This window comes from Streptomyces nanhaiensis (assembly GCF_046614825.1).
Taxonomy (GTDB): domain Bacteria; phylum Actinomycetota; class Actinomycetes; order Streptomycetales; family Streptomycetaceae; genus Streptomyces; species Streptomyces radiopugnans.
Genome location: NZ_JBKJFM010000031.1, coordinates 1 through 44,191 on the forward strand (window position 1 = coordinate 1; position 44,191 = coordinate 44,191).

Below are 44,191 nucleotides of genomic sequence, written 5' to 3' on the forward strand. Positions count from 1 at the left end.
GCAGCCGCCGTCACCCCGGCCGGAACCGACGACCCGCCCAGCGAGGAGGAGCTGCTGGCCCACCTCTCCGACTGGCTGCCCCCCTACGCCGTCCCCGTCCACTGCGTGTTCCTGGACGCCATGCCGCCGGGCACGGGCGGCCAGCCGCCCGCGGCGGGCGGGGTGGCGTCCAGGAGTGCCTCGGCGGCCCAGTCGGCGTCCCTGAGCCGGGGGTCCGTCTGCCGGGCGCCGAACGCCTCGCGGACGACGTCCCAGCCGTCGACCGTGTCGATGCGCTGCTTGTGGACGCGGGCGAGGACGGCCGGGTCGAGTTCGTTCTGCTCGCGGTCGGTGAGGACGACCAGGACGGCGGGGCCTTCGCGGCGGCCCGCCAGGTGGTCGAGGACGAGTTCGTGGACGGCCAGCGGGGAGGGCGCCGCAACGATCCCGGCCGTGCGGCCCTCGCCCCAGACGGGCTCGGCCGGGCCGTCCCACCGGGGTTCGGAGCGCAGCAGCACGACCCGCCGCCTGCCCCCGCCGCCGCCCGTCAGGGAGGCGGCGAGGGAGGACTGCGAGGACAGGTACTGGGTGACGGTCGCGGTGTTCAGCCGGACGGCTCCGGGAACGGCGACAGTGGTGTCCGTCATTCGACGACCCGCCAGGTGATCTCGATGGTGGCTTCGGGGTTGCGGGCGGCCAGTTCCGCCAGTTCCGCCCGGAGGTCGGCGGCGGCCCGGGCCGCGGTCGTGCGGCGGCCCCCGGACTTGCCCGCCGCGGCGCCGCCCGCCGTGCCCGCGGCGCCCGCGGGACGGGAGAGGACCGTACTGTGGGACGAGCGGGACCTGCTGGAGTTCGCGCGCGGCAGGGTCGCGCCGGTCTTCGGCCCGGCCTTCGCCGAGGTCGACACCTACCCGCGACGCTGCCGCCTGCCCGAGCCGCCGTACCTCTTCGTCAGCCGGGTCACCCGGATCACCGGTGAGACGGGGCGCTTCGAGCCCGCCGAGATCACCACCGAGTACGACGTCCCGGTCGGCGCCTGGTACACGGTGGACGGCCTGGTCCCGTGTGCGGTGACCATCGAGGCCGGCCAGTGCGACATGCTCCTGATCGCCTACCTCGGCATCGACTTCCGCACCCGCGGCGAGCGCGTCTACCGGCTGCTGGACAGCAGCCTGGTCTTCCACGGAGGACTGCCCCGCGAAGGGCAGACGCTGCGCTACGACATCCGCATCGACCGCTTCGTGTGGAACGGCGACAACCTGCTGTTCTTCTTCAACTACCGCTGCTACGCCGACGGCGAGCTGATCCTGGAGCTCCTCGACGCCTGCGCCGGGTTCTTCACCCCCGCCGAACTCGCCGACTCCCTGGGCGTGGTGGAGAGCGCCGCGGACCGCAGGCGGCGTGCGGCGATGGAGCCCGCCTGGTTCAAGCCGCTGGCCCGCACCGACCGCACCTCCCTGACCGGGAAGGACCTGGAACTGCTGGCCGCGGGCCGCCCGGGAGAGGTGTTCGGCCCGCGCTGGGACCAGAGCGCCGACGGCTGCAACCGCTCGCTGCGCCTGCCCGGGGACATGCTGCGCATGATCGACGAGATCCCGGTCGTCGACCGGCTGGGCGGACCGCGCCGGCTCGGCGCGCTCACCGCCGTCAAGCGGCTGGACCCCGAGGGCTGGTACTTCGCCTGCCACTTCACCGGGGACCCGGTGCTGGCCGGATCGCTCATCGCCGAGGGCGGGGTGCAGCTGCTGCAGACGTACGCCATGTACCTGGGGATGCACCTGGTCTTCCCGGACGCCGAGTTCCAGGCGGTGCCGGGCCTGGAGACCGAGGTCAAGGTGCGCGGCCAGATCACCCCGCACACCCGCGAGGTCCGCTACGAGGTGGAGATCACCGATCTGACCATGCTGCCGCGGCCCACCGTCGTCGCCGACATCACCGTCTACGACGGCGACAAGCCCATCGTGGCCATGCGGGACTTCGGGGTGCGGGTGCAGGAGAGGCCCGGCACCGCCTACCGGCCCGAGGCCGGCGGCCTCCCGGCCTTCCTCGGCCGCCGCAACGAGCGCGGCGAGGCGGCCTTCATCAACGAGCTCCACCTCGCCCACGCCGCCAGGGGCGACCTGGGCACGGCGATGGGCACGGAGTTCGAGATCTACGCGGGCCGGCGCGCGCCCTACATCCCCAACGGCGACTTCCGGTTCGTGGACCGCATCATGCGGCTGGACGGCACCCGCGGCGAACTGCGTCCCGGCGCCACCATGGCCACCGAGTACGACTCCCCGCCCGAGGCCTGGTACTACCGGGACACCGCCGGGCCGGAGATGCCCAACTGTGTGGTGATGGAGACCTCCCTGCAGGCGGCGATCCTGCTCGGCTACTACCTGGGCGCCACCCTGGCCAGCCCGGACGAGGAGCTGTCGATCCGCAACCTGGACGGCCGCGCCCGTTTCGTGCGCCGCCCCGAGCTGGCCGGCCGGACGGTCCGGCACGAGTCGGAGCTGCTGTCCAGCCAGTCCGTGCCGGGCGCCATCCTCCAGAAGTTCCGCTACCGGCTGCTCGCCGACGACGAGGTGTTCTACGAGGGCGAGTCGCTCTTCGGGTACTTCACCGAGCAGGCACTCTCCAACCAGGTCGGGCTGGACTCCGGCACCTACGTCCCGCCGTGGCTGGAGACCGAGCGGGCCGGCCTCGACCCGGCCCGGACGCGGACCCTGGCCGTCCGCTCCGACGACCGCTGGTTCGCGCCCCAGCCCGGCACCGGACTGCACCTGGCCGACGACCACCTGCGGATGGTCGACGAGGTGACCTTGGTGGACGGCGGCGGCGTCCACGGGCAGGGCTACATCCACGGCAGCCGCACCGTCGCCGACGACGACTGGTACTTCGACTGCCACTTCCACCGCGACCCGGTGATGCCCGGGTCGCTGGGGGTGGAGGCCGTCATCCAGGCCCTCCAGGTCCACGTCATCGACTCCGGCCTGGCGGACGGAATGGGGCCGGTGCGGTTCGGGGTGCCCCTCGACGTCGCCATGGGCTGGAAGTACCGCGGCCAGATCCTGCGCGGCGACGGCGAGATGACCTTCGACGCCCACATCAAGGAGGTCCGGCGGGACGGCGGCCGCCTCCTCGTCGTCGCCGACGCCGCCGTCTGGAAGCCGGGCCTGCGCATCTACGAACTCACCGACGTGGCCGTGGAGGTCGTCCCCGCCGCGCGGACGGAACAGGCCCGTGCGCAGGACGACACGGAGAAGGAGACCGGAGCATGACCACCCCCATGACGGGCGGCGCCCGCCACCGGGCCCGCACCGCACCCCCGACGCCCCGCACCGACCCGGCCGGCATCCAGCACGTCCTGGAACGGCTGGAGGAGCCCTGCTACATCGTCGGCACCCCGCAAGGCCCCGGCGCCACCACCGCCCGGCCCGGTCCCGGCACCCGGGTCCTGGCCGCACTCGGCCCGCTGCCGCCCGAGCGCCTGGGCTCCCGGGCCTTCCGCGAGCGGCACGGCGTCCGCCTGGCCTACCTGGGCGGCGCCATGGCGGGCGGCATAGCCTCCGAGGAACTGGTGATCGCCCTCGCCCGCGCCGGCTGCCTGGGCTCCTTCGGCGCGGCCGGCCTGCTGCCCGAGCGCATCGACCGCGCGCTGCGCCGCTTCGCCGCCGAACTCCCGGACCTGCCCTGGGCGGTCAACCTCATCCACAGCCCCAGCGAGGACGCCCTGGAGCGCGACGGGGTGGAGCTGCTGCTCAGGCACGGGGTGCGGTGCGTCGAGGCCTCGGCCTACCTGGACCTCACCCCGCACGTGGTGCGCTACCGGGTGGCCGGACTCCACCGGGGCCGCGACGGCCGGGTGGTGGCCGCCAACCGGCTCATCGCCAAGGTCTCGCGCCCGGAGGTGGCCGAGCGGTTCATGCGCCCCGCCCCACAGGCGATCACCGCCGACCTGCTGGCCCGCGGGCTGATCACCGCCGAACAGGCGGAGCTGGCGCGGTACGTGCCGCTGGCCGACGACGTCACCGCCGAGGCGGACTCCGGCGGACACACCGACCGGCGCCCGCTCACCGCGCTCTTCCCGGCGCTGCTGGAGACGCGCGACGCGATCCAGCGCGAGATGCGCTACCCGGTGCCGGTGGGGCTCGGCGCGGGCGGAGGCATCGGCACCCCGCACGCGGCCGCCGCCGCCTACGCCATGGGGGCCGACTACGTCGTGGTGGGCTCGGTGCACCAGTCGTGCCTGGAGTCCGGCACCTCCGAGCCCGCCCGGCGGCTGCTGGCCGAAGCGGGACTGGCCGACTGCGAAATGGCCCCCGCGGCCGACATGTTCGAACTCGGGGTGGAACTCCAGGTGCTCAAGAAGGGCACCCTGTTCCCGATGCGCGCCAAGCGCCTCTACGAGCTGTACCAGCGCCACGACGGCATCGAGGCGCTTCCCGAGGAGGAGCTGCGCCGCCTGGAGAAGCAGATCTTCCGCCGCCCGGTGGAGGAGGTCTGGCAGGAGGTCGAGGCGTACTTCGCACGCCGCGACCCCGACCAGCTGCGGCGCGCGGCGGCCGTCCCGCGCCGCCGGATGGCGCTGCTGTTCCGCTGGTACCTGGGGATGGCCTCGCGGTGGGCGGTGACCGGCGAGGCGGACCGCACGGCCGACTTCCAGGTGTGGTGCGGTCCGGCCATGGGCGCCTTCAACTCCTGGGCGCGCGGCACCTATCTGGCGGCGCCGGAGAACCGGCGGGCCGCGGACGTGGCCGGGCACCTGCTGCGCGGCGCCGCCTACACCGCCCGGGTGCACCAGCTGGCCCTCGCCGGGGTACGGCTGCCGCGCTCCTGCGCCGAGTACCGGCCGGCACCGCCGGCCGCGGAAGGGGAGCGGTGATGACGGCGGGCGCGGACCGGTGGCCGCGGTACGCCGCCGCCACCGCCCTGGAGCAGGAGCTGGGCGACCCGCGCGACGCGCGCAACCCGTTCGGGTTCGCCGCCGCGGCCGGCCGGGACGCCGCCGACGCCAGCCCGCGCGCACTGGCCGCACAGGCCGGGCCGCGGCTGCGCACCGCCTTCGTCCCGGCCGCCCTCGGCGGCACCCTGGAGGCCCTGGACGCCACGCTGATGCTGGTGAGGACCGCCGCCCGCCGGGACGCGGCGATCATGCCCGCCACCATGTTCGGCATCACCGCGGCCACCTGCGTGCTGATCGCCGGCTCCCCCCGGCAGCGCGAGCACGTCGTACGGCTGCTGGACGAGGGCGGCTCGCTCGGCTTCGCGCTCTCCGAGGCCGACCACGGCAGCGACCTGCTCGCCAACGGGACGCGGGCCGATCCGGTCCCCGGCGGCTACGCGCTGACCGGCGAGAAGTGGCTGGTAGGACTCGGCGGGAGGTGCGACGGACTGCTGGTGGTCGCCCGCACCGGCGGGCGCGGCCCGGCCGCCTTCTCCGCGCTGCTGCTGGACGGTGAGCAGGCCGCCGCCTCCCGTCGCGGCACCCGCCGCCCCACGGGCATGCGCGGTGCCGACCTGGCCGGTTTCCGCTTCGACGGCCTCACCGTGCCGCGGAGCGCGCTGGTCGGGGAGACGGGCCGGGGCCTGGAGACCGCGATGAAGGCCATGCAGGTGGTGCGCACCATGAGCACGGCGGCCAACCTGGCCTGCGCAGACACCGGCCTGCGCCTGGCGCTGGACTTCGCCGCCGCCCACCGGGCGGCCGGACGCGAGGTGCTGGCCCACCCGGGCACCCGGCGCGAACTGGCCACCGCGGCGGCCCTGCTGCTGGCCGGGGACGCGGTGGCCCTGACCGCCGCTCGCGGCCTGCACGTGCTGCCCGCCGCCCAGAGCCTGTGGTCGAGTGTGGCCAAGAAGGTCCTCACCGATGCCTGCGAGGAGGCGCTCGCGCGCTGCGCGGACGTGCTCGGCAGCCGCGGGGTGCTGCGCGACGGTCCGTACGCGGTCTTCGACACGCTGCGGCGGGACAACGCCGTCGTCCGCCACATCGACACCAGCCCCACCGCCAACCTCCGCCTGGTCGCCGCCCACTTCGCCCGGCTGGCCGCCGCGCGGCCCGTGGCGGACGCGGACCCCGGCGCCCTCGCCCGGACGTGCGCGCTGGACGCTCCGCTGCCCGAACCGCGTCTGGACCGTCTGGAGCTGTCCGACCGCGGCCCGGACCCGGTGCTGGAGGCGGTGCCGGCGGTGGCCGCCGGGGCCAGGGAGGTGCTGGAGAAGGCGGGCGAACTGCGGGCGGCGCTGGCCGTCACCCGGCTGGAGCGGGTCGTGTCCTGGACCGGGCACGCCCTGCGCACCCGCCGGGGCGCCGACCCGCTGCGCGACCAGGACCTGGCCGCGAGGCTGTGCTGGGTGCACGCCGCCGCGAGCTGCCTGCTGCTGTGGTGGCACAACCGCGACCGCCGGCTGTGCGGCGCGCCCGGGGGCGACCCCGCCTGGCTCACGGCCGTCCTTACGGTGCTGACGGCCCGGGCCGCCGGCCGCCCCGCACCGCTGCCCGGGGAGGACGCGGAGGCGCTCCTGGCCACCTTGCTGCCGCTGCACGAGGCCGACCGGCTGTTCTCCCTCGCCGCCCTGCCCCTGGCACACGGCAAGCCCGTGCCGGCGGAAGGAGCGTCCGCATGACCCGCCCTCTGGAAGGAGCAGCCGTATGAACGCCGGGAAACTCGCCTCCCTCGCCGGGGAGTTGGAGGACTACCTGGGCGATCCGCACGACGACCGGTCGCGGATGCCGTTCGCCCGCGTCCTCGAGCACGACGAGCGGGAGCAGTACCCCCACCAGATGGTGAGCCTGCTGCAGGACTGGGGCCTGCACCACTACTGCCTGCCCGAGCGGTGGGGCGGGCGGGCCGGCGACGTGGAGGTGGGGTTCCAGCTCGTGCGGCTGGTGGCCCGCCGGGACCCGACCACCGCCACCGCGCTGATGATCACGAACGTGGCGTTCATGCCGACCTGGATCGCCGCCACCGACGAACAGGGCCGCGCCGCCGTCGAGGCGATCAACCACGGCGGACGGATGGCCTGGGGACTGACCGAGCGCGAGCACGGCAGCGACATCCTCGCCAACGAGATGAGGGCCGAGAAGGTCCCCGGCGGCTACGTGCTGACCGGTGAGAAGTGGCTGATCGGCAACGCCACGGTGGCCGACGTGGTCAGCGTCCAGGCCCGTACCGACCCGCGGGGCGGACCGGGCGGATGGTCGGTCTTCGCGGTGGACAAGCGGCGCTGCCCGGCCGGTTCGGTGATGCCGCTGCCCGCCGAGCGCCTCCACGGGCTGCGGGCCATCGACATGAGCGGCATCCGGCTGGACGGTGTGTTCGTGCCAGAGGAGTGCCGGATCGGAGCCGAGGGGCAGGGGCTCGAACTGGCCCTCCAGGGCGCCCAGGTGGCCCGCACGGTGATCTGCGCGATCGCGCTGGGCGCGGTGGACACCGCACTGCGGGTGACCCTGGACTTCGCCGAGCGGCGCTCGATCTTCGGCCGGAAGGTCGCCGACATCCCCTACTCGCGGCGCCAGCTCGCCGAGTCCTTCGCCGACCTGATGGTGGCCGACGCGGTCTCCACGGCGGCGGTCCGCTCCCTGCAGGCCGCCCCGGAGCAGGCCAGCGTCTTCTCCTCGGTCGTGAAGTACTTCGTGCCCACCCTGCTGGACCGCACGATGGCGCAGCTCTCGGTGGTGCTGGGCGCCCGCCAGTACCTGCGCGCCCACCCGCACTACGGCGTCTACCAGAAGATGCTGCGCGACCTGCTCGCGGTGCACTTCGTCGACGGCAACACGGTGGTGAACCTCAAGAGCGTCGGCGCCCAGCTCGACGGGCTGCTGGCGGCGGCGGTCTCGGCGGACGACGCGGCCCGCGCCGAGGCCGCGCAGCGCGCGTCCAGGGTGTACGACGCGGAGGCGCCGCTGCCGGTCTGGGAGCCGCACCGGCAGCTCCTGGTCAGCCGCGGCCGCGACGACACGGTGGTCTCGCTGCCGGTGGCCGTGGAGCGGCTGCGGGCCATGGCGGCCCGGCACGGCGATCGGCGCCAGCGGGACTGGCTGGGCCGCGCGGCGGACCTGGCGGTGCGGCTGTCGGGTGAGTTCGCCCGGCTGCGGGCCGAACTGGACCTGCTGAAGCGGGCCCAGGGCCGCGGGTACGGGGCCTCGGCCGAGCTGTTCCGGCTGGCCGAGCGCTACTGCGCCCTGCACGCGGCCGCCGCCTCGGTGCAACTGGCCGTCGGCTCGGCCCGGGTGTTCGGGGAGGGGTTCCCCGACGGCGCGGTGCTGCTGCTCTCCCTGGAGAGGGTGTGGCGGCTGCTGCACCCCACCGAGACGGTGACCGACCCGGAGGTCGTGGACCGGGTGATGGAGGTGCTGCGCGACCTGCACACCGCACCGCGGCTGTTCTCCGCCCGGCCCGTTCCCGTCCGTGCCTCCGCGCCGGGGCCCGAGTGACCGCAGGACTGGCAGGACTGGCAGGAGGGGCAAGGCGGGCGGAGCACCGGGCGCAGCTCTGGCTGCTGGCCGAGGAGTCGGTGGACGCGCAGGCGGCGCGGTACGCCGCAGCGCTGCTCGGCGCCGACGAGCGGCGCCGGCTGGAGCGGCTCCGCCCGCCGGACGGGCGGCGCCGCTTCCTGGGCGCGCGGCTGCTGTGCCGCACGGTGCTGGGGGAGCTGCTGGGCCGGCCCCCGGCCGCGCTGCGGTTCGTCCGCGGCGGGCTGGGCCGGCCGGAGCTGGATCCCAACCCGTGGGGGGTGCGGTTCAGCGTCTCCCACACCCCAGGTCTCATCGGCTGCCTGGTGAGCGGGGAGGGGCCGTGCGGACTGGACGTGGAGCGGGCGGAGGCGGCCGGGCCGGCGGTCCGTTACGGGCAGCGGTGGCTGGCCCCCGCGGAGCGGGAGCTGCTGGCCGGGCTGGACCCGGCACCGCGGGCGCGGGCGTTCACCGACCTGTGGGTGCTGAAGGAGGCGTACACCAAGGCCCTGGGGCTGGGTTTCCAGCACCGCTTCGACGGGTTCCGGCTCGGCCCGGACGAACACGGCCGGGTCGTGCTGGAGGACCCGTCGGTGCCGCCGGAGGCGGCCGCGCGCTGGCGCTTCGCCCTGCTGTCGGTGCCCGGCGGGTACCGGCTGGCGGTGGCGGTGCGGCGGGACGACGCCGGGGGCGGCCCGTGGTCCGCCCCCCGGCCGCGGTACCTCGACCCGCGCACGGTGGCGGCCGGTGCCGGCCGGTGACTCACCCGCCGGCGCCGCCGCCCTGGCCGGCGTACCGCAGCGCGGCCTCGTTCTCCTGCGCCATCCGGCGCAGGGTGGCCAGGACCGGCTCCATCAGGACGGTCAGCACCAGGGCCCGTTCGGCGATGTCGATCCGGTCCTCGATTCCGGCGAGCTGGTCCAGGTCCAGCCGGGCGGTGGCGGCGGCCAGTTCGGCGTACGGCACCAGTTCCTCGGCGCCGTAGTCGGCACCGACCTCGCGCAGCGCCCGCAGCCCGGCGGCCAGCGCCCCGCGCAGCGGCGACTGCTCGGTGACGGTCCAGCCCATCCGCTCGACGAGCCGTTCCACCTCGGCCGCGCTGCCGTCCGTGCCGTCCCCCTCCGGCGCCGCGGCCACCGGCGAACGCAGGGCGTAGTGCGTCACGCCGAGGGTCTCGTACCGGCCGAGCGGCTCGCCGACCGCTTCCAGGACCTCCCTGGTGGCGGCCACCGAGAGGCCCCCGAGCGTGATGAGGGCTCTGACCAGCCGCAGCCGGCGCAGGTGCTCCTCCTCGTACTCGGCCTGGTTGCTGGCGGTCGCCCGACCGGGCCGCAGCAGCCCCTCCCGCAGATAGAACTTGATCGTCGGAACGGGGACGCCGCTGCGGCGGCTCAGCTCGGACATCCTCACGGGGTTCCTCGATTCCGCGGCGGGTGCGGCACGTACCGCATATGGACACAGCAAGTGTAACGTGCCACTATCGATAGTGGATAGTGCCACTATTAGCTCACCGCAGGTGACGCCCGCGCGCCCTGCCCGCCAGTCAAGGACCCCGCGCCATGCCGAAGCTCCCCTGGACCACGATCAACCCCGCCGCCCCCACAGCCGAAGCAGTCGTCATGGCCTCCCGGCTGGAGGTCCGCTCCCTGCGGCACGTCCCCCGCTTCTTCTGGTTCTCCCTGGCGTCGTGGCGTCAGGCCCGCCGGTCGCCGGGGGCCTTCGGGGCCTCGCTCATCGCCCAGCTCGGCCGCGGCGTCTTCTGGACCCTCTCGGCCTGGGAGAGCAAGGAGGCGGTGTACGCCTACGCCAAGGCCGAACCGCACAACTCGATCATGAAGCGGCTGCGGCCCACCATGCGCGAGTCCCAGTTCGTCTTCTGGACCGTCCCCGCCGAGCGGCTCCCCGTCTCCTGGGAGGACGCCCGCGCCCGACTGGCGGAGGAACGGGCCCGGCAGTCCTGACCCGCCCCCACCCGCCGCCGACCACCCTGACGGGAGAACACCATGCCAACCGCCGCACCACCCGCGCCGACCGCCGGGCGTACGCCGCTGTGGCCGGCGATCGTCGCCTGCTCCCTGCCGATGTTCATGACCGCCCTGGACAACCTGGTGGTGTCCACCGCGCTGCGGACCCTCCAGCAGGACCTCGCGGCCAGCGCCCAGGACCTGCAGTGGTTCGTCAACGCCTACACCCTGGGCTTCGCCTGCTTCCTGCTGGTCTGCGCGGGCCTGGGCGACCGCTACGGCCGCCGCCGGTTCTTCGTCCTGGGCATCGTCGTCTTCACGCTGGCCTCCGTCGGCTGCGGCCTCTCCGACACCAGCGGCGAGCTCATCGCCTTCCGCGCCCTTCAGGGACTGGGCGCCGCCGCGGTCATGCCCCTGTCACTGACCCTGCTCTCCGCCGCGGTGCCGGACCGCCTGCGCGGCCTGGCCGTGGGCCTGTGGAGCGCGGTCAGCGGCACCGCCGTAGCGCTCGGGCCGGTGGTGGGCGGCGCGGTCGTGGAAGGCCTCGACTGGCAGTGGATCTTCTGGATCAACGTGCCGGTCGGGCTGGTCGCGGTGCCGCTGGCGCTGCTCGTCCTCAAGGAGAGCCGCGGCGAGCGGGCCCGCATCGACGTCGAGGGCATGCTGCTGGTCACCGCCGGCCTGCTCGCCCTGGTCTGGGGCATCGTCAACGGGGAGACCCGCGGCTGGAGCGACGGCCGGGTGCTGCTCGCCCTGGCCGGCGGCGTGGTGCTGCTCGTGCTGTTCACCCTCTGGGAGCGGCGCACCAAGGCACCGCTGCTGCCGCTGCGCTTCTACCGGGTCCGCGCCTTCACCCTCACCAACGTCGTCTCCGCCGCCATGTACTTCGGGGTGTTCGGCTCCATCTTCCTGCTGGCTCAGTACCTGCAGATTGCGCCCCCGCGCACCCCGCTGCACGCCGGTGTGCTCACCCTGTCCTGGACCCTGATGCCGATGTTCGTGGCACCGCTGGCGGGCATGCTCACCGAACGGGTGGGCGGCGGTCGGCTCATGGGCCTGGGTCTGCTGCTCCAGGCGGGCGGTCTGGTCTGGATCAACCTGGTGGCGACCACCGACACCCCCTACTCCCACCTGGTGGCGCCCATGGCCCTCGCCGGTATCGGCATGGGCCTGACCTTCGCTCCCGCCGCGACCGTTGTGCTCTCCTCCGTGCGAAAGACGGAGCACGGCAAGGCCTCCGGCGCCAACAGCACCGCCCGGGAGATCGGCGGCGCCCTGGGCGTGGCCGTCCTGGGCACGGTCTTCGCGGCCCACGGCGGCTACCTGTCCCCGCAGGACTTCGTGGACGGCGTGCGGCCCGCACTGTGGATCGGGGCCGCGGTCGCCGCGCTCGGCGGCCTGGTGGCCTTCGCCATCCCCAGGCGGCACGCCGCGTCCCCGGAACCGGACGGCGAAGGCACCGGACCGGCCGCCCCGGACGCGCTGGAGGTGCGGCAGGCGGTCTGACGACCGGGAGGGACGGGGCGGGTACGGGCGGGGGAGGCCCGGCGGGCCGCCCGGCCGGCGTCCCGCGCCCGACTGTGAGGCCGCGTCACCGCGGTGGTGAGGCCCCACCGGCGGTCGTACGGCCCGGAACGGCGCGGAGCCATGGAGAGGCGCCGGGTTCGGTCCGCGGCAGCGATCCGTCCCGCCCGGGTACGGCACACGGCCGGTGCCGCGCGGCCGGGGCGGGAAGGAAATCCCCTGCTCCGCACGTCTTTTCGCGGTGCTCCGGAAAACTCCCTTGTTTGGCTGGCGAGTTCATGGCAAGGCGGTTCTCTGAAGACGACAAGGAGGTACCCAGACATGGGCATCATCGCGTGGATTCTCATCGGTCTGCTCGCCGGAGCGATCGCCAAAGCCCTCATGCCCGGCAAGGACCCGGGCGGCATCCTCGTCACGATGCTGATCGGTATCGTGGGCGGCCTTCTCGGTGGTTTCCTGGGCAAGGTGATATTCGGCGTCGATTCGATCGACGGATTCTTCGATCTCTCCACCTGGATCGCCGCCATCATCGGCTCGGTCATCGTTCTGGCCATCTACCGGGCCGTGACCGGTCGCGGCAACCGCCGCCACGTACACGCCTGACCCGGCACGGGTCTTCCGGACATGCGGTGGTCGTTGACCGACCTGTCGCCGCATCGGCCGGCCGGCGTGGTACGGCGCGCCCTTCGGACCGGTTCCACCGGCCGATTCGCGGGCGATCCGCGCACCCCCGGCGTCCCCCTCACCAGAGCGGGCCGCCGGGGGTGCGCCGTGCCGAGGGGCGGCCGGCCGCCGCAACACCCTCCCGGCGCAGGCCCGCTCCTCCGCGCACCCCGTGCACTCCGCCTGTCTCGCGGTGCGGGACGGCACGGCGCCCGCCGGCGGCCCGCTCTGGTGAGGGGGCCGAAATCACCGGCGCGCATCCTCGCCCCCGATTCCGCCGGGATCCGCCGGCGTCGGAAGGCAGGGAGGACGGGAGGACGGGGAAAGACGAATTCGGCGGGGCTATTCGGAGCGGGGGTGAACGCGGAGTGTTCTTCCTCGCCGGGGGGGCGCCCGTTCCGGCCGGTGAATTACCAGGTACGAGTCCCTCCCGGAAAACCGGAACGGAGCGGAACGGCATCGCGGGCCGCTCCGCCGTGCGGGAGGAAAACGCCGTCACCCCGCCCGGCGCGCCCGGCCGGACGCGGGCCCGGTACCCCGGCGGCCCGCGGTCAGGGCTTGCGGGCGACGGCGGCGTAGCAGGCCGCCTCGGCGTCGGTGACGTCGCCGAAGGTCTGGCCGGGGTCGGGGCGCCAGCGGTGGGAGGTGGTGATCCCCGGCTCGAACAGTTCCCAGCCGCTGAAGAATCGGGTGAACTCCTCCCGGGTGCGGGCCTGTCCGGGGGTCCCCGAGGCGCGGTAGGCCTCGGTGAGACGGGCGATGCCCTCCGGATCGAAGTCGGGGGTGACATGGCTGATGGCGAGGGTGCTGCCGGACGGCAGCGCGTCCTTGAAGTACTCGACGATCTCGTGCGCCCGGCGCTCGCCCGGCACGAAGTGCAGGAGCGCGTTGAGGCTGAGCGCCACCGGCTCGCCCAGGTCCAGGGTCTGCTTCACCTCGGGTGCGGCCAGGAGGGCGGCCGGGTCGGTGGCGTCGGCCTGGACGTAGGCGGTGCGCCCCGCGGGGTGGCTGCGCAGCAGGGCCTGGGCGTGGGCCAGGACGATGGGGTCGTTGTCGGCGTAGACGACCCGTGCTTCGGGCGCCACGTCCTGGGCCACCTCGTGGAGGTTGGGGGAGGTGGGGATGCCGGTGCCCACGTCGAGGAACTGGCGCATGCCGACGGTGGCCAGGAAGCGGGTGGCCCGGTGCATGAACTCCCGGTTGGCGCGGGCGGCGACCAGGACGGACGGGAAGAGGGCCATGGCCCGCCCGGCGGCCTCGCGGTCGGCGGGGAAGTTGGTGTGGCCGCCGAGGTAGTAGTCGTACATACGGGCGGAGTGCGCCCGGTCCAGTTCCAGGTCGACCGCGCTGTCGTCCGCGCCGCCGGTGGTGCCGTCGACCGTCTGGGACACCTTGACCCCGCCCTTCGTGAGCACTCGTCGGTTCGCCGCCGGCCCCCAACACGTCTGTGGGAGAGGATGGTTGAGACAGGGGGTGTGCTGTACCTTCCCCTCCACCCGCCACGGCGGTAATCACACTATTACGCTGGGCTCATTTTTTGGGAAACCCACTGTCCGACGATGCCCACGATCCGATTGGCTTGGCGGGCGAGGTCCCGTCCCCTCGCGTCGGCAGCGGCCTCCACCGGGAGCGCCGCGGCGCCAGCGGGGCGGGACGCCCGCGACCGACGACCCGACGAGCACCCACACGGAGCCGGGAAGACCCGCGGTGAACACCCCTGACAACGTCCCCGTCGACGTGGACGCCGACCCCCCACAACCCCCCGCCCCCCACCGGCGGATGACCCTGACCTTCGACGCCTTCCACGAGTACCACCACCGGATGTGGCTGCGGTACGCCCGTACCCAGGTGGGCAGCCGCACCGGCGCGGAGACGGTCGTGGAGGCCGCCTGCGCGCATCTGCTCGGCCACTGGAACCACGTACTGGAACAGGAGTCCGTCCCGGCCTACGCCTGGGCCGTGCTCAAGGAGCGGATCCGGGAGTGGCTGGACCGCGAGGGCCGGGCCCCGGCGCTGGCGGAGACCGCGGCCTTCGACGCCGCCCGCCGCGGCCGGCTGCTGGAGGAACTGCTGGACGGGGCGGACGGCTTCGCCGCCCTGGAGAACGGGCTGCGCCTGTACACGGCCATCGCCGAACTGCCCGAACGGCAGCACGACGTCGTCGTCCTGCGCTATGTACTGGGATGCCCGGAGGAGGACGTGGCCGAGTACCTGGGCTGCGGCACGGTCGCCGTGCGCGCGCAGGTGCGGCACGCCAAGCGGAAACTGGCGGCCAGACTGGGCCCGAGAAGGAACGACAGGACGGGAGAGCGGTAACGTGCGCGGCACCGAGGAGCACCGGAGGATCGACGCGCTGCTGGAGGGGGCTGAGGTCCTCGGCGGCGAGTACGACGACTACGACCCGGCCGCAGCGCGGGAACGCATCGCCCGTGCCCTCACCGCCGCCCCGCCCCGCGCTCAGCCTCCCTCGCGTCCGGACACCGGATGGCGGTACCGCACCGTCCACGAACAGGCCGCCCACGACCTGGATCTGGCCATCTCCCTGGTGGTTGGTTCGCCCGGGGCGGCCGAGAGCCTGGCGCGGCTGGTGGACCACCAGCGCACCGAGCCCGAGGGCGCCCTGGTCTTCGCCTGCCTGCTCCATCTGGTCGGCCACCGGGACGCGGCCCAGTTCTGGTGGCAGTTCGCGGCCGGCGGCGGCAGCCGCACCGCGGCCTTCTGCCTCTGCCTCCACCACCGGCGCCTCGGGGAGTTCCGCGACGCCGACTACTGGCGCCGGCAGGCCGCCCTGCTGGGGAGCGCCCGCAGCGCCGCCCGCGCTTCCCGCAGCGCCGCCGCCGTGCCCGGGCTGCGCGGCTTCCTGCTGCCCGACGCCATCCGCCGGGACCTGCTCAGCCAGTGCCACCGCGGACGGCACCCCCGGCTGCCGCCCGCGGTGGAGGCGGTGGTCAACCGGCTGCGCGTCGCCGGCGACGACGAGGACTACGGCGAGATCCCCCGGCCCGAGCCGGGGCTGCCCGACGAACTCGCCGGGCCCCGCCGCCACTGAGGCGCCCCGAGGCGGGCGCGGTTCAGGCGGTCGCCGTGAAGTCCCCGGGGGAGTGGACGGGGTGGCCGGCCCGGTCCGCCGCGATCCGCCAGGCGGCGACGACCGCCCGGCGGGCGCGGGCGGTGGCCGTGACCACGTCGCCCGAGAGCCGGACCGGCTCGCCGACGTGGACGTGTACGCCGGGACGGCGCAGCGGGGCGGTGACGAATCCGGCGACCTGCTTGGCGGTGGACCCGGAGCTGATCCGGCGGGAGCCGGCCTGCCCGAGGGGGACCACCGGAGCGCCGGTGGCCAGCGCCAGCCGGGCCAGCCCGCTGCGGAACGGACCGGGCTCGGCCTCGCCGGAGTCCGCGCGGCGCGGCAGACCGCCCTCGCCGTAGATGAGCACGACCCGCCCCGCCGCGAGCGCGGCGGCGGCGGCCTCCAGCGAGGCGGCGGCCCGCTCGGTGCCCCGGTGCACCGGTACGTGCCCGTCGCGGACGAGGGCCTGGCGCAGGCCGGGTATCCGCCACAGCCCGGCGGTCGCCAGCACCACGGGTCTGGTGTCCAGGCGGTGCAGGGCGGCCAGGACCACGCCGGGGTCGACCAGGGAGGTGTGGTTGGCGGCGACGATGCTGCCGGGCGCGAGGTCGGCGCCGGGGTCGCTGGTGACCCGCAGACGGCCGAGAGCGGGGACGACGGTACGGGCGACGGTGCTGAGCACGGCGGGCTCCTCTGGGTGGCTTCTGTGCGGTTCCGGTGCGTCCGCCGGACGCCGGGTGCCGGATGCCGGACGTCGGGAGGGGCGGCGGACCCCATCCTCGCCGGGCGCGCCCGGCGGCGCCTGAGTAGCCGTACTCATCCGCCCCCGGTGTCCTTCCCGCACGGTCGCGGCGGCTCGTGCCCCCTGCCCCTGCTTCCCTGCCCCCGGCCCGCCGCTCGTGGCGGAAGCGGCGGGGCCCGCCGGGCGCGGCCGTACGCCTCGGCGCACCGTACGGACGCGGGACCGTGACGCGGCGAAGCTGCGGCTACCGGCCCGGCTTGCGGCCCATGCCGCCGGCCACCAGCAGGCCGGCGATGTCCAGCGGGGCCTTCACCGGCTCGTCGGGCTGCCAGTACGGCAGGTAGACCACGCCGGGCTCGACCATCTCCAGGCCCTCGAAGAAGGCGGCGATCCGGGCCATGCTGCGCAGCTGCCCCCGGCCGAGGGCCTGCCGCAGCACCGACTCCAGGCCGAGGGCCTCCGGGGTGGAGGAGCAGAAGTGGGTGAGCAGCAGATAGCCGCCCGGGCCCAGCCACTTCTTGTAGGTCTCCACCAGCCCGTCGGGGTCCTCCTCGTCGAGGAGGTGGTGGACCACGGCGTTGAGGATCAGACCCACCGGGCGGTCCGGGTCCAGCATGCCGGTCACGTCGGGGTGGCCGAGCAGGACGTCGGGCTCGCGTATGTCGGCGGTGACGACGACGGTGCGGTCGTCGTCCTCCAGCAGCGCACGGCCGTGCGCGAGGACGATGGGGTCGTTGTCGACGTAGACGACCTTCGCCCCGGGGTTGACCTCCTGGGCCACCTGGTGGGTGTTCTGCGCGGTGGGGAGGCCGGAGCCGATGTCCAGGAACTGGTCGATGCCCTGGCGGGCCATGTAGCGCACCGCGCGCACCAGCAGCCTGCGGTTGGTGCGCGCGCCCTCGCCCCCGTCGGGGAAGGCCCTGGCCACCTGCTCGGCGATCTCCTGGTCCACCGGGTAGTTGTCCTTGCCTCCGAGGATCGCGTCGTAGACGCGGGCGATGCTCGGGACGGAGGTGTCGATCTCGACCGGCTCCCGGGCCGACCGGCTCCGTGTCCAGCTCATGTCGTCGGCCATCTGGTTCGTCCTCCGTCTGTGTGATCGGTCGTCGGGCCGTGCGGATCGGGTGCGTGAGCGGGTCCCCGGACGGCGGGCGGGCCTGGAGCCCGCCGGCCGGGGACCCGCGGGGTTCAGGAGAGGAGGAAGTCCGCCTCTCCCGCCTTGGCGCCCTGGATGAAAGCGCTGATCTCACCGGGGGTGTAGATCAGCGCGGGACCGTCCGGATCGGTGGACTGGCGGATGGCGACCCGGCCGTCGGGCAGCCTCCTCGCCTCCAGGCAGTTGCCGCCGTTCCCACCGCTCCACGGCCTGTGCCAGCCCTCGGTGCCGAGATCGCTGGCGCGCATGCCGTTGTATATGCGGTCCATTCAGAGCTCCTTGCGGAAATCCCGGAGGATCTCCTTGGTACGTCGTGCCGTTGCCGCCTGGGCCGACATGCGGTCCAGGAGTTCGAGGTGGGAGGCGACCTCGGTGCGCTCGTCCAGGTAGACGGCGCCGGTGAGGTACTCCACGTAGACCATGTCCGGGAGTTCGGGGAGGCCGAAGCGGAAGAGGACGAACGGCCCGTAGGTGCCCGGGTGGAACCCCGAGGAGAACTCGGTGATCTGCAGCGTGACGTTCGGCCGCTCCGCCTCCTCCAGCAGCCGGTCGACCTGGGCCCGCATCACCCGCGGCGGGCCGACGGGGCGGCGCAGCGCCGTCTCCTCCACCAGCACCCACAGGCGCGGGGCGTCCGCGCGGGTGAGCAGGTGCTGGCGCTCCATGCGCAGCGCCACGTGCCGCTCGACCCCGCCCTTGACGGTCCGGCCGATCGCGCCCTTGCGCAGTATGTGCCGGGCGTACTCCTCGGTCTGCAGCAGACCCGGGACGACGTGCGGCTCGTAGGCCCGGATCACCCTGGCGGAACTCTCCAGGCTGACGTGGACGCTGAACCAGTCCGGCAGCACATCGCGGAACCGCTGCCACCAGCCCGGCCTGTTGGCCTCCTCGGCCAGTGCGACGAAGGTCTCGGCGTCGCGGCCGGCGACCCCGTAGGACTCCAGCAGTAAACGGACGTACGGGATCTTCAGCGCGACCTCGGCCGTCTCCATCCTGCGGATGGTGGCGGAGGCGACGTGGAGGACCTTCGCGGCCTCCTCGCGCCTCAGCCCCGCCTTCTCGCGCAGGTCCTGGAGCCGCCTGCCCAGCACGAGCTGGCCCACGGTCGGGGCGGACCGGGGCTCACTCATCGCGTGTTCCTCCTGGTGTCCTGACCATGTCCCGCAGTGTGCCACGGAGTTGACGGCGCGAACACCCTGCACCGGCGACTCTGGATTTTTCAGAGTGTCCCTTGCCAACTGTCCCCTCCGATGAGCATAGTGACGGTGTGACACGGTTCACCTCGACGCGGTCCAGGACGTGCTGCACGCTCCACGACCGCCTTCTCCCCCCGTCCCTGGGACCGGCCGTGCCGTTCGGCGGAGCCGCCGGGCACCCGGCCCCACGCGCCCGGAGCCGGCCCCCGCTGCGCAGAACGGACTTCGCGCTGCCGGCGCGCGCCGAGTCGGTGGCGAAGGCGCGCCGCCTCGTCCGCGGCCTGCTGGCCGGGTGGGGCGCGGACGAGGAGACCTGCGACACGGCCGCTCTGGTGGTCTCGGAACTGTTCACCAACACGGTGGTGCACACCGGCAGCGGATCGGTGGTGTGCGAACTGCGGGAGGAGGCGGGGTCCACCGCCCGTGAGGGGGCGCCGCTGCGCCTGGAGGTGTGCGGCCGCAGGCCGGGCCCGCCCACCTGCCCCGCACCCCGGGCCCGTCTTCCGAGGGAGGAGCACGGCCGCGGGCTGCTGCTGGTCGAGGCCGTCAGCGAGGCCTGGGGGATCCGGGACGTACGCGGCTGCGGCTGGTCGGTGTGGGCCCGCCTGCCGGCGGCCGCCGCGGAACGCTGATGCGCGCCCCGGGCACCGGCCGTGCGGCGCGTCTCGTACGCCGCCTGTGCTCACCGGCCGTGCGGGGCGCGGACGCCGTGACGGGCGGGCACGGCAGACTGCGGCTCCCCGCGGACCTGCCCGCTCCGCTCGGATACGACGCGGTCGGGGTGGACGCCGCCCTGGGGCCGCGGATCACGGGGAAGCTGCCCCGCGCGGGGTGCGTGTTCGCCGACGCCGAGCGGTGGTGGTGGATCGTGCCCTCCGGGGCCGACATCGGGGTGACCTGGCCGCCGGCGGCCCGCTACGCGGCCGGCGCCCTCGTCGCCGCGCACCCGCCGGGGAGCGGCCCGCGCCTGGCCCACCGGCCCGAGGACGGCATCCCCTACACCCACCCCGTGGTGCTCTACATCGCCGTGTGCAACGCCGTCGGCGTCCGCCCGGTCTGGACGGACGGACGCGACCCGGCGGCGGTACGGAAGCCCCCGCGCGGGCGGGGACCGGGCGGCGCGGGCTCCGCTCAGAGCTTGCGGTAGCCGTACGCCTCCGTCGCGGCCGCCGCGACCGCGTCCAGATCGGCGCCGGTGGAGGCGGTGACCACGGCCGCGACCGCGCCCTCGACGAACGGCGCGTCCACCAGACGCGTGCCCGGGGGCAGTTCGTCCTCGGCCAGGAGCGTGCGCACCGTCAGCACCGCGCTGCCCAGATCCGCCAGCACCGCGACGCCCGCGCCCCGGTCGACCCGGTGGGCCGCCTCGGTGATCAGCTCCGAACTGGTGCCCAGCCCGCCGTCCCCGGTGCCGCCGGCGGGCGCGACCGGGACGGCGGCGCCCGCCAGCCCGAGCGCCATGTGGGCGACGGACTCGGCCACCTGCCTGCTGTGCGAGACCAGTACGACGCCCACCTGCCTGCTCGCCTCGCTCATGCGGACTCCCCGGCCGAGGTGGTTCCGGCGGTTTCGGCGAGCGCGGCGAAGAACAGCGCCGAGGAGGTGGCGCCGGGATCCTGGTGTCCGACGCTGCGCTCGCCCAGATAGCTGGCCCGGCCCCTGCGCGCCCGCATCGGCACGGTGGCGGCGGCCCCCTCCTCGGCGGCCCTGCGCGCCGCCTCGAAGCCGCCGCCCGAGTCGTCCAGGGCCTCGACGGCCGGGTACAGCGCGTCCAGCATCGTCTTGTCGCCCCGTGCCGCCGAACCCAGCTGCGCCACCGCCTCCACCCCGGTGCGCAGCGCCTCCCGCAACTGCTCCGGCTCCACGCTCTCCTGATCGCCCAGCGCCTTGCCCGCGCGGCGCAGCAGCGTCCCGTAGAGCGGGCCCGAGGCGCCGCCGACGGTGGAGATCAGCCGGCGCCCGGCGAGGGTGAGCACCGCGCCGGGGGAGGAGGGGGCCTGCTCCTCCAGGGCGGCGACCGCGGCGGTCAGACCGCGCCGCATGTTGGCGCCGTGGTCGGCGTCGCCGATGGCGGAGTCCAGCTCGGTCAGCCGGTCCGCCTCCCGGTCCACGGCGGCCGAGACCGCGGACAGCCAGCGGCGGAAGAAGTCGGCGTCCAGTGCGACGGTCACCACGGTCTCCTTGTCTGCGGGCGGTGCCTCGGGGGCTGCGTCCGGTTCCCTGCCCGGCCGGCCGGGGTCACATGCCCCAGCGCAGCGCGGGGGTGCGCACCGGCGCGTCCCACAGCCGCAGCAGTTCCTCGTCCGCCTGGCACAGCGTGACGGAGCAGCCCGCCATGTCGAGCGAGGTGACGTAGCTGCCGACGAGGGTGCGGGCCACGGCCACGCGGCGTTCGCCGAGCACGCGGTGGACCTCGGCGGCGAAGCCGTACAGCTCCAGCAGCGGGGTGCCGCCCATGCCGTTGACCAGCGCCAGCACCGGGCGGTCCGGGCGCAGGTCGTCCAGCACCGCGTCCACGGCCGTGTCCGCGATCTCGCCGGAGGTCATCATCCCCCGCCGCTCGCGGCCCGGCTCCCCGTGGATGCCGATGCCCAGCTCCAGCTCTCCGGGCGGCAGGTCGAAGGTGGGCACGCCCCGCGCCGGGGTGGTGCAGGCGCTCAGCGCGACGCCGAAGCTGCGGGAGGACTCCACCACCTGCCGGGCCACCGCCTCCACCCGCTCCAGCGGTGCGCCCGCCTCGGCCGCCGCGCCCGCCAGCTTCTCCACGAACAGCGTGGCGCCGGTGCCGCGCCGCCCGGCGGTGTAGGTGCTGTCGACCACCGCCACGTCGTCGTCCACCAGCACCCGGGCCACCTGCACGCCCTCGTCCTCGGCCAGCTCGGCGGCCATGTCGAAGTTCAGCACGTCACCGGTGTAGTTCTTCACCACGAACAGCACCCCCCGGCCGCTGTCCACGGCGGCCGCCGCCCGTGCCATCTGGTCCGGGACGGGCGAGGTGAACACCTCGCCCGGGCAGGCGGCGTCCAGCATCCCGGGGCCGACGAACCCGCCGTGCAGCGGCTCGTGCCCGGATCCGCCGCCGGAGACCAGCCCCACCTTGTCCGCGACCGGCGCGTCCCGGCGCACCACCACCCGGTTGTCCACGTCGACCGTCAGCTCCGGATGGGCGGCGGCCATGCCGCGCAGGGCGTCGGCCACCACCGTCTCCGGCACGTTGATCAGCATCTTCATGGGTTTCTCCCGGTAAGCTTAGCGGGTGGGCGTCGGCCTGCATTTTTGCTGGTCAAGTCAGGTTCGGGTAGTCCTCGGTCCTGGCGGTCCGTAGCGGCCGGAAGCGGGTTGTGGCGGTACTGATGCTGACTTAATGCTGACTTTAGTGACGCCGTGTCAGGTTCCTGCGGTAGATCGACAGCATGCCGACCGGATTCCTACGGAGGCAGTATCGGCCTTGCGACAGCGAAGGTCACGTGCAAGAACGTCATGGGCGCGCCCCGGTCCGAATCAGGGTGCACTTGGTTGCGGTCGGACGTCGATGTCTATGCGCACACCGGGCCTCGTCAACACGTAGGGTGCGGGGACGTTCCAGCCCTTGCATACGGTTGGGAGGGATCGCGAAGCGGTGCTCGCTGTATGAGCCGGTCGCCGGTGCCGCCAGCAGCTTCGTCATTTGTTGGTGGCGCGCCGTCTGCACCGCTCTGAGCAGTGCATATGCACTGCGTGAAGGGGTATGGGCACGCTTCCCTGTCGGTTGCGAAGGCCGTTGACGCACACTGAGGTTTTCTCAGCGAAATGATCTACGCGAAGCCGGATGAGGCTCTGGTGTCCGGACGATTCGGGCAGCCCTGCCCCGGTGGCGGGCAGACGTAAAGCCCCTGGTAGGACGGTTCTCGCCACAAGATCGTCCGCTGCACCAGAGGCTTCACGTTGGTTCCCTATGTTGCCATGCTCGACGTCCCGCGCCACGTGGTGGAGTACGTGGCCCGACTGCTGGCCGGCCACCGCCGCCGGATTGGCACCCCGAAGGGCTCCCGTGTACTGGGCCCCTTCCGGCAGGCCGTCTTCGTGCTGCGCTGGTTCCGCGAGGCCGGCTGCGTGCACTGCCTGGCCCGCGCCGCGGGAATCTCCCAGGCCACCGGCTACCGATACCTCCACGAGGCCATTGACGTCCTGGCCGAGCAGACCCCCGAGCTGCACGAAGTGCTGGACCGCTGCCGCGCGCAACGGATGAGCCACGTGGTGCTGGACGCCACCCTCATCTCCTGCGACCGCGTCGCCGGGAGCACGGAGAAGGGCAACGACCTGTGGTACTCTGGAAAAGCCCGGCACTTCGCCGGGAACATCCAGTTCATGGCCGCCCCGACGGCACTCCGCTGTGGGTCTCCGACGTCGAACCCGGATCCGTCCACGACCTGCGCGCCGCCCGCGTCCACGCCCTGCCCGCCCTGTACGCGGCGGCCCGCGTCGGCCTGCCGACGCTGGCCGACGTCGGCTACACCGGCGCCGGCAGCGGCGTCCACACTCCGTTCCGCCCGCACCCCGACATCGCCTCGCCCCTGGCGGCGGACACCCGCGCCCACAACCGGCTCCTGCGCGGCATCCGGGCGCTCGGCGAACGCGCCGCCGCTGAACTCAAACAGCGCTGGCGCGCGCTGCAGCACGTCACGCTCAGCCCCAGCCGCATCGGCACCATCGCCCAGGCCGCACTCGCCCTCAACAACTCATGGAAATGAAAGCCTCTGAGAAAATCTCACTCATCCTTTTGGGATTTGTCGTGACCGTAAGTGTGACCGGTGAAAGGTTCGATGGCACCGTCGCGGCGAAGCACCTGAAGGGATTTGCCCTGTCGGGCGATGAAGCGGATCTGTTCGCAGTGACAGCCGGTGACAGCGACGATGCGGTACAGGACCCAGTCGACGAAGGTGCGGGCGCCGTAGGCGGCATCGCCTAGGGTGCAGCTCTGGAGCTCGGTAAGGCTGTGGTCAAGGCGACCGGGCGTGTCAACGCCTCCCAGCCGCACTTTCCGACCTGGGCCTACGCCGCCGTGCATGTCATGTCGTGGGCTGGCCGTGGCTGCTGGACGAGGTGCGCACCAGCCAGCTCGGCGATCTGATCGAGGATCAGGAGAGCTGGCTCGCGCCCAAGCAGCCCTGGTCCCTGTCGCGCAGGGCGAGTGCGCTGTTCGACGAGTACCTGCGGCTCATCCAGGGTCTCGAGATCTCGATCGGGCGCATCGATGGCATGTGCAAGCTTGGCCAGAACAAGTCCTCGGCCGACATGGCCTCCCAAGCACGGGCCTTCCGGGAGCGCGGCACGGACAGCATGGACCGGCTTGCCGACTACATCGAGCGCCACAACGACCTGCCCGGGTGTGAGCCCGGCCACGGTTCGGGTTAGTCCGCGGAGGGGGCGGACTGACCCGGCGTGGGACGGGAGCACGGCGTAGGCGCCGCCTCTTCGGAGGTGGCGCCTACGCCGTTTTTCACTTCTCGTGCCGGTTCTTGTGCTGCTTCCCAGGTCACTACTGCGGCGCGACGCCCGCCAGGCCGTGGCGCAGCAGGGCGTAGGCGTGGTTGGCGTCGGCGACCGCCTCGGGGTGGACCTCGTCCGCGGACCGGCCGGCGATGATGCGCTGCCAGTTCACCGACGCCAGGATGCGCTCTGTGGCGATTACCTGGCCGGCCAGCAGGGCTGCGGTGATCTCGCGGTCCGAGTCGAGCGCGTCAGTCAGGGTCTCGGCCAGCGCCTCCTCGGCCTGGGCCAGGTACTTGCTGACGCGCGCCACCAGGCTCGGCGTGGAGTACACGAGGTGGTGAAAGGCCAGGACGTCCTCGTCGTCGTTGAGCCCTGTGATGGGGTCCCGGGCCGCCAGCCCGTCCAGGAAGTGCTGGTGCAGCGCGTCGATCGCGGACACCCCCGGCGGCCGCTCGGCCACGACGCTGCTGGCCACCGTCTGATGGTCGGCGAAGCGGTGGACGACCAGGTCTTCCTTGGTGGGGAAGTACTTGAACAACGTGGGTTTGGAGACCTCGGCGACCGCCGCGATGTCGACGACCGAGACCTGATCGAACCCGTGCTTCAGGAAGAGGGTGATCGCCGTGTCGGAGATCGTCTCTCGCGTTCGCTGTTTCTTGCGCTCCCGCAAGCCCATCGGCGCATTCACCACGCCATCCTAGCACATCACTTACCAAGGCAATCACGTGACTAAGTCCGTGAATTGACCTGGTTAAGAAATCTGCCCTAGTGTCCAGCGCGGAAGACGGACGGGCTGCCGCCCGCGCTGACGGAAGGACGGGCAGGACATGGCACAGGCAACAGCGGCCTCCACCGAGAGGTCGGTGCGCTACCGGTGGTGGGGGCTGGGGGTGATTGCCCTGGCCCAGCTGATGGTCATGCTGGACATGACCATCGTGAACATCGCCCTGCCCTGGGCCCAGCAGGACACCGGGATGTCGGACGCGAGCCGGCAGTGGGTGGTGACCGCCTACACCCTCGCCTTCGGCGCGCTGCTGCTGCTTGGCGGACGCGTCGGCGATCTCATCGGCCGTAAGCGCGCGTTCATGGCCGGGTCCATCGGCTTCGCCGCCGCGTCGGTGGCGGGCGGCGCCGCGCCGAACGCCGAGGTCCTCGTCGCCGCCCGCGCGGCCCAGGGCGTGTTCGCCGCGCTGCTCGTCCCCTCGACCCTGGCCATGCTCGCCACCACCTTCACCGAACCGCGTGAACGCGCCAAGGCGTTCGGTGTCTTCAGCTCGGTCGCCAGCGCGGGCGGCGCCATCGGACTGCTCGGCGGTGGTGTGATCACCGAGTGGCTCGACTGGCGCTGGTGCTTCTACGTCAATGTCCCGATCGGCGCGGTCGTGGTGGCCGGGGCCTGGCTGCTGCTGCCGGCCATGCCCGCCAACCGCCAGCGGATCGACGTACCTGGCGCGGTGCTCTCCGCACTCGGGATGCTCTCCCTCGTCTACGCCTTCGACCAGGCGGCCACCCACAGCTGGACCTCGGCCCGCGTCCTCGGCTGCCTCGCCGCCGCTCTGGTCCTGCTCGTCGCGTTCGGCCTGACCCAGGCCAAGGGACCGGCCCCGCTGCTGCCGCTGCGGCTGGTCGCCGACCGCAACCGGGCGGGAGCGAGTCTGACCATTGCCCTGGCCATGGTCAGCCTGTTCGGCCTGTTCCTGATCCTCACCTACCAGCTCCAGGTGGTGATGGACTTCTCGCCGCTGCGCACGGGCCTCGCGATCCTGCCGGCGACCGTGGCGACAGTGCTCACCTCCACCCAGATCGCCGCCCGGCTGGTGCCCCGCGTACCGCTGCGCATGCTGGTGGTGCCCGGCCTGCTCATCGCGATGCTGGGCCTGCTGAACCTCGGTCGACTCACCCCCGAAAGCTCCTACGCCTCGACCTTGATGCCCACCCAGATCCTGCTCGGGATCGGCGTCGGCCTGGTGATCTCGCCCTGCATCAGCGCAGCCACCTACCGGGTGCCGCCGCAGGAGGTGGGCGTAGTGTCGGCGTTCGTCAGCACCTCCCAACAGCTGGGCGGCTCCATCGGTACGGCGCTCCTCAACGCCATCGCCACCAGCGTCACCGCCGACCGGATCGCGACCGGCGGCGGCGAACGGGCCGTCACCGAGGCGACCGTGCAGGGCTACGCCGTCGCCAGTCTGTGCGCCGCGGGCATCACCGGTGTTGCCGCGCTCCTCGCGGGCCTGCTGATCACCATCGATCTGCGCAAGCCCGCACAGGCCCCCGCCGAGCAGGTCCGGGCCGCAGAAGGGGATCTGGCGCCCAGCAGCTGACCCCGCCCCGAAAACCAGCAGCCGCCGGGTGACCTCCCCGGCCCGGCGGCTGCTCGGGCCGCCCGCCGAGACTGACTGTCAGGCCTAGCGAGCGGCCCCTATCAGGCCCCTACACCCCCCTCTTCCGGCCGTGGATCACCACCGTCGGGGCAGGGGTGTACGTAGGCTCAGCGCGACCCGCGAACGGCCCGTAGCCGTCATTTCCAAGGATGTGCTCATGATTCAGGAACCAGCCCCGCTGGAACTCGACGATGCATTCATGCAGGACCCCCACTCCGTGTACGCGCGCCTGAACGCCGAAGGCTCGGCGCACCGGGTGATGATGCCTCCCGGGGTTCCCGTGTGCGGCGGCCTGCCGGTCTGGCTGATCACCGGCTACGAGGAGGTGCGTTCGGCGCTGGCCGACCCTCGGCTGAGCACGGACCTGAACAGGACGGACCGGCTGTTCGCGCAGAACGAGCCCGACCGCAACAAGCGCGGCGCCTTCTCCTCCGCCCTCGCCACCCACATGCTGCACTCGGACCCGCCGGACCACACGCGGCTGCGCAAGCTGGTGAACAAGGCCTTCACCAGCCGCGCCATCGAGAAGCTCCGCCCGGAGATCGAGCAGATCACCGGCGAGCTGCTCGCCGCGCTGCCGGACGACGACACGGTGGACCTGCTGGACGCGTTCGCGTTCCCGCTGCCGATCCGGGTGATCTGCCTGCTGCTGGGCGTGCCGCTGGAGGAGCAGGAGAACTTCAAGTCCTGGTCCAAGGCGCTCGTCTCCGGTGACTCGCCGGCCGCGACCGCCGCCGCCTCGACCGCGATGATCGAGTACCTCGGCGAGCTGATCGAGCGCAAGCGCCGTACGCCCACCGACGACGTCCTCGCCGCCCTGGTCTCGGCCCGTGACGTCGACGACCGGCTCACCGAGACCGAACTGGTCTCGATGGCCTTCCTGTTGTTCATCGGCGGCCACGAGACTACCGTCAACACCCTGGGCAATGGCGTGCTGCATCTGATGCGGAACCTGGACCAGTGGGAGGCGCTGCGCCAGAACCGCTCCCTGCTTCCCGGCGCCGTGGAGGAGTTCCTGCGGCTGGAGAGCCCGCTGAAGCATGCCACCTTCCGCTGCGCCACCGAGGGCCTGCGCATCGGCGACACCGAGATCCCGGCGGGCGACTTCGTGCTACTCGCACTGGCGTCCGCCAACCGGGACCCGGAGCGCTTCGGCGATCCGCACACACTGGACGTCCGCAGGCTCACCGGCGGTCATGTCGCCTTCGGACACGGCATCCACTACTGCCTCGGTGCGCCCCTGGCGAGGATGGAGGCACAGGTGGCGTTCGGCGCCCTGCTCGACACATACCCCGCCATGCGTCTCGCCATCGACGCCGACGATGTGCGCTGGCGCACCAGCACGCTCATCCGCGGGCTCCACTCACTGCCGGTGCGGCTGAACCGCCCATAGAGTCCAGGCTCTGCGGCAGTTCGTCACGGCGGGACAGGCTGAGCTTGCGCAGGACCCGCGTCATGTGCTGCTCGACCGTGCTGACCGTGATGAACAGCCGGCGCGCGATCTCCCGATTGGTGTGCCCCTCCGCCGCGAGCGAGGCGACCCGCAACTCGGCCTCAGACAGCACGTCGTGCACCTGCTCGGATGCCTCGTGCCCGGCTCGGCAGGCCCGGCCGCCGGCTGCCCGCTCCGCGTCGGGGAGTAAGTTCTGCGCGAGCGGCTCGGCATGGCATTTCTTCGCCATCCGGTAGGCACGCCCTACGATCACCCGGGCCCGGTTGGACTGCCCCAGCAGATGGTAGACACGGCCCAGATCACCGAGGGCGTGTGCCAGCATGAAGTCGCTGCCGGAGTCCTGAAGTTCGTCCACGGCCTCCCGCAGCGCCCGCAGCCGCTGCCGGGGCTCCATCGTCGAGGCCAGCAGCCGCAGGGCGTTGCCGTGCACTCGCGGGCAGCCCTTATGCCGGGCCAGTTCCTCCCGGAGATAGGTGACGGCCTGGTCCGGCTCGCCCAGCCGCAGCCGGGCCTCGGCCACCCCGGTGCGCCACGGGATGAGCGTGCTGTCGCCCACCCCCCAGCTCTCCAGCGACTTCCCGCAAGCCAGGAAGTCACCGAGAGCGGCCTGAAGACGCCCCGTGGCCAGATGGAAATGGCCCCGGGCATACAGGTAGTGCTGCCCGAACAACGTCTCGAACACCGCCTCGGGCACCGGTCGGCTCAGCCGGGCTCGCGCCTCGTCATAACGGCCCATCGCGGTCAGCGCGAACACCGAACTCGCCAGCGGTACACCGATGCTGAGCCCCCAGCCCTGCGACGGCATCCGGGACAGCGCCAGGTCGCTGTGCTTCTCGGCCTCCAGCAGTCGGCCCTGCCTGATCAGGCTCGCCGCCCGCAGCGAGGACAGCAGCGCGTCCCGCGTAGGGATGTTCCGCGCCCGGGCCGCCTCCAGCAGCGTGGTGCACCAGGCGTCGACCTGTTCCGTGCGGTCGGCGTAGTACAGCGTCATCAGCGCCAGCGGGATGGTCTCCAGCGTCGGCGTCACACTGGACATCTCCAGCACGTGCGCGGCCCCGACCACCGCAGGCTCCGGTTCACCGCCCCGCAGGACGACGGCCAGGGCGGTCGCCGCGTGTAGACGCGGCTGCGCGGCGATCGCCGCCGGGGCGATCTCGTCGGCGACGTTCAAGGACACATCGCCGAACATGCGCCGGTGGAACGGCGGGCACAGCACCGACAGCCACCGCTGCAGCGCTCTGACCTCCTCCCCGTACTGCTCACCCGGATCGTCGGCCAACTGCCGATCGACCAGGCGCAGCAGATCCGCGGCCTCGTCCACATAGCCGTGCCACACAAGGTTCTTGATCAGGGATATCGCGTCCGAGGCGGCCATCAGATGCCCGGCCTCCAAGGCCTCCTTGAGCTCCGGTAACCGGCGCATGGCATTGGCCGGGTCGACCTGCCAGGCGGACAGCGTCCGCTGGAACAGGATCGACGCCCGCAGCGGCCCGTCCGGGCAGATGGAGTGGGCCAGGTCGAACAGCCGCATCGCCTTGGGGAACTCGTCGTGGGCGAGCGCTTCGGCCGCGGCTTCCTGGAGCAGTGGGGGCGCCCAGGATTCCGCGATACCTCCCGCCGCCACGATGTGCTCGGCCACCGTGGCCGGTTGCGCGCCATTGTCGTGCAGCAGCACCGCGGCGCACCCGTGCAGCCGGGCCCGTTCCTCGGCGGAGACCTCGCCGCCCAGCACCGTGCGCATCCTCGGGTGGCGCAGCCCCGGGCCCGCCAGCAGACCTGCCTGGGTCAGCTCCTGGAAGAGCCGGGTGGGTGGATGGGTGCTGTTCCGGTCGAGCAGCACCGACAGGGCGTCCGGTCCCAGCACAGCCAGATGCCGGGCAAGATCGGCCGCGGGGGCGCTGACCCGGTGCGCACAGTCGGCGACCGCCGAGTCGAACATCTCCCCGGCGACCGGCCGTACAGCGGCCGCCTCCGTGCCCCGCAAGGTGTTGCGGGTGTCCTCGATCAATGCCTGGGCCAGTAGCGGGCTGCCGCCGCTCGCCGCATGGAACTCCTCGGCGCTGGCCTCGTCCACCGGCAGGCCCAGCCGTTCGGTCAGCAACAGCCGGATGTCGTCCGTGGTCAGCGGAGACACCCGCAGCTCGAGGAAGCCGGGCTGGCGGGCGAAATCGGTGCGCGCGGCCGAGTACGGAGGCAGGGCCCCCGGCCGGTCGGTGAACACCGCCAGGACGCGCGAGGCGACCATTCGGCGGGCCAGATGGCCGAGGCAGCCCAGCGACTCGGGGTCCGCCTCGTGGATGTCGTCGACGGCGAGGACGAGGGGCAGTTCCTCGGCCAATTCCATGACGGCCGCGCAGAATTCGTCCATCGACTTGTCGAGCTCGCCTATGGAGGCGCGGGCGACCGCCGCGAGGCTGCGGCCGACGGCCGCGAGACGTGAGATTTCTTCGAATCGTCCTGTTTGCCACAGGAGCTGGCGAACGACGCCCCATGCGTTGGAGCGTTCCTTCGGTGAGCAGGCCGCCCTCAGGACGAGCGACCCGGATTTCGCCGCATACTGGGTGAATTCATGGAGGAGGGCCGTCTTGCCGACCCCCGCAGGGCCGCGGACCAGGGCGATCGGACCCGCTCCGCGGTCGCGTGCGGTCAACAGGTCATGCAATTGGGTGAGTTGTATGTCCCGTCCGACGATGGACATCCGCAAAATGCTCCCTATGCTGCCGAGGCTTCGGTATGTCTTCAACCATCCTGCAACTTCAGGGAGTCCGCAAAACGATCAGTGATCATCGACACAGCGATCTGACGCAAACGAGACTGTCGAGAACGTAAATTCGGCCAACTTCCAAACCAAGGGCAATGATTCGCCGTGGAGTTCGTCAAACGGCCGTAAAGAAATTACGGCCCGGGGGAGGCCCGGGCCGTAATTTCGGTCACATCGGCGCCGTCAGGCGACGAGCGGCTCCGGCAGCGGCCGGGCGTGCAGGACGTCCAGCCGGGACACCGCACGCGTCACGACGACGTACAGCCGATGCAGTCCGCGCGGCTCGGACTCGACGATCGCGGCCGGCTCCACGACGACGACATGGTCGTACTCCAGGCCCTTGACGACCGTCGCGGGCAGCACGGTCACCCGGGCGGCCGTGCCGACCTCCTCGGCGGTCGCCGTCTCGATGCCCGCCTTGCGCAGGGCCGCCGAGATCGCGGCCACCGCGTCGTCAGCGGCGATCACGGCGACCGACCCCTCACGGTCGAGTGCCGCGCGAACCGAGGCCACCGTGGCGGCCGCCACGTCGTCGACCTCGCTGACCTTCAATTCGCCGTCGTGGCGCAGCGAACGGGCCGACGGCACATCCACACCGAGGGCTCCCACCAGCCGGTTGGCCAGCTCCATCACCGCGGCCGGGACGCGGAAGCCGGTGGTCAGCGGGACGACCGTGGCCTGCTCCTTGCCCAGATGCGTCAACTGGTCCTGCCAGGACCGCGCCGACCAGGGCGCCGTCGCCTGGGCCAGATCGCCCAGCACCGTGATGGACCCGAACGCGCTGCGCCGGGCGATCGCACGGCACTGCATCGGCGACAGGTCCTGGGCCTCGTCCACGACCACATGGCCGAAACCCTCGGGGCGCTCGATGAGCCCCGCTACCTCGTCGAGCAGCAGCATGTCCTCGACCGACCAGGAGGCGCTCCGCTCCGACCTCGGCGGCTTGGCCCACAGCAGCGCCCGCTGCTCGGCCGCGTCGAACACGCCGTCCGCCGCCTCCTCCATCACCGCTGGGTCGCTCAGCAGCGCGGCCACGACCTCCTCCGGCCGCGCCACCGGCCACGCGGCCTCCAACAGCGCGGCGACCGGCTTCGAACGGCCGATCTTCCGCGCCCAGGTGACACTCTTCGGCCCGGCTCGCCGCTCGGCCTGCTGCTGGATCAGCGTCACCACCCGCGAACGCACATGCTCGCGCCCGACCCCGTACGGCACCCCCATGCCCCGCACCTCGTCGATGACCCGGGCCAGGTCGTACGAGTCGACCCGCCAGCGGTACGACCCGTCGGTGACGGCGATCGACTCCTCCGGGTGCCTCACCCGGGCGTACAGGGCCCGATGCAGGACGGTCGCCATACGGTCGCTGTGCTTCAGCACGCTCACGTCATCCCCGTCCACCCGCTTGACCGGGTGCCGGGCCACCAAGTCCTCCACCGTGAGCTGGGCGATGTCGATCTCGCCCAGCGACGGCAGCACCTCGGAGATGTAGCGCAGAAAGGTGCGGTTCGGGCCGATGATCAGCAGACCGCTGCGCTGCAGCCGCTCCGGGAATGTGTAGAGGAGATACGCCGCGCGGTGCAGACCCACGGCGGTCTTGCCGCTGCCTGGCGCGCCCTGTACACACACCGACTCGGTCAGCTCGCTGCGCACCAAGTTGTCCTGTTCCGGCTGGATGGTGGCGACGATGTCACGCATCGGGCCGAGCCTGGGCCGCTCGATCTCGGCCGCGACGATCGCGCTCGCCGCGTCACCGTCGCGTTCACCGCGCGCGTGGTCGAGGTGCTCGTCCTCCAGGCTGGTGAGGTCCTCCGGAGCGCCATGGCTCCAGGGCGCCCAGCCGAAGCGCCGCCGCACCGCGACTCCGCGCGGCTCCAGGGCGCTCGCCTGGTAGAAGGTGCGGGAGACCGGCGCACGCCAGTCGATCACCAGAGGCGGTGCGGCCGGGTGCTCCGAGACCCGCCTGCGGCCGATGTAGTACCTCTGCCGCCGGTGGTCCCCGGCGTCCTCCGTGTCCTCGAAGTCGAGTCGCCCGAAGAACAGCGGGCTGTCGGGCTCCTCCGCCACCTGCCGTGCGCGGGTGCGTAGGTAACGGCCCAGCGCCTCGGCGCTCGCGCCATCGCCCGACACGTCCTCGCCCGCGATGACCTGGTACTGGGCGTCGTCCACCTGGCGGGTCATCGCCTCGCGGCACTTCGCGACGTAAGCACGCTCCAGGGCCAGCTCGTCGTCGAGTCCGACGGCCTCTTGGGTGCCGCACGTGTCCTGGACGTATGACGTCATCGATCGACCTTTCCGAAGTGACGGCCTTGCGCGCCACCCGGCGGGACCGGACGGCGAATTCCGGGCCACAGCATAACTGAACCAGGTTAATAGACTGGCTGAGTTGTGTTATTGGCGGTCTGGGAGAGGTCCAGGTCGTCGCCGGGTCGCGAGCAGGGCTCCCAGTACCGCCGCGCGTACCAGGTGGGCAGGCGCGTACAGCTCCTTGCCGATCCACAGCGGGGGGTGGCGTTCCACGTTCAGGCCGTGCTCCAGCAGGAAGGAGCAACCCCGTTGCACGGCCTCAGCCACCCCCTCGGAGCGGGCGTCGACGGTCAGCTCCAGCAGGGTGCGTACCGCGTAGGCGGTCTCCTCGGCCGTGCCGTCCCAGCGGCCCCAGGAGCCCTCCTCGCGCTGCCGCTCCAGGAGCCAGGCGACGGACCCGCGCAGGGCGTCGGCCGCGTCCGGACCGGCGTACCTGTGCAGGGCCAGGGCGCAGCGCATCGTCGCGAAGTAGGGCGAGGCGTGCCATTTGTCGGACCAGCTGCCGTCCGGCTGCTGACGGCCCCGCAGCCAGTTCGTGATCCGGGCCACGGCATCCCGGTAGCGGTCGGCGTCGCTGGGGCCGCCGGCCAGGTGGCAGCCCAGGGCCTCCAGGATGTGCGCGTTGGTGGTCGTGGAGGGCTCGTGCTCCGGGATCGTGGACATGAAGTGGCTGCCCGCGTCGTACTGCCACAGGTACTCGGGCTCCTGCGGCGCCCCCAGGTGGGCCAGCGCCGCGAGCACGATCGCGCTGGTCTCCGCCTCGTACGCGAACCCCGGCGCGGTGGGAGCGCCCGACCGGCCGACATCGCCGGGCAGTTCCTTCAGCAGCGGAGCCAGCACTTCCCGCGGCACTCCTGCGGTCGCCAGGTTCCCGGCGATCCACGCCCGCTCGTAGAACACGAGCGAGGTCATCGCGGCGACCGGGCCGCCGCCCCGCTCCTGGGCCCGCCGCAGGAAACGTACCGAGGGATGCGCAGGATCGGCCGGCTCGCGCGGACCGAGCCAGGCCGCCGTGGCGGCCGCGGAACAGCCGACGACCCCGTCGACCGGCACCATCTCCGCGGCACCGACCGCCGCCGGGCCGACGATCTCCAGATAGTGACCGGTAAGCGGATTGCGCCAGGCACCGTCGCGCAGAGCGCGCAAGGCGTCGTCGGTCAACCCGTGCGGCAATGCCAGCGGCTGGGCCGCGGCGTCCCCGAGGACGGCGAGACGGGCGTTGACGCCCTCCACCAGGGCCGGGATCAGCATGAAGAATACGACGGTCGACGGAACCGGCTGGGCCACCAGAGCGGCCGCCGCCGCGAGCCCCCGCCGCGCGGCCTCGGCGAGACCGGCGCGTGGCAGGGACGGCGCCTCGCCCTCCCGGCCCAGCACCGCGAGCAGTGCCTCCGTCGCACTCAGCGTCGGGACCAGGGCGTACCCGCCGGGCCCGGCCCAGCTTCCGTCGGGCCGCTGCTCGTCCAGGAGATGACGGACCCGGGCGGTGTCGCCGTCCAGCCAGGGGGCCAGCGACACCAGCCGGGCCGTCTCGTACACCGAGGGCCCCAGCGCGCCGGTCGGATCGTTCAGCACCCGGTCGACCAGCTCCGCGACGAGCGCGTCGAAATCGGGGCCCGCGCTCACGCGGGAATCTCCTCGGAGACGGTGATGCTGTCGACGAGCAGCGACGACGGCAGCGCCAAAGGGTCGGGGTCGCCCGGCAGGACCGGGCCGCCCGGGCTGCCGATGATGATCGCCAGACACAAGTACACGGGCTGGTCGAACAGCCAGCCCTTCGGAGTGGTGTCCTGCGGGGTCAGCCGCAGATACTCGCGGCCGTCCAGATACCAGATGATCGAGTCGGGGTCGCGTCGCCAGAGCGCCGAGTAGGTGTGAAAGTCCGCGCTGAGCGCACTGCCGTCCTCGGTGGTGGTGCGGGCGCCCATGCCCAGGGACGGGATCTGGTGGCACTCGGGGGAGTGCACGGCACCCCACACCGAGTCGGGCTCGGAGCCCAGCGCCTCCAGGACGTCGATCTCCCCGGCCCGGTACCACGCCTGCACCGGGTCCTCGTCGCCCCGGTGCCGCAGCTGAGTGCCCCACGCCCACAGCGCGCAGTCCAGGCCGGGGCCCGCCGCGGTCTTCACCCGGGCGTCCAGGCGCAGCGCGCCACCCGGACTCGGCACGAAGTCCTCGCGCCGGGTCTCCAGCCACGCCGCCCGATACTCCCCGTCCTCATGGGTGGCGGTGATCCTCAGATGCCCGGTGCCGTCGAGGCCGACGTTCGTGGGGGCGTCGGTGTGGAACTCGATGCCGGCGCCGAACGGCTGCCCGGTGACGACCTGCCACAGGGCGGGGTCGGGCGGCGATCCGGCCGGGCCATCGAAGGTGTCCTGCCACAAGACCCGCCACGACGACGGCGGTACGGTCCCGGCGGACGGGGCGGTGGCGTGCTTCGGGTTCACAGTCTCCATGTCTTTCTCAGGCTCCGGCTTCGAGATGCTCGGCCATGGCGAGCGGGGTGGGATGGGCGAACAGGTCGGCAAGCCGCACCGGTACGCCCAGCGTCTTCTCGACGCGCTGCACGAGCTGCGCCCCGAGCAGCGAATGCCCGCCGCTGTCGAAGAAGTTGGCGTCCGGCCCGATGTCGGTCCGGCCGAGCGTGGTCTGCCACAGGGCGAGCAACTGCCCGGCCGTACCCGATCGCGCTCCGGGCGCGACCTCGGCCGCCGCGCTGCGCTCCGAGCGGCGCTGCTCCGCGAGACGGGTCAGCGCGAGATGGTCCCGCTTCTCGTTGGCGGTGGTCGGCAGCGACTCCAGCACCACGAACTCCTGGGGTACGGCAGCGGAGGGCAGTAGGGACCGGGCATGAGCCGTGAGCCCAGCGGCCTCCAAGCCGTCTGGGGACTCCACGAAAGCGACCAGAGCCGCATCCGCCCCGCCCCGCTCCGCCACCACGACGGCGACATCCCGCACGCCCGGATGGTCGAGCAGCACGGCCTCCACCTCGCCCAGCTCGATGCGATGGCCGCGCAGCTTGATCTGGCGGTCGGTCCGGCCCAGCAGCTCGACGCTGCCGTCGGGCCGCAGCCGGGCCAGGTCGCCGGTGCGGTAGTGGCGCCCGTACACCGGATGATCCCCGAAGCGCTCCGCCGTCAGCTCGGGGCGGTTGTGGTAGCCGAGGGCGACCCCCGCCCCGGCGATGCACAGCTCGCCCTGCACTCCGACCGGCAGCTCCCGCCCGTCCGGGTCGACCACGAACACCCGGGTGTTGGCGATCGGGCGGCCCACGTCCACGCGAGCCACCTCGGCCGGCACCGGGCCCGAGGTAGACCAGATGGTCGTCTCGGAGGGGCCGTACACATTGAGCAGCGATCCGCCCGAGGCCGCGAGGGAGCGGGCCAGCGCGGACGGCAGCGGTTCCCCGCCACAGACCAGGCGCCTGCCCGCGAGGCGGCCGTCGGCCGCGTCGGCGACGAGACGCCAGGTCGTCGGCGTGGCCTGCACGATGCCGACGTCGTGCGCGACCACCTCACCGAGCAAGGCACGGCTGTCGGTACGGGCCTCGTCGGAGGCCACGACCAGCCGCCCGCCGCAGACCAGCGGCAGGAACAGCTCCAGCGCGGAGATGTCGAAGGCGAAAGTGGTCAGCCACAGCACGGAGTCCTCCGCGGTGACCTTCAGTTCCTCGGCGAAGTGCTGCACCACATTGGCGAGGCTGCGGTGGCTGATCAGGGTGCCCTTCGGCTTCCCCGTCGAACCGGAGGTGTAGATCAGATACGCGCAGGAGTCCGGATCGGGCCCACTCGCCGCGGAGTCCGGGAGCGACCCGTCCTGCGTGACCGGCCCCAGCGGCAGCACCCGCGCCCGGACCCCCTCGGGCAGCTCCACGCCCGGCGCCGTGAGCACCGCCCGCGCCCCGGAGTCCTCCAGGACGTACGCCAGACGCTGGACGGGATGCTCCGGATCGACGGGCAGATACACCGCGTCGGCCAGCCACACTCCCAGGGCCGCGGCCGCGAGTTCGGGCCCGCGGGGCGCCGCGAGTGCGACGATGTCACCGGCCCCGACACCGGCGTCCGCTAGGACGGCCCGGGTGTGTTCGGCGGCCCCCCACAATGCGGCGTACGTCGTGCTGAGGCCGCCGCCCACGACGGCAGGCGCGGACGGCGCCAGCGCCACCCGCTCCCGCACCGCCGTGAGCACATCGGCCGGTTCCACCGGGCGCGCGGTGTCGTTGGCGGCGGCCAGGACCGCCAGGTCGGAGGCGCCGGCCAGCGGGAGTTCGCGCATCGGCAGGTTCGGCCCGTCCGCGGCCGCCAGCAGCAGCGACTCGAAGCGTTCGAGCAGACCCTGCACGTCCGTCCGGTCCAGGACCTGCGTGTAGTACGCGGCCCGGATGGTCACTCTGTCCGCGGAGGACAGGAAGAAGAACTCGAGGTCGAACTTGCTGAACCCGTTCTCCACGGGCAGCCTGCGGGCCGTGGTGTCCGCGAGCGGGAAGGTCGTACGGCCGTCGTCCGGAACGTAGTTGAACAGATGCCGGAAGACGGTGTTGCGCCAGGAGGCGCCTCCGTCCCTGCGCAGTTCCGGCGTCAGCACGTCGACCGGGACATCGGCGTGGGCGACCGCCCCGAGGAACGCGTCGCGGGCCGTGCGCACCAGGTCTCGGAAGCCGTCGCCGAGGTCGACGGCGATGCGCAGCGGCAGGGTGTTGACGTGGTAGCCGACGGCCCTGGACGCCTCCCGCGCCCGGACGTTGACCGGGGTGCCCACCACTAGATCGGGCCCCGCACCGTGCCGGGCCAACAGCAGCCCGTACGCGGCCAGCAGCACCACGGCCTCTGGCGCGCGCAGCTCCTTCTGCAGCCGGCGCAACACCTCGGTCGCCCGCGGCGACAGATCGACCGTGATCTGGTCACCGGTGAGGGTCGGCTCGGGCAGGTCCTCGCTGCCGCACCACAGGGCGAGCCCGGCGGCATCGGCCCCGGCCAGCTGCCCGCGCCAGTACTCCACGGCGGCCGGACGGGGAGCGGGCTCCCGGTACGGCGACTGTGCGGTCAGCAGTTCGGCGGGCGGCGCGGCACCGGCCGCGAGCGCCGTGTACCCGGCCGTGAACTCGTCCAGCAGGATTGCGCCGGAGACCGTGTCGAAGACGAGATGATGGACGGCCAGACAGAACGCGTCACCGTCCGTGCACCTCACCAGCGCGGCCCGCACCAGCGGCCGCCCGTCGATGTCGAAGGGCCGCGCGATGAAATCACCTACGACACAGGTGACTTCGCCGGGCTCCGCTTCCAGCTGCTCGACGTCGATCCTTAGGGTGTCGAGGACCTCCTTGGTGAGCCCTGCCTCCTCCTGCCGGAACACCGTGCGCAGGGCCTCGTGCCGGCGCAGCAGCAGGTTGACCGTGCCCTGGACTGCGGGGGCCGACAGAGCAGCGTCTGCCTGGAGGGCGACGGAGAGGTTGTTGACACCCTTGACGGGCACCAGCTCGTCCAGGAGCCAGAGGGCGTGCTCCTTGCTGTCGGCCGGGAGAGACCGGGGTTGCGTTGCTTCTGGCATTCCAACCGTTCCGTAGATTCGCGTCCGTGGATTCGCGGGAATCCGCCTGTGGGGTATGCGAGTGCGGAGGCGTACGGCCCCTCAGCCGCGCGTCTCCGTGCTGAGCATCTCGGCCACCGTGCGGGTGACACCCGGGTCGCGCAGCAGATCGACATGCGGGACGTCCATACGCAACTCCCGGCCCACGGCGATGTCCTGCCCGGCCCCGCGGGAGCCGTTCAGGCCGCTCGTGGGCGACGAGGACGTGACGACGACGGCCCCTCGCCACGCCGGCAACGGGTCGATCGCTGCGGCCGCGATCAGATAGCCGACGAATGACGCGAAGACCGCGGTGAACTCCGCCTGCCGCTTCTCGTCCAGCTCCAGCCGGTCGAAGACGGGTTTGGCGGTACGCCGGTACACATCGAGGAGTTCGGCGCCCAGCGGGGCCATCTCGGTGTGCTGCTCATGGGCACGCCGCGCCTCTGCCGTCGCCTGCGCGGTCTCCTCGTCGCTCAGCAGGGTGGACATGGAGTCGAGGACCTTGTGGAACTGCGAGTAGAGCGTCAGCGGGCCGGACTGCTCGGGGTCGAACAGCACGAGCGCGGGCGCCTGGCCCTGCCGGTCGGCGACGCGCTGCGCGATCGCGCCCGCGTAGACGCCGCCGACGCAGAAGCCGAACACCGCGCGGACCGGGCGGCCGTCGGCCGCCACCTCCTCCAGCCACCGCTCGACGGGACCGGTACCACCGGTACCGGTGCCCGCCTCCTGGGGAACCGTCTCCCAGATCGAGAAGGGCAGGTCGGCCAGACCCGCCGCGAGATCGGTGAAGCGGCCCTCGGCGCGGCCGGTGGCGTCGAAGTCCACGGCGAGCACCAACTCGTGCGCGTCCGCGTTGCCGAGGACCCGCCACGTCTGCGGTTCGGTCATGGTTCAGGCTCCCCCAAATGCAGTGGAAATCAGTGCGTTGGATGTCGTTGTGGCCGTGGAAGCCGTGGAGAACGGTGAATTCGCGGTCACGCTATGTGCACCTCCCAACCCGGATAACCCCTAGCCGACCCCTTGCGACCCCAGGCAGGCGCGGGTGGGCGGTCGGCGCGGCCGTGCTCACCGGAACCGGTCCAGCTGCCTGGACAGCACCTGGGCGACGGCGTCGAGCCGTTCCGAGACGAAGAAGTGACCGCCGTGGAAGACCCGCAGGTCGAAGGGGCCGGTGGTGTGCGCCTGCCAGGCCCCAGCCTCCTCGACGGTGGTCTTCGGGTCGGCGTCACCGGTCAACGCAACGACGGGGCAGCCGACCGTCGCGCCCGGCGCGCCGCGGTACCGCTCGATCGCCTTATAGTCGGCCCGCAGGGACGGCAGGAACATCCGCACGATGTCCTCGTCGTCCAGCGCCGCCTGCGCGGTGCCGTCCAGGGCGCGGATCTCCCGCAGCAGAGTGTCGTCGCCCTTGCGGTGCAGATCCTCGCTGCGGTGCCGGGACGGCGCCCGGCGCCCCGACACGAACAGGGTCACGGGCTTCACACCGGCCCGCTGCTCCAGCCGCGAGGCCACCTCGAAGGCGACGGACGCGCCCATGCTGTGCCCGAACAGGGCGAGCGGCAGGTCGGTGCCCACGGCCTCGACGACCGCTTCGAACGCGGCGTCGGCCAGCTCGTGCAGATCCTCGAACGGGGGCTCCCGATGCCGGTCCTGACGGCCCGGATACTGCACGGCCACCACGTCCAGCCGCCCGGCCAGCGCCTGGGACAGCGGGTGGAACGACGTGGCTGAGCCGCCGGCGTGCGGGAAGCAGACCAGGGTGACGGCGTCGGCGGGCGCCGGCTGGTAGCGGCGGATCCAGGGGCTCTCGGTACGTGTGGGGGTCATGACGCGGTCCTCTTCATCTCCTCGTGCAGATGCGCGGCGAGTTCCGCCGGCGTGGGGTGGTCGTAGATCAGCGTGGGCGGCAGATCGATGCCGGTGACCTTGGTGAGCCGTCCGCTCAGCTCCACCGCGGTCAGCGAGGCGAAACCGGCGTCGAGGAAGTCCTGGTCGGTCGGCAGCGCGTACGGGTCTGCGTGCCCGAGCACCGCGGACGCGGCGGACAGCACCGCGTTCAGCAGCAGCGCGGGCCGTTCCTGCTCGGACGCCCCGGCCATGGCCTGTGCCAGGTCCCCGTCGTCCTCGGGCTCCGGGGCGTCCTCCGGCGTGCCGGCCGCAGCCCTGCCGTGGTCCCACGCCGACAGCAGCGACAGCACGGCGTCGAGGGAGTCGGCCTCCCGGGCGGAGTCGACGTCGAGCAGCGAGGCCAGGGCATCGGGATCCCGGCTTTCGACGGCCTGCCAGAAGCGCCGCTCCAGATCACCGCCGCGGGCCGTCGGCGTGGAGGCCTGCGACACGGCCGGCTCCGACGGCAGCCAGTACGCGCTGCGCTGGAAGGCGTACGTCGGCAGCTCGACCGTACGGGCGCCGGTGAGGGCGAACACCGCTTTCCAGTCCGGGGACACCCCATGGACATGCAGCTCGGCGACGGCTGTGCCCAGCGCGACGGCGTCGGCACGGTCGCGCCGCTGGACGGGCACCACCAGCGCATGACTGCCCAGGCTCTCGCGGGCCATCGGGGCCAGCACGGCGTCCGGGCCGACCTCGACGTACGCGGTTACGCCCTCCTTCTCCAGATGCGTGAGCTGATCGGCGAAACGGACCGCCTCCCGCGCGTGCCGCACCCAGTAGCCGGGGTCCTCCAGCAGTCCGTCAGCAGCCGTCTCCCCGGTGACGTCGGAGACGACGAGGATCTCCGGCGACCGGTACGACACCTCACGCGCGACCGCCGCGAACTCCTCCAGCACCGGGTCCAGCAGCGGCGAGTGGAAGGCGTGACTGACCCGCAGCCGCCGGGTCCTGCGGCCCAGACCTGCGAAGTGGGCGGCAATCTCCTCGACGGCACTCGCGCGGCCCGAGACAACCACGGCCGAAGGCCCGTTGACCGCGGCGATCCCCAACTCGTGCGTCCGCCCGGCCAGCAGCGGCAGCACCTCGTCCTCAGCCGCCTGCAGCGAGGCCATGGACCCGTCGGCGGGCAGCGACTGCATCAGCCGGCCGCGCGCCGCCACCAGCCTGGCCCCGTCGGGCAGATCGAAGACCCCGGCGACATGCGCCGCAGCCAGTTCACCGATCGAGTGCCCCGCCAGCAGCTCCGGCCGCAGCCCCCACGCCTCCAACTGCCGGAACAGCGCAACCTCTACGGCGAACAGCGCGGGCTGCGCGTACTCGGTACGGTCCAGCAGCTCCGCGTTCGGGGTGCCGGACTCGGCGAACACCACATCGGCCAGGGGCCGTTCCAGCAACGGACCGAAGTGTGCGCAGACCTCGTCGAAGGCCTCGGCGAACACCTCGGAGGAGGCGTACAGCTCCCGGCACATCCCGGCCCGCTGGGTGCCCTGCCCGGAGAACAGGAAGGCGACCTTGTGGCCGGTTGTGCCCGCACCCCGCACCACGAACGGCGAGTCCTCGCCACGGGCCAGCGCGTCCAGAGCCGCGAGCCGGTCCGCCGGGTCATCGGCCAGCACGGCACCCCGGTGCCCGAACGCCGACCGAGTCGTGGCCAGCGACAGCCCGACCTGCGCGGCGGTCAGCTCCGGCCGCTCCTGTACGAAGTCCCGCAGCATGGCTGCCTGCGCGCGCAAGGCCGCCGCACTCTTGCCAGACAGCACCCATGGCAGGACGACGCCACCCGGTTCGCTTTCCGTGGCCGGGTTGTCGTCCGTCTCGGCGTGCTCTAGCACGACATGGGCGTTGGTCCCGCTGATACCGAAGGAGGAGACAGCCGCGCGAAGCGCACGGCCCGTGTCCGGCCATTCGGTGGTCTCCGACAGCAGGGACACGGCGCCGGAGTCCCAGTCGACGTGGGTGGAGGGTGTGTCGACGTGGAGGGTGCGGGGGAGGAGGCCGTGGCGCATGGCCATGACCATCTTGATGACTCCGCCGACGCCGGCTGCGGCCTGGGTGTGTCCGATGTTGGACTTCAGCGAGCCGAGCCAGAGGGGCTGTTCGGGAGTGTGGTCCTGGCCGTAGGTGGCGAGGAGGGCCTGTGCCTCGATGGGGTCGCCGAGGGTCGTGCCGGTGCCGTGGGCCTCGACGACGTCGACGTCCGCGCCGGTCAGCCCGGCACTGGCGAGGGCCTGGCGGATCACGCGCTCCTGCGCGGGCCCGTTCGGGGCGGTGAGGCCGTTGCTCGCGCCGTCCTGGTTCACCGCGCTGCCACGCACCACCGCCAGTACCGGGTGGCCGTTGCGGCGGGCGTCCGACAGCCGCTCCAGCAACAGCAGACCCACGCCCTCGCCCCAGCCGGTGCCGTCCGCGGAGTCCCCGAACGCTTTGCAGCGCCCGTCGCGGGCCAGACCGCGCTGCCGGCTGAACCCGATGAAGGTGCCGGGTGTGGTCATGACGGTCACACCACCGGCGAGCGCCAGGGAGCACTCGCCGTTGCGCAGCGACTGCGCGGCCAGATGCAGGGCGACCAGCGAGGAGGAACAGGCGGTGTCGATGGTGATCGCCGGCCCCTCCAGTCCCAGGTGGTACGCCACCCGGCCGGAGGCGATGCTGCCGGAACTGCCGTTGCCGAGGAACGCCTCCAGACCCTCCGGCACCTCGGTGACCTGTGTGCCGTAGTCGTGGTACATGACTCCGGCGAAGACGCCCGTACGGCTGCCGCGCAGGGTGCGCGGGTCGATGCCGGCCCGTTCCACGGCCTCCCAGGAGGTCTCCAGGAGGAGCCGCTGCTGCGGGTCCATGGCCAGGGCCTCGCGCGGTGAAATCCCGAAGAAACCCGCGTCGAACTCGGCCGCGTCGTACAGGAATCCGCCTTCCACCGCGTACGTCGTGCCGGGGTGGTCCGGGTCCGGGTGGTACAGCGCCTCCGTGTCCCAGCCGCGGTCGTCCGGGAACTTAGAGATAGCGTCTCCGCCGGAGTGCACGAGCCGCCACAGGTCCTCCGGGGTACGCACCCCGCCCGGATAGCGGCAGGCCATGGCCACGACGGCCACCGCGTCCGTGTCCTCGTCCTGGGGACCTTGCCACTCCAAGCCAGCCACCGGGCCGGGCTCGTCGCCGAGGGCCTCGGTGACGATGTGCCGGGCCAGCTCGACCGGGCTTGGGTGGTCGAACACCAGCGTGGCGGGCAGTCGCAGCCCGGTGGCCGTGTTGAGCCGGTTGCGCAGCTCGATACCCGTCAGCGAGTCGAAGCCCAGGTCCTTGAAGCTGAGCTCCGCCTCGACGCAGCCCGCGCCCGCGTATCCGAGGATCGCTGCGGTGTGCTCCCGCACCAGGCCCAGCACCACCTCCACACGCTCGGCAGGCTCCAAGTCGCCCAGCCGGGCGGCCAGGGACCCGCCCTGCGGCTCCGCCCCCTCGCGCGCGGCGGCACGGCGCACCGGCCCGCGGAACAGCCCGCGCAGCAACGCAGGTACGGGTTCCCCGTCGTCGGCCCGTCGCCGCAGCGCCCGGACGTCGAGCCGGATCGGCAGCAGATGCGCCTCACCCGACTCGCATGCCGCGTCGAACAACGCCAGCCCCTCGG

The 44,191-nt window shown here is 72.7% G+C and carries 34 protein-coding genes and 2 pseudogenes; 17 read left to right on the forward strand and 19 right to left on the reverse strand.

The annotated features are described in order from the left end of the window. Positions 1–86: 86 nt before the first annotated feature. Positions 87–626: pseudogene (locus tag ACLIYP_RS10305) on the reverse strand (BREX-2 system phosphatase PglZ); the annotation flags it as partial. Positions 627–767: 141 nt separating this feature from the next. Between ACLIYP_RS10305 and ACLIYP_RS10310 the strand changes: the two are divergent. Genes ACLIYP_RS10310 through ACLIYP_RS10330 form a run of 5 tightly spaced genes read left to right on the forward strand, consistent with a single transcriptional unit; the run spans position 768 to position 9,183 of the window. Beyond that, complete coding sequence (locus ACLIYP_RS10310) at positions 768–3,245, forward strand: 3-hydroxyacyl-[acyl-carrier-protein] dehydratase FabA (protein WP_412712830.1); 2,478 nt, start codon at positions 768–770, stop codon at positions 3,243–3,245. Continuing rightward, complete coding sequence (locus ACLIYP_RS10315; RefSeq protein WP_412712831.1) at positions 3,242–4,849, forward strand: PfaD family polyunsaturated fatty acid/polyketide biosynthesis protein; 1,608 nt, start codon at positions 3,242–3,244, stop codon at positions 4,847–4,849. The genes ACLIYP_RS10310 and ACLIYP_RS10315 overlap by 4 nt, the downstream gene beginning before the upstream one ends. Continuing rightward, positions 4,849–6,594, forward strand: coding sequence for an acyl-CoA dehydrogenase (locus ACLIYP_RS10320; protein WP_412712832.1), 1,746 nt, complete (start codon positions 4,849–4,851; stop codon positions 6,592–6,594). Before ACLIYP_RS10315 ends, ACLIYP_RS10320 begins: the two co-directional genes overlap by 1 nt. Before the next feature lie 25 nt (positions 6,595–6,619). Then, positions 6,620–8,404 (forward strand): acyl-CoA dehydrogenase family protein, encoded by a 1,785-nt coding sequence (locus tag ACLIYP_RS10325; RefSeq protein WP_412712833.1) that lies wholly within the window; start codon positions 6,620–6,622, stop codon positions 8,402–8,404. Then, the gene (locus tag ACLIYP_RS10330) at positions 8,401–9,183 is read left to right on the forward strand and encodes a 4'-phosphopantetheinyl transferase family protein (protein WP_412712834.1); all 783 of its coding nucleotides are present in this window, start codon (positions 8,401–8,403) and stop codon (positions 9,181–9,183) included. Before ACLIYP_RS10325 ends, ACLIYP_RS10330 begins: the two co-directional genes overlap by 4 nt. 1 nt (position 9,184) lies before the next feature. Here ACLIYP_RS10330 and ACLIYP_RS10335 read toward each other — a convergent pair whose 3' ends face one another. Next, positions 9,185–9,826, reverse strand: coding sequence for a MerR family transcriptional regulator (locus tag ACLIYP_RS10335; protein ID WP_412712835.1), 642 nt, complete (start codon positions 9,824–9,826; stop codon positions 9,185–9,187). Between the two features lie 155 nt (positions 9,827–9,981). On the opposite strand from ACLIYP_RS10335, the gene ACLIYP_RS10340 reads away from it, so the two are divergent. From ACLIYP_RS10340 to ACLIYP_RS10350, 3 genes are all read left to right on the forward strand, one after another. Continuing rightward, the gene (locus ACLIYP_RS10340; protein WP_412712836.1) at positions 9,982–10,383 is read left to right on the forward strand and encodes a DUF3291 domain-containing protein; all 402 of its coding nucleotides are present in this window, start codon (positions 9,982–9,984) and stop codon (positions 10,381–10,383) included. Between the two features lie 42 nt (positions 10,384–10,425). Beyond that, on the forward strand, positions 10,426–11,892 hold the full coding sequence (locus ACLIYP_RS10345; RefSeq protein ID WP_412712837.1) for an MFS transporter: 1,467 nt from the start codon (positions 10,426–10,428) through the stop codon (positions 11,890–11,892). 339 nt (positions 11,893–12,231) lie between these two features. Then, a complete protein-coding gene (locus tag ACLIYP_RS10350) occupies positions 12,232–12,513 on the forward strand; it encodes a GlsB/YeaQ/YmgE family stress response membrane protein (RefSeq protein ID WP_093659358.1) in 282 nt (93 codons plus the stop codon). A 611-nt stretch (positions 12,514–13,124) separates the two neighbouring features. On the opposite strand, the gene ACLIYP_RS10355 is transcribed toward ACLIYP_RS10350, so the two are convergent. Then, positions 13,125–13,880 (reverse strand): SAM-dependent methyltransferase, encoded by a 756-nt coding sequence (locus tag ACLIYP_RS10355; protein WP_412712861.1) that lies wholly within the window; start codon positions 13,878–13,880, stop codon positions 13,125–13,127. A gap of 400 nt (positions 13,881–14,280) precedes the next feature. Here ACLIYP_RS10355 and ACLIYP_RS10360 point away from each other — a divergent pair, with 400 nt between their 5' ends. Together ACLIYP_RS10360 and ACLIYP_RS10365 are read left to right on the forward strand one after the other, a co-directional pair. Next, entirely contained in the window at positions 14,281–14,889 is a 609-nt protein-coding gene (locus tag ACLIYP_RS10360; protein WP_412712838.1) for an RNA polymerase sigma factor, read from the forward strand. A gap of 1 nt (position 14,890) precedes the next feature. Next, positions 14,891–15,622 carry a hypothetical protein gene (locus tag ACLIYP_RS10365; RefSeq protein ID WP_412712839.1) on the forward strand — a complete coding sequence of 244 codons (732 nt, stop codon included), beginning with the start codon at positions 14,891–14,893 and terminating at the stop codon, positions 15,620–15,622. 22 nt (positions 15,623–15,644) lie between these two features. On the opposite strand, the gene ACLIYP_RS10370 is transcribed toward ACLIYP_RS10365, so the two are convergent. The 4 genes from ACLIYP_RS10370 to ACLIYP_RS10385 form a co-directional block, all read right to left on the reverse strand. Then, positions 15,645–16,325 carry a lysophospholipid acyltransferase family protein gene (locus ACLIYP_RS10370; RefSeq protein WP_412712840.1) on the reverse strand — a complete coding sequence of 227 codons (681 nt, stop codon included), beginning with the start codon at positions 16,323–16,325 and terminating at the stop codon, positions 15,645–15,647. 304 nt (positions 16,326–16,629) lie between these two features. Beyond that, positions 16,630–17,460, reverse strand: coding sequence for an SAM-dependent methyltransferase (locus ACLIYP_RS10375; protein WP_412712841.1), 831 nt, complete (start codon positions 17,458–17,460; stop codon positions 16,630–16,632). Positions 17,461–17,573: 113 nt separating this feature from the next. After that, complete coding sequence (locus ACLIYP_RS10380; protein WP_093659346.1) at positions 17,574–17,810, reverse strand: DUF397 domain-containing protein; 237 nt, start codon at positions 17,808–17,810, stop codon at positions 17,574–17,576. Continuing rightward, on the reverse strand, positions 17,811–18,671 hold the full coding sequence (locus ACLIYP_RS10385; protein ID WP_412712842.1) for a helix-turn-helix domain-containing protein: 861 nt from the start codon (positions 18,669–18,671) through the stop codon (positions 17,811–17,813). It abuts the gene before it with no gap. Positions 18,672–18,808: 137 nt separating this feature from the next. Between ACLIYP_RS10385 and ACLIYP_RS10390 the strand changes: the two genes are divergently transcribed. Beyond that, positions 18,809–19,369 (forward strand): ATP-binding protein, encoded by a 561-nt coding sequence (locus ACLIYP_RS10390; RefSeq protein ID WP_412712843.1) that lies wholly within the window; start codon positions 18,809–18,811, stop codon positions 19,367–19,369. Further along, positions 19,369–19,884: a hypothetical protein gene (locus tag ACLIYP_RS10395; RefSeq protein ID WP_412712844.1), complete on the forward strand. Its 516-nt coding sequence runs from the start codon at positions 19,369–19,371 to the stop codon at positions 19,882–19,884. The genes ACLIYP_RS10390 and ACLIYP_RS10395 overlap by 1 nt, the downstream gene beginning before the upstream one ends. Here the strand turns inward: ACLIYP_RS10395 and dhaM are convergent. The 3 genes from dhaM to dhaK all read right to left on the reverse strand — a co-directional run bounded on the left by dhaM (position 19,869) and on the right by dhaK (position 21,968). Then, positions 19,869–20,273 (reverse strand): dihydroxyacetone kinase phosphoryl donor subunit DhaM, encoded by a 405-nt coding sequence (gene dhaM / locus ACLIYP_RS10400; protein WP_412712845.1) that lies wholly within the window; start codon positions 20,271–20,273, stop codon positions 19,869–19,871. The genes ACLIYP_RS10395 and dhaM overlap by 16 nt on opposite strands. Next, entirely contained in the window at positions 20,270–20,911 is a 642-nt protein-coding gene (gene dhaL, locus ACLIYP_RS10405) for a dihydroxyacetone kinase subunit DhaL (protein WP_412712846.1), read from the reverse strand. Before dhaL ends, dhaM begins: the two co-directional genes overlap by 4 nt. 64 nt (positions 20,912–20,975) lie before the next feature. Beyond that, positions 20,976–21,968, reverse strand: coding sequence for a dihydroxyacetone kinase subunit DhaK (gene dhaK, locus ACLIYP_RS10410; protein ID WP_412712847.1), 993 nt, complete (start codon positions 21,966–21,968; stop codon positions 20,976–20,978). 693 nt (positions 21,969–22,661) lie between these two features. Between dhaK and ACLIYP_RS10415 the strand changes: the two are divergent. The 3 genes and pseudogenes from ACLIYP_RS10415 to ACLIYP_RS10425 all read left to right on the forward strand — a co-directional run bounded on the left by ACLIYP_RS10415 (position 22,662) and on the right by ACLIYP_RS10425 (position 24,131). Further along, a pseudogene (locus ACLIYP_RS10415) lies at positions 22,662–23,467 on the forward strand (transposase family protein). Then, complete coding sequence (locus ACLIYP_RS10420; protein WP_412712848.1) at positions 23,458–23,685, forward strand: hypothetical protein; 228 nt, start codon at positions 23,458–23,460, stop codon at positions 23,683–23,685. Before ACLIYP_RS10415 ends, ACLIYP_RS10420 begins: the two are co-directional and overlap by 10 nt. 107 nt (positions 23,686–23,792) lie before the next feature. Continuing rightward, positions 23,793–24,131 (forward strand): hypothetical protein, encoded by a 339-nt coding sequence (locus tag ACLIYP_RS10425; protein WP_412712849.1) that lies wholly within the window; start codon positions 23,793–23,795, stop codon positions 24,129–24,131. A 124-nt stretch (positions 24,132–24,255) separates the two neighbouring features. Here the strand turns inward: ACLIYP_RS10425 and ACLIYP_RS10430 are convergent, their stop codons facing one another. Next, positions 24,256–24,897, reverse strand: coding sequence for a TetR family transcriptional regulator (locus tag ACLIYP_RS10430; RefSeq protein ID WP_412712850.1), 642 nt, complete (start codon positions 24,895–24,897; stop codon positions 24,256–24,258). Positions 24,898–25,036: 139 nt separating this feature from the next. Between ACLIYP_RS10430 and ACLIYP_RS10435 the strand changes: the two genes are divergently transcribed. Further along, on the forward strand, positions 25,037–26,530 hold the full coding sequence (locus ACLIYP_RS10435; RefSeq protein WP_412712851.1) for an MFS transporter: 1,494 nt from the start codon (positions 25,037–25,039) through the stop codon (positions 26,528–26,530). Positions 26,531–26,747: 217 nt separating this feature from the next. Further along, entirely contained in the window at positions 26,748–27,983 is a 1,236-nt protein-coding gene (locus ACLIYP_RS10440) for a cytochrome P450 family protein (protein WP_412712852.1), read from the forward strand. On the opposite strand, the gene ACLIYP_RS10445 is transcribed toward ACLIYP_RS10440, so the two are convergent. The 8 genes from ACLIYP_RS10445 to ACLIYP_RS10480 form a co-directional block, all read right to left on the reverse strand. Then, the gene (locus ACLIYP_RS10445) at positions 27,937–30,741 is read right to left on the reverse strand and encodes an AAA family ATPase (RefSeq protein ID WP_412712853.1); all 2,805 of its coding nucleotides are present in this window, start codon (positions 30,739–30,741) and stop codon (positions 27,937–27,939) included. The two genes, ACLIYP_RS10440 and ACLIYP_RS10445, sit on opposite strands and share 47 nt — an antisense overlap. 246 nt (positions 30,742–30,987) lie before the next feature. After that, a complete protein-coding gene (locus tag ACLIYP_RS10450; RefSeq protein WP_412712854.1) occupies positions 30,988–33,081 on the reverse strand; it encodes a HelD family protein in 2,094 nt (697 codons plus the stop codon). Between the two features lie 108 nt (positions 33,082–33,189). Beyond that, on the reverse strand, positions 33,190–34,731 hold the full coding sequence (locus ACLIYP_RS10455; protein WP_412712855.1) for a prenyltransferase/squalene oxidase repeat-containing protein: 1,542 nt from the start codon (positions 34,729–34,731) through the stop codon (positions 33,190–33,192). Beyond that, entirely contained in the window at positions 34,728–35,561 is an 834-nt protein-coding gene (locus ACLIYP_RS10460; RefSeq protein WP_412712856.1) for a glycoside hydrolase family 16 protein, read from the reverse strand. The genes ACLIYP_RS10455 and ACLIYP_RS10460 overlap by 4 nt, the downstream gene beginning before the upstream one ends. Before the next feature lie 7 nt (positions 35,562–35,568). Continuing rightward, positions 35,569–38,652 (reverse strand): non-ribosomal peptide synthetase, encoded by a 3,084-nt coding sequence (locus tag ACLIYP_RS10465; protein WP_412712857.1) that lies wholly within the window; start codon positions 38,650–38,652, stop codon positions 35,569–35,571. An 81-nt stretch (positions 38,653–38,733) separates the two neighbouring features. Next, on the reverse strand, positions 38,734–39,561 hold the full coding sequence (locus tag ACLIYP_RS10470) for a hypothetical protein (RefSeq protein WP_412712858.1): 828 nt from the start codon (positions 39,559–39,561) through the stop codon (positions 38,734–38,736). A 177-nt stretch (positions 39,562–39,738) separates the two neighbouring features. Then, positions 39,739–40,500, reverse strand: a complete 762-nt coding sequence (locus ACLIYP_RS10475) for a thioesterase II family protein (protein ID WP_412712859.1) — start codon at positions 40,498–40,500, stop codon at positions 39,739–39,741. Next, positions 40,497–44,191 (reverse strand): type I polyketide synthase (locus tag ACLIYP_RS10480; RefSeq protein ID WP_412712860.1); only part of this gene is annotated, 3,695 nt, incomplete at its 5' end. The genes ACLIYP_RS10475 and ACLIYP_RS10480, both read right to left, overlap by 4 nt.

Coding starts and splice junctions, on each gene's coding strand:
- ACLIYP_RS10315 (WP_412712831.1), top strand. CDS start 3,242: ATGACCACCCCCATGACGGGCGGCGCCCGCCACCGGGCCCGCACCGCA.
- ACLIYP_RS10375 (WP_412712841.1), bottom strand. CDS start 17,460: ATGGCCGACGACATGAGCTGGACACGGAGCCGGTCGGCCCGGGAGCCG.
- ACLIYP_RS10345 (WP_412712837.1), top strand. CDS start 10,426: ATGCCAACCGCCGCACCACCCGCGCCGACCGCCGGGCGTACGCCGCTG.
- ACLIYP_RS10395 (WP_412712844.1), top strand. CDS start 19,369: ATGCGCGCCCCGGGCACCGGCCGTGCGGCGCGTCTCGTACGCCGCCTG.
- ACLIYP_RS10355 (WP_412712861.1), bottom strand. CDS start 13,880: ATGTACGACTACTACCTCGGCGGCCACACCAACTTCCCCGCCGACCGC.
- ACLIYP_RS10460 (WP_412712856.1), bottom strand. CDS start 35,561: ATGGAGACTGTGAACCCGAAGCACGCCACCGCCCCGTCCGCCGGGACC.
- dhaK (WP_412712847.1), bottom strand. CDS start 21,968: ATGAAGATGCTGATCAACGTGCCGGAGACGGTGGTGGCCGACGCCCTG.
- ACLIYP_RS10380 (WP_093659346.1), bottom strand. CDS start 17,810: ATGGACCGCATATACAACGGCATGCGCGCCAGCGATCTCGGCACCGAG.
- ACLIYP_RS10450 (WP_412712854.1), bottom strand. CDS start 33,081: ATGACGTCATACGTCCAGGACACGTGCGGCACCCAAGAGGCCGTCGGA.
- ACLIYP_RS10385 (WP_412712842.1), bottom strand. CDS start 18,671: ATGAGTGAGCCCCGGTCCGCCCCGACCGTGGGCCAGCTCGTGCTGGGC.
- ACLIYP_RS10440 (WP_412712852.1), top strand. CDS start 26,748: ATGATTCAGGAACCAGCCCCGCTGGAACTCGACGATGCATTCATGCAG.
- ACLIYP_RS10420 (WP_412712848.1), top strand. CDS start 23,458: ATGGAAATGAAAGCCTCTGAGAAAATCTCACTCATCCTTTTGGGATTT.
- ACLIYP_RS10435 (WP_412712851.1), top strand. CDS start 25,037: ATGGCACAGGCAACAGCGGCCTCCACCGAGAGGTCGGTGCGCTACCGG.
- dhaM (WP_412712845.1), bottom strand. CDS start 20,273: ATGAGCGAGGCGAGCAGGCAGGTGGGCGTCGTACTGGTCTCGCACAGC.
- ACLIYP_RS10325 (WP_412712833.1), top strand. CDS start 6,620: ATGAACGCCGGGAAACTCGCCTCCCTCGCCGGGGAGTTGGAGGACTAC.
- ACLIYP_RS10445 (WP_412712853.1), bottom strand. CDS start 30,741: ATGTCCATCGTCGGACGGGACATACAACTCACCCAATTGCATGACCTG.
- ACLIYP_RS10475 (WP_412712859.1), bottom strand. CDS start 40,500: ATGACCCCCACACGTACCGAGAGCCCCTGGATCCGCCGCTACCAGCCG.
- ACLIYP_RS10320 (WP_412712832.1), top strand. CDS start 4,849: ATGACGGCGGGCGCGGACCGGTGGCCGCGGTACGCCGCCGCCACCGCC.
- ACLIYP_RS10350 (WP_093659358.1), top strand. CDS start 12,232: ATGGGCATCATCGCGTGGATTCTCATCGGTCTGCTCGCCGGAGCGATC.
- ACLIYP_RS10465 (WP_412712857.1), bottom strand. CDS start 38,652: ATGCCAGAAGCAACGCAACCCCGGTCTCTCCCGGCCGACAGCAAGGAG.
- ACLIYP_RS10470 (WP_412712858.1), bottom strand. CDS start 39,561: ATGACCGAACCGCAGACGTGGCGGGTCCTCGGCAACGCGGACGCGCAC.
- ACLIYP_RS10335 (WP_412712835.1), bottom strand. CDS start 9,826: ATGTCCGAGCTGAGCCGCCGCAGCGGCGTCCCCGTTCCGACGATCAAG.
- ACLIYP_RS10340 (WP_412712836.1), top strand. CDS start 9,982: ATGCCGAAGCTCCCCTGGACCACGATCAACCCCGCCGCCCCCACAGCC.